This window comes from Brevundimonas sp. M20 (assembly GCF_006547065.1).
Classification (GTDB): domain Bacteria; phylum Pseudomonadota; class Alphaproteobacteria; order Caulobacterales; family Caulobacteraceae; genus Brevundimonas.
Map to the genome: position 1 here is coordinate 1,675,018 of NZ_CP041243.1, position 56,207 is coordinate 1,731,224.

Consider the following 56,207-nt stretch of genomic DNA (forward strand, 5'->3'; position numbering starts at 1 on the left):
CCCTGCACACCGACATCGCCGAGATCGAGGCGGCTGACAGCGCCGCGCACGTCCTCGAGATTGATCACCTGCCCGGCCGGTTTGGCCACCTCCAGCGAGGCGCCGCCACGGAAGTCGATGCCCATGTTGAGACCGGGCATGAAGCAGGAGACAAGCGCCGCGACGCAAAGGATCACCGAGATGAAGGCCGCCGGCTTCGCATAGCGAACGAAGCGGAAATTGGTCTTCTGCGGCAGCAGTTTGATGAGGGGCCATCCACGCATCGCCATCACTCCGCGATCGGCAGTTTTTTGGGTTTGGCCGTTTTCAGCCAGAACGCCAGCAGCACCTGCGCCACCAGCACGGACGAGATCACCGAGGTGAACACCCCGATGCCCAGCGTCCAGGCGAAGCCACGAACGGGGCCCGCGCCAGCGAAGAACATGATCGCCGCGGCGACCAGGGTGGTGACGTTGGCGTCGATAATGGTCGCCATGGCCTTGGAGAAGCCGGCGTCCATCGAGGCGATGACGCTCCGGCCGGCACGGGCCTCGTCGCGCATCCGTTCGTAAATCAGCACGTTGGCGTCCACCGCCACCGCGAACGTCAGGATCAGACCCGCGATACCCGGCAGGGTCAGGGCCGCGCCGACAAGGCTCATACAGGCCACGATCATCAGGCCGTTCAGCACCAGGCCGATGACAGAGATGCCGCCGAACAGCAGGCCGTAGGCCAGGAGCATGAAGACGACGATGATCAGGAAGCCGATGGCGGTCGACAGGGCGCCGGCGGCGACAGCGTCCTCGCCCAGTTCGGCCGAAACGGTCCGACTTTCCTCGACGTTCAGCGGGGCCGGCAGGGCGCCGCCGTTCAGCAGGTTCACGAACTCACTGGCCGACTGGATGGTGTAGTTGCCGGTGATCTGGCCGGTGCCGCCGCTGATGGCGCTGTTGATGGTCGGGATCGAGATGATCTTGCCGTCCAGCACGATGGCGAAGCGGCGGCCGATGTTGGCGGAGGTCGCCTCGCCGAAGCGGCGCGCGCCCTGACCATCGAAGCGGAAGTCGATGGCGATCTGGTTGTTCTCACCCTGCCCCACCGAGGCCTTGGTCAGGTTCTCGCCCGAAACGACAACGCGGCGCTTCAGCAGATAGGGCTGGCCGGTCTCGTCCATCAGGACTTCGGAATCCGGGGGAATGATGCCGCTTTGCAGGGCGCGGGCCGCGTTCTGATAGTCTTCCATCTGGAAGGTCAGCTGGGCGGTCTGGCCGATCAGTCGCTTCAGGGCGGCGGGATCGCTCTGACCCGGAGCCTGAACGACGATGCGGTTCGCGCCCTGACGGGTGATCGAGATTTCCTTGGTGCCGTCGCTGTCCAGACGGCGACGCACGATCTCGATGGACTGCGTCACGGCGTCAGAGGCCATGGCGTTCATGGTCGCGTCGCTGAAGGCGTAGCGAATGCGGTCGTTGCCCTGACGCTGGACAACCCGGTCGGCCACGCCCTGGGCGTTGCCGGAGATCAGGGCGCCCATGGCCTGTTGGGCCAGTTCCATCTGCGCCGGGTTGGACAGGGTGATGATCACGCCGTCCGACTGACGGTTGATCGTGCTGACGCTGACGTTGGCCTCGCCCAGAACCGTGCGGGCGTCTTCCGCCAGGTTGTTCAGGCGCGCGGCGCGCATGGCCGGAACGTCGACTTCCAGCAGCAGGTAGGACCCGCCCTGAAGGTCGAGGCCCAGGTTCAGGGTGCTTTTCGGCACCCAGCCCGGCAGCGCGTCGCGCTGGGCCTGGCTCAGGAAGTTCGGGACCGTGAAGACGATACCGAAAAGGACGGACAGGGCGAGAAGGATGACCTTCCAGCGCGACAGGTGAATCATGCGGGCTGCCCCGAACCTTTCAGGAGACCAATCAGGCCTTGGCGTCGTTGGCGGCGGCGACGTCGGTGCGGTTCCGCACGTCGGCGATCATCGTCTTGATCACACGGACGTTCACGCCCTGGGCGATCTCGACCATGGCTTCGTCGGTCTCGACGCGGGTGATCTTGCCGATCATGCCGTTCGACAGCACGACGGTCTCGCCACGCTTGACCGACTCGATCATCGCCTTGTGCTTCTTCACCTGCTGCTGCTGCGGGCGCAGGATGAGGAAGTAGAAGAGCGCGATCATCGGCACCAGGAAGATGAACATCGACCCCGGGCCAGCCAGCAATTCCTGCACTTTAGATCTCCGAAACAACGCCGGGCGCGCCCTCGGCGCTGCCCCTGAAAATGAGGCGCGGAACCTAGGGCGCGTCGTTACACTTTGCAACGCGGCGCGAAAGCACGGCCTTCGGGTTGCGCTATCGCGGCAACACGGTCAGCGGGTCAAGCGCCGTCGGCTCGTCGCCGCGCATGCGCCAGGTCTCGAAATGAATCGAGGGGCGTCCGTCGCCGGCGGTTGTTCCGACGGTTCCGACCTGCTGACCCGCCGTCACGGTGTCGCCGTCGCGCACCGTGGCCGAACCGAGATGACCATAGACCGTGCGCCAGCCGTCGCGGTGGACGATCAGGACCGTCAGTCCCTGCCCCGCCAGATCATCGCCGACATAGCCGACGCGACCGGCGGCGGCGGCCGAGACCACGGCGCCGGCGGGGGCGCCGATGTTCACGCCGTTGTTGCGCTCGCCCATTCCGACGGGGCCGAAGCGGCGCAGGATGTCGCCCCGCACCGGCCAGTCCAGCGCCACGGCGCCCGTCGCGGGCGGTGCGGCGACAGGCGGGGCCGAGGCGGCGGGCTGACGCGGGGGCGGCGGCAGGGTCGATGCGGGCGGCGGCGGGGGCGGCGGCGGAACGCCCTCCTCCGGCACGGTCACGCCCATCGGCGACGGCCCGGTCGCATAGGGATCGCCGCCGATGTCCACCGCGTTCGCGGGCAGGACGATCCGCTGACCCGGGCTGATCGCGGCGCGAGGACCGAGGTTGTTGAGGTCGATCAGAACCTGAACCGGGGTCTGGAAGCGACGACCGACGCCGGAAATGGTGTCGCCCGGCTGGATTTCATAGGACGCGCCGGCGACGGAGACGCCCGCCGTTCCGCCACGCGCGGGCGGCGGCGGGGTGGTGAAGCCTTCGGACGAGGGCCCGGCGGCCGGCTGGCCGGCCGGAGGCGCGGCCGGCGCATAGGGCGCGTTCGGCACTTCGGTGTAGGGACGGGTCGGTGCATCGTAGGGACGCGGAGCATTGGAAACCGGCGCCCCCAGTTCTCCGCCCTCGATGCGTTCGACGGGCGCGCCCCGCGGCGGCGGAACCTCGCGGGCCGGATCGGTTGCGCCGCGGACGCCGTCTCCGGTCGGCGCGGGGCCGGTCGGCATGGGGCGGGTCGGATAGACGGGACCGGGCGGCGGCGTCGTGGAGGGCGGTCCGGCGGGCCGGTCGGCGTGGATCGAATAGCGCGGCTCACTCGGATAGCTGGAACAGGCCGCCAGAAGGCTCATCACCCCCGCGACCATCACGATGCGCGTCACGCCCGTTCGATTCATTCACCCGCTCCGCAAAAGCGCCCGACAACCGGGCCGACCTGACCCGGAAAACCGCGCCAAAGTTGGGCGGGAAGGTTAATCAAAGCTTGCGACAGGTCTAACCTTCGCGCGCCGTCCCCTCAACCAGCGGGACAAAACGCACCTCGGTCAGGCTCTCGCGGCGGAAGGAGCCGTCCGGCTGGCCCGTATAGCGATGCAGCATCTGGACCGAGCTGCGTCCCACCGGACAGACCAGCACGCCGCCGGGCTTCAGCTGCTTCAGAAGCTCGGTCGGCTCTCCGGGCGCGGCGGCGGTGACCATGATGCGGTCGAACGGCGCCTGCTCCGGCCAGCCGAGCCCGCCGTCGCCGTGGCGGGTGATCACATTGTCGATGTCCAGCACCCGCAACCGGTTCTCGGCCTCGGTCAGCAGGCTGCGGTAGCGTTCGATGGAATAGACGTAGCGGGCCAGTCGGCTGAGCACGGCGGCCTGATAGCCGCTGCCGGTGCCGATCTCGAGCACGCGATGGCGCTGCTGCACGTCCAGCGCCTGGGTCATCAGGCCGACGATATAGGGTTGGCTGATCGTCTGGGCGCAGTCGATCGGCAGGGCCTGATCCTCCCACGCCTGATCGAGGAACTTCTCGTGCACGAAGACGGCGCGGTCGATCGACTCCATGGCCGTCAGCACGCGCGGGTCCGTGACCCCCTGCTGGCGAAGGCCGAGGATCAGACGTCCGGCGCGGTCATCGTTCAGCTTCATCGGTCGCCCTTCAACGAGAGGCGTTCGGCATAGAGCAGCAGTGTCCCGGCGCAGCGCTCGTTCGGCACGGGACCGTATCCTGCCGCGAGCACCGCCGGGCCGCGAACAGACACCCGCCGGTCCCACCAGCGGTCTCCCCTCTCCCTGACCTTGCGCGGAAGATCGACGAACAGGCAGCGCCCGTCGTCGAGTTCCAGCACGCCCCGGGCCGGCGCGTCCGGCATGGGGCGTCTCAGGGTTCCCCGAACCGAACAGAACCCCGGCCCGTCGCAGCCGAAGTCGACCTCCGGCCGGTCCGGCCATGGGGCCGTGGTCGTGCAGCCGCCCAGCAGCACGGCCGTGACCGTCAGGGCGAGCGCGATCCTCATTCGGCCGCCACCGCCTTGGGGGGGACGCCGCCAAGGACCTTCTTCAGGTCGTTGACGCTGGTCATGTGGGTCAGGTCGATGTGCAGGGGCGAGACCGAGATGCGGCCCTCGTCCATGGCGCGCAGGTCGGTGCCCTCGGGATGCTCCTGCTTCTCGCCCCGGAAGCTCATCCAGTAGTAGTCGCGGCCACGCAGGTCGGTGCGGCGGACGGCGTGCATCTCTCCGATGTCGCGGAAGCCCTGGCGGGTGACCTCGACCTGGGTGACGGCCTCCGGCGGGCGATTGGGGAAGTTGAGGTTCATGACCACGCCGGGCGCCCACTTCTGCTCCAGCAGGCGGGTGATGATGCCGGGCGCGAAGGCCTCGGCGGTCTCCCAGTGGGCGGTGACCTCGTCGTGGAAGCGCTCGAGGCTCTGGGACAGGGCGATGGAGCGGATGCCGAAGGCCATGCCCTGCAGGGCGCCGGCGACGGTGCCGGAGTAGGAGCAGTCCTCCCCGACATTGTGCCCGCGATTGACGCCGGACAGCACCAGATCGGGCTTCACGGGCATCAGGTCATTGACCGCCAGCACGACGCAGTCGGTCGGGGTGCCGGTGACGGCGAAGCGCTGGGGCCCCAGCCGGTTGACCCGCAAAGGCTCGGTCAGGGTGATCCCCCGCCCCTTCCCGGACTGCTCGACAGCGGGCGCGCAGACCCAGATGTCGTCGGAAAGGGTGCGGGCGATCCGCTCCAGACATTCCAGGCCCTCGGCCTCGATGCCGTCGTCGTTGGTCAGCAGGATTCTCATGATCGACCTGACCTAACGCCAAGGCCGACCCGGCGCATCTGAAAAATGGGGCGCCGCGCCCCACCGTGAACCTAGCGCAGGGCTTCCACCCGGTCGGCGAGGATCACCACGTCGCGGCGGCAGTCGTTGACGAGGGTGGAGCCCTGCCAGTCGTGGGTCTGGGCGCCGCTGCGGTCGGCCCAGGCGAGGGTGCGGCCGTGCAGGCGGATCTTCATGCCGTTCAGGTCGCCGGAGGCGCGCTGGAGGTTGCGCGGCAGGGCGGCGCTGACGCAGTCGTTCGGAATGCCCCGGTCCAGATCGCGCTGCTCGCCGTACAGATGGATCTCGCCGTTGCGGATCAGGGCCCAGCCCTCGAACTGGTCCGCCGAGGCGTCGAACCACGCGGGCGCGGCGGCGACATTGCCCGGCGTGGAGGCGCAGGCGCCGACGGTGACGACCGCCGACAGGGCGAGGGCGACGGGGGCGAGGCGGAAGGTCGGGCGCATCATGCTGATCCTTTGGCTGGTCTCCGGGTCGGAGACGTCACTGTGGAGCGTAAACCGCGACGGCGTGATGACGCGCGGCTCCGTCTCTCCTGCAACCGCTGACGCCGTGAAGGGCTCCCGGCCTTACGGCAATCAGCCGCCGACCGAGGTCAGGCCGCCCATGTAGGGGACCAGAACGTCCGGCACGCGGATGGAGCCGTCTTCCTGCTGGTAGTTCTCCATGATGGCCACCAGGGTGCGGCCGACCGCGAGGCCCGAGCCGTTGAGGGTGTGGACGAACTCGGTCTTCTTCTCGCCGTCACGCTTGAAGCGGGCGTCCATGCGGCGAGCCTGGAAGTCACCGCAGTTCGAGCAGGAGCTGATCTCGCGGTACATGCCCTGCGACGGCAGCCAGACCTCGAGGTCGTAGGTCTTGCGGGCCGAGAAGCCCATGTCGCCCTTGCACAGCAGCATCTTGCGGTACGGCAGTTCCAGCGCCTGCAGGATGGCCTCGGCGCAGCCCACCATCCGCTCATGCTCGGCGTCGGAGTCCTCGGGCCGGGTGATGGAGACCAGCTCGACCTTGTGGAACTGGTGCTGACGGATCAGGCCGCGGGTGTCTCGCCCGGCCGACCCCGCCTCGGCCCGGAAACAGGGCGTCAGGGCGGTCATGCGGATGGGTGTCGCCAGCTGGCTCTCAGGCAGGATCTGCTCGCGGACGAGGTTGGTCAGGGAGACTTCGGCGGTGGGGATGAGGAACCCTCGCCCGCCGCCCTGACGCCCCAACTCAGTGAATTTTTCCGCCGCCTCGTTGTAGGAAGCGATATGCTCATCAAAGCCTTTGACCGCCGCACCGAACAAGCCAGCAAGGCGCTTGAAAACCGGCGACGCCCACCGCGCATCAACGCCAGCGGCTAGCCCGTCCTGAAGCTGCGCACCAGCAAAGTCATTCAGCTCACTGAGCTCACCAATTCGGGCGCGTCGCTCCCTGTTTTCAGCGTTGAGAGCACTAAGCCGCAGCTCTTCTTGGCGGAACTCCAACCGCAGTTCGAAGAGATCTTCTTCAAATTTCGGCAGTTGCCCGGTCCCAAACATCGCCTTCTCACCGACGATAAATGGCGGGTTCACTTCCAGATAACCGTTCCGACCCGTCTGGAAGTCCAGCATGAACTGGCCGACGGCCCGCTCCAGTCGCGCCAGATGGCCCTTCAGCACGGCGAAGCGAGAGCCGCTCATCTTCGCGGCGGCCTCGAAGTCAAGCAGGCCCATGGCCTCGCCGAGGTCGGCGTGGTCCTTGGCGGTGGTGGAGATCACTGGCTGCGGCGAGCCAGCGCGGTCCGAGGCCCAGCGGCTCGTCTCGACATTGCCCGCCTCGTCCTCGCCGTCCGGGACGTCGTCGGCGGCCAGGTTCTTCAGCCCCGCCAGCAGGTCACGCAGCTCCTTGCCGACGCTGGCCTCGACCTGTTCGGCGGCGGCGATGTCGGCCTTGAGGGCCTCGACCTCGGCCTTGAGGCGGTCGGCCTCGGCCATGTCCTTCTTGGCCATGGCGGCGCCGATCAACTTGGAGGCGGCGTTGCGTTTGGTCAGGCCCTCCTGCGCCGTGGTCTGGGCCGCGCGCAGCTCGCCGTCGAGGCGCAGCAGGTCGGCGACCAGCCCGTCAGCCTCCTCGACCCCGCGCGACGACCAGCCGCTGACGAATGCGGCGGGATTGTCACGGATGGCGCGGATGTCGTGCATGGCTCTAACTCTTGGAAGGGAGAGGGTTGCTCTAGCGGGCGTGGGGGATTCCGCCAAGGCTGGCGGTGCGAAGCGGGCGTTTCCTCTCCGTCGCGGTAGCGATGGGGAGGCGGCTCCGAGCCGTACGAGGAGACGGAGGGGCTTCTACCGAGCGCGCGGACAGACCCCCTCCGTCACGCCGCGACTTCGCGGCGCGCCGCCTCCCCCTTGGCGACGCCAACGGGGAGGAGAAGCGGGATTTTCGGGTTCAGAAGCCCGATTCATCGTCGTCGCCTGCGCTTGCGGAGGCGCGGACGGGGTGGGTTTGGGCCGGGCACGGGCTCCGGCGGGGGCGCGTCGAAAACCGGGTGTGAAGAGTGTAATTGGTGTGACGGCGGGGACGCCCGCCCGGCCGGGGTTTCCCGCGCCGGATCAAGGCGTTGGTTGACTTCATCGGCGGTGACCGGCAGCCGCGCGCGCATCTGACGGTCGCGCAGGGCGAGATTGAGGATGCGGCCCCAGCGCAGGGCGAGCTCGATCTTGCCCCGCTGGACGGCGTCGGTCACGCGGGCGGCGGCGAGGCGATAAACCTCCTCCATATCCGGAAGCGGCGTGTCGTCGAGGGCGAGATCGCAGGTCATCCGGACAGGATGGCATGCCGATGCGTCAGTATTGGACGTATGGAGTTAGCGCCGCCGCAGGCGTTAGCGGCGAACTGGCTCAGATGGCGGCTGGGAAGGTGATTGGTGATTGGTGGTCAGCGGCTGAACAGTCTGTTCCAAGGCGAGCCCCTGACGGAGACGCATCCAGTCACCAGTCACCAATCACCAATCACCAATCACCGTCGGGCTCCACCCCACCCGCCTGTGGCTTACCCGTCAGATCAGCCCCGACAGCGGCGAGCTGGCGCTGGCGTACATGCGGCGGGGCATGCGGCCGGCGAGGTAGCCCTGACGGCCGGCGATGACGGCGTGCTTCATGGCGCTGGCCATCAGGATGGGATCATTCGCGCCCGCGATGGCGGTGTTCATCAGGACGGCGTCGCAGCCCAGCTCCATGGCAAGCGTGGCGTCCGAGGGGGTGCCGACGCCCGCGTCGACCAGAACCGGCACCCTGGCCTGCTCGATGATCAGGCGGACGTTGACCTTGTTCTGGATGCCCAGACCCGAGCCAATGGGGGCGGCGGCGGGCATGATGGCGGCGGCGCCCGCGTCCTCCAGTCGCTTGGCCATGACCACGTCGTCGGTGCAGTAGACCATGACCTGGAAGCCGTCCTTGATCAGCAGGTCCAGCGCCCGCAGGGTTTCGACCATGTCCGGGTACAGGTGGGCGGTGTCCGACAGCACTTCCAGCTTGACCAGATCCCAGCCGCCCGCCTCGCGCGCCAGACGCAGGGTGCGCACGGCGTCCTCGCCGGTGAAACAGCCCGCCGTGTTGGGCAGGAAGGTGAAGCGGTCGGGCTTCACATAGTCGACCAGCAAGGGCTGGTTCGGGTCGGTCAGGTTCACCCGGCGCACGGCCACGGTGACGATCTCGGCCCCCGCGGCCTCGGCGGCGTCGGCGTTCTGCTGATAGGTGGCGTACTTGCCGGTGCCGACGATCAGACGGCTGTTGAAGGTGCGGCCGGCGACGGTCCAGCTGTCGTTCGCGGAGACGGAAACGGGGGCATGTGCGTTCATGCCCCCGCTCCTACGCCTTCAACGGCCCGGTTTGAACCCTCAGGCGCCTTGCGGAAGCGCGTAGGCGATCACTTCGTCTGACACGGGAGTCTCCATGAAGTGGTGGCCGCCCGGTGCGATGACCAGGAACTGGCGACCGCCGACCTCATAGACCATCGGCGTGGTCTGGCCGCCGCCCGGCAGGTGATCGGTCCACAGCGTCTTGCCGGTCTTCAGGTCGATGGCGCGGATCAGATCGTCGGTGGCCGCGGCGATGAATACCACCCCGCCCGCCGTCACGACCGCCCCGCCGTTGTTCGGCGTGCCGATCTCGACGGGCAGCATGGACGGGATGCCGAACGGTCCGTTCTTCAGGGCCTGCCCCAGCGGACGGTCCCAGATGGTCCGGCCCGAGCGCAGGTCGATGGCGCGGATGCCGCCATAGGGAGGCTGCTTGCACAGCAGGCCGGTGAAGGGCATCCGCCAGCCGGCGTTGACGCTGATCGCATAGGGGGCGCCCGCCTGCGGGTCCCCTGCCCCTTCGGCGCCGCCCTTGCGGGCGTTCGGCTCGCCGCGCGGGACCCAGCCCTTGCGGTCGGCTTCAGCGCGGGGAACCAGACGGTTGTAGTTCGGCATGTCGTTGTAGTTGGCGACGATCACGCCCCGCGCCGGATCGACGGCGATGCCGCCCCAGTCCGAACCGCCGTTGTAGCCGGGATACTGGATATAGCGGCGGTCCGCGGTCGGCGGGGTGTAGAAGCCCTCGTATGAGGCGCTGCGGAACTGGATGCGGCAGATCATCTGGTCGATCGGCGACATGCCCCACATCTGCTTCTCGGACAGGTCCTGTTCGCGGCGCAGGGTGTGATAGCCGCTGGTCGGCTGGGTCGGGGTGCGCATCTGCGGCTCGACACCGCCGCGCGGAACCGGGATTTCATTGACCGGGGTCAGCGGCTGGCCGGTGGCGCGATTCAGGACGTAGATGTCGCCCTGTTTGGACGGCAGCACGACCGCTGGAACCGGGCCGCCCGCCGTGGGAAAGTCCACCAGCGTGGCCTGCGAGCCGAGGTCATAGTCCCAGACGTCGTGGCGGACGGTCTGGAAATGCCAGCGCGGTTTGCCCGTGGTGACGTCCAGCGCCACCAGCGAGGTCGCATAGTCCAGCTGCGGGCCCCGACGGTCGGCGCTGACGTAGTCGGCGGCGGTCGAACCGAGCGGCAGATAGACCAGACCCAGACGCTCGTCGCCCGAGGCCGTGGTCCACATGTTGGGCGTGCCCAGCGTATAGATCTGGCCTTCCGGCGGGGTCGTGTTGATGTCCGGCCGGTTCATGTCCCAGGCCCAGCGCAGCTCGCCGCTGACGGCGTCAAAGCCCTTGATGACGCCCGACGGCGCATGGCGGTACTGGCCGTCGAGGATCTGGTGGCCGATGACCACCACGCCGCGCACAATGGTCGGGGCCGAGGTTATCGAGACCATGCCCGGGATCAGGCGGCCCATGTCGGCCGAGGTGTCGACCTGACCGTTCTGGCCGAAGCCGGAGCAGCGCCGGCCCGTGCGGGCGTCCACGGCGATCAGACGGGCGTCCAGCGTGCCCCAGATGATCCGGGTCGCGCAGGGATCGGTCGCGACCGCGTTGGGGACGACATAGTAGCTGACGCCCCGACATGCCGCCGTGTACGGGATCGACTCATCGCTGACCCGCGGGTCGAATTTCCAGATGTTCTGTCCGGTCGCCGCGTTGACGGCCAGAACCATGTTCTTGCCGGTGCAGATGTAGAGGGTGTCGCCGATCTTCAGCGGCGTATTCTCGGACGCATATTTGTTCTGCGCGCCGGGGCGGTCGCCCGGCAGGTCGCCGGTGTGCAGGCTCCAGACCCGCTCCAGTCGGCCGACGTTCTCGGGCGTGATCTGGGTCAGGGGCGAATAGCGCTGGGCGTGATAAGTGCCGCCGTAGGCGGGCCAGTCGGCGCCGACCGGCAGGGCGTCAGGGTCGCTTGACGCGATTTGTTGAGCTGTCGGTATATCCTCGCTGATATGGACCCTGGCGGCGTTGGCCGAGGCGATGCCGCCGATCAGGAACAGGGCCAGAAGACCGACCGCGCCGCCCGCGGCCCAGACCTTGCCCCGGCCGGGTTTCAGCACCGGCAGGGCGGCGAGGACGAAGACCAGCAGAACGGCAGGCGCGATGACCCGGGGCACCAGCCCCCATCCGTCGATCCCGACCTCCCACAGCGCCCAGAGCACCGTCAGGACGAAGACGCCTATGTAGATGAGGGCTCCGAGCAGGCTGCGCCGGATCAGCAGCACGCCGCTGGCCAGCAGGCCCAGGCCCGCCAGCAGATAGTACCAGGACCCGCCGAGACCGATCAGCCAGCCGCCGCCGACGGTCAGGGTCAGGCCGATCAGGGCCAGAATGACCCCCAATGCGATGATGAGACCTCCCGCGAGGCCTCCGGCTTTGCGCTCGACGGACATGACGTCTCCAGCGTGGTTTTGGGTTTGTCTGCGCAACACCCCGTTGGAGGTCCGGTTCCGGACCAAAACAGACCCGGTTGCTGATCGACCATCAGATTCCGTTGCACGCGAACGGAAGCCGGCGCCTTTCGTCAGTTTTCGAGCGGGAGCGATCGTGAGCCACTAGGCTTCCGAGTCGTCGCTCAAGGAGTCCCGCCATGCAGATCCGGTCCATTGTCGTCAGGAGCGCCGTCGCCTTGCTGCTGGCTTCGACGGCGATCACGACGATCAGCTGTTCGACCGCGACGGCGCCGACGGTCGCCACGGCGCCGGCCCCTCCCCCGCCGCCTCCCCCTCCCCCTCCTCCGCCGCCGCCGCCCCCTCCGCCTCCCACGCCCGCGCCCGTGGCGTCCGGCGAGGCCCCGACGGAGGTCGGCGACGTGGTGGTGACCGGCAGCCGCGTGCGTCGCGACGACGCCGGCGAGGGTCTCGCCGAGGCCGCCGCGCCCGACGCCCGCATCGCCGCCGCGACGCCCGTGGCCACCCTGCCGCCACGCAGCACGCCGCCGGCCGCCGCGCGGGTCCCGCAGGCCGGTCTGCTGACGGCGGGCGACTATGACGACCTGCTGAACCCCAGCTGGTACGCCGACTATGTGGGCCGCTACCTGCAAGGCCAGGGTCAGGGGGCGGGCGACCAGAGCCTGCCGTGGGTCGATACGCGGCAGGCCATCACGGTCTCGGTGCGCGACGCCGATGGGCGTCCCGCGCCGTTCGTGGAGGTGTCGGTCTCACGGCCCGAAAGCCCGCCGCTGCGCCTGCGCACGCTGGCCGACGGGACGGTCGTGCTGTTCCCGCAACTGGACCGGCTGGGCCGCACGGCGGACATCACCGTGGAGGGGAACACCCGTCGCCTGACGGTCGGACCGGACAGCGGGATGGAGATTCGCACCGCCCGCCGCGCCGCCGAGGTCCGGGCCTTCGACCTGCTGCTGGTCATCGACGCCACGGGCAGCATGGGCGACGAGATGGAGTATCTGAAGCGCGAGCTGGCCTCGATCATGGACTCGCTGGCCGAGCGCCATCCGGGTGTGAACACGCGGATCGGCCTGATCGTCTATCGGGACAACGGCGACCAGTATGTGGTGCGCGACTTCCCCTTCACCGCCGACGTCGGCGAACTGGTCCGGCAGCTGGCGGCCCAGCGGGCGGACGGCGGTGGCGACTATCCCGAGGCGATGGATCAGGCCCTGACGCGGGCGATTGACTATCCCTGGCGCGAGAACGCGGTGCGCTCGATCGTGCTGGTCGCCGACGCCCCGCCGCATGACAACCGGATCGCCGCAACCTGGGAACAGGTGCAGGCGGCGCGGGATCGCCGCATCCAGATCACCCCCGTCGCCGCCAGCGGCGTGGGCCACCGGGCCGAGTTCGTGATGCGCGCCGCCGCCGCCGCGACTCAGAGCCGCTATCTGTTCCTCACCGACGACAGCGGCGTGGGCAATGCGCACGCCACGCCCGAGGTGAAATGCTACGTCGTCAGCCGCCTCGACAGCCTGCTGCGCAGGGTGCTGGACGGCCAGATCTCGGGCCGCCGGATCGAGCCGACGGTCAATGAGGTGATCCGCACCGTCGGCCCCTACGACCGGGGCGCCTGCGGACCGAAATAGGCGGGATCAGCCGCCGCCGACGAACTGGACGACCTCGATGCGGTCGCCCTCGGCGACGGGGGTGACCGCGTGTTGGGACCTGGGGACGATCTCGAGATTCCGCTCCACGGCGACCTTGCGTACGTCCAGTCCCAGCTCCTCCACGAGGGTCAGGATGGTGGTCGCGTGGACCTCGCGAAGTTCGCCGTTGACCTGAATCTGCATGCCCTTGCGTCAATCTTCTTGCGGCGCGCGCTTGCCTGTCGCCACGCCTCAGCTAAAAGGCCCGATCCGATTCCATCGGAACGTCACCTCTGCGAGCGAATGCCCGACAGCCCCGTCCTCTACGTCCTGAATGGCCCGAACCTCAACCTGCTTGGGGTGCGCGAGCCTGAAATCTACGGACGCGAGACCTTGGCGGACGTTCAGGCGCTGTGCGAACGCACCGCCGCGGGGGCGACCGTGGTGTTCCGCCAGACCAATTACGAGGGCGAACTGATCGACTGGGTCCAGGAGGCCCGCGAGAAGGCTGACGCGCTTGTGATTAATCCCGCGGGGTACGGACATACGTCCGTGGCCCTGCTGGACGCCCTGAAGACCCTGACGGTTCCGATCGTCGAATGCCATTTGTCGAATCCGGCGGCGCGCGAGCGTTTCCGGCATCGCACCTATGTGTCGGCGATCGCCGCCGGCGTGGTTTCGGGCTTCGGCCCGATGAGTTACGAACTGGCCGTCAAGGCCGCCCTTGGACTGGTGCAGGAACGCAGCCTGTCCGAGGATCGTTCGCATTAAAGGACAGCAAGAGGCTCCCATGGCCGACCCGAAGAAGAACGAAGCCGAAATCGACGCGACCCTGGTGCGCCAGCTCGCCGACATCCTGAACGACACCGATCTGACCGAGATCGAGGTCGAGAAGGACGACCTGCGCATCCGCGTCGCCCGTGAAGTGACGGTGGCCGCCGCCCCGGTGACCTATGCCGCCGCTCCGGCCCCGGTCGCCGCCGCGCCGGCCGCCGCCGCCGCTCCGGTCGCCATGGCCTCGGACCCGGCCACCATCCTCGCCCGCTCGGGTGAAGAGGTGAAGTCGCCGATGGTCGGCACCGCCTATCTGCAAGCCTCGCCGGAAGCGCCGAAATTCGTCCAGCCGGGCGACAAGGTGAAGAAGGGCCAGACCCTGCTGATCGTCGAAGCCATGAAGACGATGAACCCGATCCAGGCCCCGCGTGACGGCGTCGTGGCTGAAGTTCTCGTCGGCGACGCCCAGCCGGTCGAGTTCGGCGAACCGCTCGTCCTGCTCGAGGCGTAAGCCATGTTCAGCAAGGTCCTGATCGCGAACCGCGGCGAAATCGCCCTGCGTATTCACCGGGCGTGCAAGGAGATGGGCATCTCCACCGTCGCCGTGCACTCGGAAGCCGACCGGGGCGCCATGTGGGTGCGTCTGGCCGACGAGAGCGTCTGCATCGGGCCTGCCCCGGCCGCCAAGTCGTACCTGAACATCCCGTCGATCATCGCGGCCGCCGAGATCACCGGCGCCCAGGCGATCCACCCGGGCTATGGCTTCCTGTCGGAAAACGCGCGCTTCGCCGAGATCGTCGAAGCCCACGGCATGACCTTCATCGGCCCCAAGCCGGAGCACATCCGGGTCATGGGCGACAAGATCAGCGCCAAGCAGACCGTTCTGGCCGCGGGCATCCCCTGCGTTCCGGGTTCGGACGGCGAGGTCGAGACCATCGAGGACGCCATCGAGGCCTCCAGGACCATCGGCTTCCCGCTGATCGTCAAGGCCGCCGCCGGCGGTGGCGGGCGCGGCATGAAGGTCGCCCTGACCGCTGACGATCTGGTCGAGGCCGTCCAGACCGCCCAGACCGAGGCCAAGGCCGCCTTCGGCAACGGCGCGGTCTACATGGAGCGCTACCTCCAGAAGCCGCGCCACATCGAGATCCAGGTGATCGCCGACAGCCACGGCAACGTCGTGCACCTGGGCGAACGCGACTGCTCGCTGCAACGCCGCCACCAGAAGGTTCTGGAAGAAGCGCCGTCGCCGGCCCTGTCGGCCGAGGGCCGCAAGAAGATCGGTGAGACGGTCAACAAGGCCATCGCCGCCATCGGCTATCTGGGCGTCGGCACCATCGAGTTCCTGTGGGAGGACGGCGAGTTCTTCTTCATCGAGATGAACACCCGCCTGCAGGTCGAACACCCGGTCACCGAAATGATCACGGGCGTCGATCTGGTTCGCGAACAGGTGCGCATCGCCGCCGGTTTGCCGCTGTCCTTCACCCAGGCGGACGTGACCTTCGAGGGCCACGCCATCGAGTGCCGCATCAATGCGGAAAACTCCGAGACCTTCACCCCGTCGCCGGGCACGGTCACGGACTTCCACGCGCCGGGCGGTCTGGGCGTGCGTCTGGATAGCGCCATCTACGCCGGCTATTCGATCCCGCCCTACTACGACAGCCTGATCGGCAAGCTGATTGTCCATGGCCGCGACCGCGAGGAATGCATCGCGCGCCTGAAGCGTTCGCTGGGCGAAATGGTCGTCGGCGGCGTCGATACGACGATCCCGCTGTTCCAGAAGCTGCTGGCCGAGCCGGACATCCTGTCCGGCGATTACGACATCCACTGGCTGGAGAACTGGCAGAAGCGCCAGAAGGGCGAAGCGTAGGATCGCGGTGGAGGAGCCGGGCTTCAGCGCCAGCGCCTCCTCCGGCCTTTTCGGGCCGGATGAATTGCTGAACTGCTATGCGACGGGCGTCTTTCCCATGGGAGAGGCGCGTGATGATCCGCGCGTGTTTCTGGTCGAGCCGGACCAGCGCGGCGTGATCCCGCTGGACGGCTTTCACATCCCCACACGTTTGCGAAAGACCGTGCGGGGCGAACCGTTCGAGGTGCGCGTCAGCACGGCGTTCGAGGCGGTGCTGGACGCCTGCGCCGCCGCCATGCCGGGGCGCGAGGACACCTGGATCAACGCCCCGATCCGGAGCCTGTATCTGGAGCTTCAGGCGCGCGGGAACGCCCATTCCATCGAGTGCTGGCGGGACGAGCGGCTGGTCGGCGGCCTGTACGGCGTGACGCTGGGCGGCGCCTTTTTCGGCGAGAGCATGTTCACGCGTGAGCGCGACGCGTCAAAGATCGCTCTGGTGCATCTGGTGGCGCGGCTGAAGCGCGGCGGCTGGCGGTTGCTGGACGCCCAGTTCCTGACCGAGCATCTGAGCCAGTTCGGCGCGCTGGAGACGCCGCAGGCCGCCTATCTGAAACGTCTGAAAGCGGCGCTGCCGGTCAGGCCCAATACGCGATCGCTGTTCGAACCGATGACCGGCGCGGAGGCGATCTACTACGCCTTGCAGCCGACGATCCAGGCGTCGTAGATCGGGTGTTGCAGGCCGCTGACGGCCGGCGACGAGGCGAACATCCAGCCCCGGAAAATCTGACGGGGAGGCGCGGGCTGGGTCGTGCCGCGCGGCTGGATGCTGACTTCCAGATAGGCGATCGAATCCTCGACCTGCTCGTCCGAGGCCGAAACCTCGCAGGCGCGGGCGGTGAAGATCAGGGAGCGCTGGAAGCGCACGGGGCGCCCGCCCACCTCGACCTCGAAACGCATGCGTTCGGTCGTGATCTTGTCGACGGCCTCGACGATGGCGATGCGACGGCGCTGGCGACGGCCCGGCGTGGCCGGTGGCTCGGCCTGAACCTCGGCGGTTTCGACGGCGGCCTCTTCCTCGGCGGCCTCTTCCTCGTCCGGGACTTCAGGCGTCACGGGCGTGGGCGCGGGCGGGGTGATGGCGACCGGAACGCTGGGCGCGGGCGCGGCTTCGGGAGCCGGTTCGGCGGGCGGGGTCTGCTGGCGGTTGAGATCCGCCGTGGTGTCCTGGATCGGACGGGCATCCTGCGGGATGTCGTTCAGCGCGGACGCCACGACGGCGCCGCCGGCGAGAATCGCCGCGGACGACAGCCCCGCGAGAATGAGCCCCCGATGTTTCATTCCGGCCGCCAGGCCTCGTAGTCGCCGGTGGCGGCGGGACGTTTGCCTTCAGCGGTCAGCGAGCCTTGCGGACGCCAGGCCATCGGGGTGCCGGTCAGGTTCGGCAGGTGATCCTTTTCCCACACGCGGCGCGGCAGCGGATGTTCGCTGGGCGCTTCGTCGTAGGTGTAGTGCAGCCATCCGTGCCAGTCCGGCGGCACCTTCGAGGCGTCGGCATAGCCGTTGTAGATCACCCAGCGCCGCTTGCGGCCGTCGTAGCTGACGGTGTCGCGCGACTGGTAATAGGTGTTGCCGAACTCATCGGTCCCGACCTTTTCGCCACGCTTGGCGATGGTGAAGAAGGTGCCGATGGTGGCGCCGCTGGTCCAACCGAAGATTCTGCCTAGCACGTCGGGAATTCCACTCGTCTGGTGTCGACCGGAACAGCCAGACGACAGCGGCGCGATCATAGAAACCGCGAAGGCCTACGTCCAGCGCAACGCGGTCGGCCGCAAACTCAACATCTTGGGGGTAACCATGCCTCCGCATGCCAGATTTATTGCAGATCGCGGGTTTCCGTCGTTAACGTCGGCGAAAGCCGCCCAGAGACCTCCTCGAGACCGTCCAGAGACTCCATGCGTCCCCTGCCCCGCTTCGCCACGCTCGCCGCCGCCGTTCGCCGATCCGTTCGCGAGATCGAGCAGGGCGGCCGCCTGATCGAGGCGATTGCGCCGGAGACCTGGTCTGATGCGCGGGTCGAGGCCTGGCTGGACTGGGCCGCCTCCGAAGGGCTGGCGCTGGACGGCGAGGATCCCATTATCCAGGCCGCCCACGGCTGGGCCGAACGGCATGCGCGGGATGCGGAAGAGGCCGCGGAACTGGCCGCCACCCTGCGGCTGGGCCTCGCCACGCCCGCGCGCCCGCAGGCCGTGGCCGTCGGCGACGCCCTGAACCTGTCCGATCCGGGCGCGGCGCGCCTGGTCGCCGCCGAGACCGCGCGCCGCCGCGCCGGTCGCCTGTCCGCCGGCGCCGTGGACGCCTTGGCCGGGGCTCTGGCCGCCGTCAGTGAAGCCGTGAGCCGGTGCGAGGGTCCGCGCGGCGACTGCACCGATCCGAACCACAACCCCGCCCTCGCCCGCGCGGCCCTGAGCGCGCGCCGGGCGGGCGCTTCTGACGCCGACATCCTGCGGGCCATCGCGGGCGAATCATTCGAGGCGGCGCCCCTGCCCGCGGCGCCGGAAGCGCCCTGGCTGGCCGTGGCGGATCGCGCCCTGACCGCCTCGGGCGCGCCGGAGGCCGGGCTGGCCGCCGAGGGCGCGCTGGACGGCGATCTGGTCCTGACCTTCGACCCGGAAACCGCCGAACGCCTCAGCGAGACGGCGCGCGGCCGCGCGGTTCTGATCAGCCTGACGGCCCTGCGCGATCTGACCGGCGAAGGCTTTGACGGCGCGCTGGCGGACCTGACGCGCCTGTGGACCGGCGTGCTGTCGGGCGCGGCGGGCGGACCGGTCTCGATCGGTCTGGCGGACCTGGGTGATCTGGTGCTCTGCGAAGGGGCGGCCGCGCCTCTGGACCGCGTCTCGGCGCTGGCGCGCCTGATCACGGAGGCCGCCGCGGGCCCGGTCAGCCTGTTCGTCGCGGACGCCGAGGCCATGCTGAGGCTGGGCGCGTCACCCCTGACGGCGCCGGATCGCTTCGAGACCGCCGACGCCGAGACGGCGGTGCGGCTGCGTCCCTCGATGGCGGCGGCGCTGGAGGCGGCGGGGGCTGATCTTGAGGCGGCGGAACGCCACCTGCTGGGACGGCGGACGCTGGTGCAGGCGCCGGGCGTCGATCACGCGGCCCTGCGCGCCCACGGCTTCACCGAGGTGGAGCTGGAAGGGATCGAACTGGCGCTCGCGGTCGTGGATCGCCTGGAGGACGCCTTCCGGGCCCCGGTTCTGGATGCGGGCTTCCTGCGTGACGTGCTGGGCATTGAGGACGAGGCCGAGGTCGATCTGCTGGCCCATCTCGGCTTCGCGCCGGAAGATATTGAGGCAGCTGGCCTTTATGTGTTCGGCGCGGGCGATCTGACAGGCTGGACCGGCGCGCCGGAGGGGCTGGCGGAGGTTCTGGCCGCCCCTCGCGGGTTCGAGGCGGCGCTGCGGGCGAGGCTGGAGCCGTTCAGCGCCACCCCCGATCTGACGCCGAAGCCGCTGGAGTGGAACGCGACCCCGGTCCAGACCGCGCGTCTGCTGGCCGACGCCGCGCGGGAGGGCCGTCGCGCTGTTCGCCTGCTGCGCACCGAGCCGCCCGCCGGGCCGCTGCTCGACCTGCCCGAAAGCGCCGGACAGGAGCGCGAACGCCGCCGCGAGCCGGAGGTGAAGCCCGTCGAACGCGTGATCGAGAAGGTGGTCGAGCGCGACCGCACCCGCCGCAAGCTGCCGGACCGTCGCAAGGGCTACATCCAGAAGGCCGCCGTGGGCGGGCACAAGGTCTATATCCACACCGGCGAGTACGAAGACGGCGAACTGGGTGAAATCTTCATCGACATGCACAAGGAAGGCGCCGCCTTCCGCTCGCTGATGAACAATTTCGCCATCGCGATCTCGATCGGGCTTCAATACGGCGTGCCGCTGGACGAGTTCGTGGACGCCTTCGTGTTCACCCGGTTCGAGCCGGCCGGACGGGTCACGGGCAATGACTCGATCAAGTCGGCGACCTCGATCCTCGACTACATCTTCCGGGAGCTGGGCGTGTCCTATCTGGACCGGCAGGAGCTGGCCAACGCCGATGCCGGGGCCGGCGACGGGCTGGGCGGGGCCAATGACGGCGAGGCGCCCGAAGCCGTGCCCGCCGCCCGCTTCATCTCCAAGGGCTTCGCCCGCGGCGCCGCGCCGGACAATCTGGTCGTCCTGCCGTTCGGGCAGAAGAAGGAGGCGGCGGAGCCGTCCACCCGGACCGTCAGCGAGGCGGTGGCCTGTCCCGCCTGCGGTGATCTGGCGCTGCAACAGCGTGGCGCGGGCTGGGTTTGCGACACCTGCGGCGCATCGCCGTCGATGCAGGGTTAATCAACGAATTGCTGTCAGGCTTGGATCGCCCACCCGAGCGCCGGAGCCTGAGATGAAGCTGTTCCCGACCCCTTCCGCCCTGGCGATCGTCCTGTCGGTCGCCCTCGCCTCGCCCGCGCTGGCCCAGAACGCCGGGCAGATCGCCAGCGTCCAGCGCGGCGGGAACTGCCCGGGCTGCAACCTGTTCCAGGCGCCGCTGTCGGGGCTGGAGCGCAGCGGACTGAACCTGACCGGGGCGCGTCTGCGTCAGGCCGACCTGAGCCTGAGCGTGATGAACCGGACCCGTTTCACCAACGCCGACCTGCGCGACGTGGAAGCCTATGGCGGGGTCTTCTCCAGCTCGAATTTCTCGGGCGCGAATCTGACCAACGCCAGCTTCGTCGGCGCCTATCTGGACGGCTCATCCTTCGGGGGCGCGACCCTGAGCGGAGCCAACTTCTCCGGGGCCTCGCTGGAGCGGGCGACCGGGCTCACGCAGGCGCGCCTGAACCAGGCCTGCGGCGACGAGGCGACCCGGCTGCCGCGCGGCCTGTCCATTCCCCGCTGCTGATCGGCCACTGACGTTACGGCGATTTAAGTAGGGTTCTTGGGGGTTTGGCGGCATGAAGGTCATGTGAGACAGATCGCCTTCCCCATCCTCCGTCGCCTCAAGGCCCCCGGCATCGCCGGTGGAGCTCTGGCCGCCGCCCTGTGCGCGGCGTCGCCGGCGGCCGCGGAAATCAACATCCAGTTCCAGGAGCGCGGCGACGTCGCGCGGATGGTGTCGCTGGGTGGGTCCTGCAACCGTTGTGAATTGTCGGGACGCGATCTGACCGGCGCGGCCTTCACCGGCGCCAGCTTCACCAACGCCACCCTCGTGGGCGCCAATCTGCGCGGCGCCGAGCTGGTGGGCTCGAACTTCTCGGGCAGCGATTTCAGCCGCGCCAATCTGAGCGGCGCCGAGCTGGTCGGCGCCAACTTCACCGGCGCGAACTTCAGCAACGCGGAAATGGCGGGCGTGTCGGCCATGGGGGCGACCCTGGTGCGGGCCCGCATGGAACGGATCAGCGCCACCGGCGGTGAGTTCAGCGGCGCCAATATGAACGGCGCGATCCTCACCGGCGGCGGGTTCAACGGCGCCGAGTTGAGCGCGGCGACCCTCGCCAATGTCAGCGCCCGGACCGCCAACTTCAGCAATGCCGAACTGAATGTAGCGAACCTGTCCAACGGCGACTTCCGCAGCGCCTCGTTCCGGGATGCGGAGCTGAACGGCGCGCGGCTGACCGGCGGGCGGTTCGACGGCGCTAACTTCACCGGCGCTGAGCTGAACCGGGCGGACATCCGGGGCGCGGACCTGTCGGGCGTGCGCGGGCTGACGCAGGAGAGTGTCGGTCGGGCCTGCGGCGACGCCAACACCCGTCTGCCCGGCGGCCTGACCGCCCGCACCTGTCGTGGCGTGGGCTCGATCCGGATCGCGCCTCCGGCCCCGCCCGCGCCTCCGGCCAGCCCCACACCGCCCCGGGTGCGCAATTTCGTGGTCGCCGGCGGCAACTGATCCAGCAAAAAGGCCCCCGTCAGAGACGAGGGCCTTTTTTCCTGTCTCCGGAGACTGGCTCCGAGATCAGACCTTGAGGGCCTAGACCTTGATGGGCAGGGCCGTGCGGATGTGGACGTCCTTCAGCTGACGCTCCTGCGCCTCGGTCGGGGCGTTCATCAGCAGATCCTCGCCCTGCTGGTTCAGCGGGAAGGCGATGACTTCGCGGATGGCGGTTTCACCGGCCAGCAGCATGACGATACGGTCGATGCCGGGGGCCAGACCGCCGTGCGGCGGCGCGCCGTAGCGGAAGGCGTTGAGCATGCCGCCGAACTGCTCCTCGACGACCGAGCTGTCGTAGCCGGCGATGTTGAAGGCCTTGAGCATGATCTCGGCCTTGTGGTTCCGGATCGCGCCCGAGCACAGCTCATAACCGTTGCAGACGATGTCGTACTGGTAGGCGCGGATGGTCAGCGGATCCTGCGTCTCCAGAGCCTCCAGACCGCCCTGCGGCATCGAGAACGGGTTGTGCGAGAAGTCGACCTTCTTCTCTTCCTCCGACCACTCGAACATCGGGAAATCGACGATCCAGCAGAATTTGAACTGGTTCTCGTCGATCAGCTTCAGCTCCGTACCCACGCGGGTGCGGGCCAGACCGGCGAATTTGGCGAAGACCGACGGCTGGCCGGCGGCGAAGAAGGCGGCGTCGCCCTGACCCAGACCCAGCGCGGTCATCAGGGCCTCGGTCGGCTCCTGACCCAGGTTCTTGGCGATCGGCCCGCCCCAGGCGTTCTGGTCGTCCGACCAGAAGATGTAGCCGAGACCCGGCTGGCCCTCGCCCTGCGCCCACGAGTTCATGCGGTCGCAGAAGGCGCGCGAGCCGCCGGTCGGGGCCGGGATAGCCCACACGGCGTTCTTCTCGTCGGCGCCGAGGATCTTGTTGAACAGGCCGAAGCCGCCGTCGCGGAAATGCTCCGAGACGTCCTGCATCTTGATGGGGTTGCGGGTGTCCGGCTTGTCGGTGCCGTACCAGGCCATCGACTGGGCGTAGGTCAGGCGCTCGAACCCGGCGTGCTCGAACTGCTCGCCGAAGTCATTGGTGAAGGTGTGCTTGCCGTTGATCGGGGACACCGGCTTGCCGTCGGCGAACTCCTCGAACACGCCGTGCATGACGGGTTCGATAGCCGCGAAGACATCTTCCTGGGTGACGAAGCTCATCTCGACGTCGAGCTGGTAGAACTCCAGCGAACGGTCAGCGCGCAGGTCCTCATCGCGGAAGCAGGGCGCGATCTGGAAATAGCGGTCGAAGCCGGAGACCATGAGCAGTTGCTTGAACTGCTGCGGGGCCTGCGGCAGGGCGTAGAACTTGCCCGGGTGCAGGCGCGACGGGACCAGGAAGTCGCGCGCGCCTTCGGGCGAGGACGCCGTCAGGATCGGGGTCTGATACTCAAGGAAGCCCTGACCGACCATGCGTTGGCGGATCGAGGAGATCACCTTCGAGCGCAGGACGATGTTCCTGTGCAGACGCTCGCGACGCAGGTCGAGGAAGCGGTTCTGCAGGCGGATGTCCTCCGGATACTCCTGATCGCCGAAGACCGGCATCGGCAGTTCCGCGGCTTCCGACAGAACCTCGATGCCCGCGACGCGAACCTCGATCTCGCCGGTCGGCAGGTTGGGGTTCACGACCGAGGCGTCACGGGCGATGACCTCGCCGTCGACGCGGATCACGCTCTCGGCGCGCAGGCGCTCGACCAGATCGAAGCCCGGGGTTTCCGGGTGCAGGACCAGCTGGGTCAGGCCGTAGTGGTCGCGCAGGTCGACGAACAGAAGGCCGCCGTGATCGCGCTTGCGGTGCACCCAGCCCGACAGGCGGACATTGGCGCCGGCGTCGGTCAAACGGAGGGCGCCGCAGGTGTGGGAGCGATAGGCGTGCATGGTCGGTTCGTTCTGGATTCGGGCCCGCGAGGGGCGGAATTCGGGAGGGCGGAAAGGCGCATCATCCCCCCTGAAAGTCAAGGTGGGAGGCGGGTTGCGGAGGGGGCGGCCTGGCCGCTCTCCCTGTCTGCTATCGTCATCCCGGGGGCGCGAAGCGAACCCCGGGACCCAACGGCGCGCGAGAGCGCGTAACTATCGGGAGCGCTAGCGCCCGACTGTCTGGGTTCGGTTTTTCGCCGCCGTCGCGGCGCCGCTGGGTCCCGGCCTTCGCCGGGATGACGATAGCAGTTGAAAACAAGGGCCGCTCCGCTCCACCGATCCACAGACCGCGCCGTTCCGTCCACGGACGAAGACCACGACGCAGTCGCCGACGCCGCGCATCTGCTATGGTGAACGCGATGACGAACCGCCTGCCCGCTTTTGACCAGATGCGTCTGCCCCTCCAGAGCGACCTGCCGGAGGGCGCGGACAGTTTTGTCGTTTCCGACAGCAATCGCGCCGCCGTCGAGGCGCTGGCCGACTGGCCCAATCTGATCGGCGGGGTCATGGCCGTCTGCGGCCCGGCGGGCAGCGGCAAGAGCCGTCTGGGCCAGATGTGGGCCGAGCGCGTGGGCGCCGTCGCCTTCAACGGCGCGGAGGCGGCGCTGGTCGACCCGATGGAGATCGAGGGGCGACCCGTCCTGCTGGACCGCGCCATGGAGGCCGATGACGAGACCCTGTTCCACCTGATCAACCTTGCCCAGCTGCCCGGCGGGGCCATGCTGATGATCTCGCGCCCTGCCCCGTCGGCGTGGGAAGTCGCCCTGCCCGACCTGCGCTCGCGTCTGGACGCCGTCATCAGCGTGCCGGTCGAGGCGCCCGACGACGCGGTTCTGGCCGCCATGCTGGACGCCCGCTTCGCCGAGCGCGGCATCCGCCCGGCCAGGGACGTCATCCCCTATCTGCTGCGCCGTATCGACCGCTCGGCGGCGGCGGCGGAAGCCGTGGTGGAGCGTCTCGACGCCCTGCACCGCCCGGTCACCCGGGCGCTGGCGCGGGAGGCGCTGGAGGGGGCGGATGAGAGCGGGGAGTTGTTTGAGTGAGGGGGTAGCGCTTGGCCGGAGCAGGCCTATGCCCTTGAGGCGGACCGGTAAAATTCGTGGGCGGTCGGCCATTCGGAAAGTTGGAGAAGGAGGCTGGCGGCGGCGGCCATTTCCGGAGTCGGGGATGAGCGCTGGTGCCACAGCCGGTATGTGTCGCCGTCGCGGGATTCGAGGATGGAGCTGCCGCTGTCGACCGGGCCGTTACAGCCGTAGGACGGAACGCGCAGGAGCGGTTCGAGGGCGGCTTCCACCCTCGCCTGCTCCTCGGGCGACAGAAGCCTCCGGACGCCACATCCGCGTTCGTCCGCGCAGGGGTGCAGCCATTTCGCGGTCATATGGAGACGTCCGCCCTCGACCTTCGTCAGCCTTACCGTCGTCACCACTTGGTTACTCAAAAGCGTGAACCGGAGCGTCGGGGACCGGCCCGCGTCGGCCCGGAAAAGCGGCTCCTCATTCACGGTCCGCAGCTGCCCCCTGAACCAGGACGCCTCGTGAGGTTCCAGCACCGGTCGCCGATGAGCAGGGTAGTACCGGTTCTCGGGACACTCGCCCGGTGTGGTCTGCAGATCCGGGGGGAAGAACGGGGTGTCGGCGAGGCTCGCATAGACGGCCCCCACGCTGCCGGCCACAGCCAGGGCGATGAGTCCGAAAGCCTTGCGTGAGAACATGGCGGCACCTCCGGAGTGGAGCATCCCGGCAAAGCTGCGGCTGTTCAAGGTCCACACGCATCTGATCATGGCTCGCCAGCCCGACGCGAAAGGCGCCCCTGAACGGTCTTAACCCTGTCATCCCTGTTCAGCGCGGGTTCATGGCGGGAGACCGAAACTGCTCATCAGTCGGGTCCTTCGTCGTGATCCTCCCCGGTCGCGGCGTCCTGCAAAAAGGAGACGCAAGATGAAGATGAACAAGCCCCTGATCGCTGGTCTGGCCGGTTTGATGGCCCTGTCGGCGCCGATGGCCGCCTCCGCCCAGTCGTGGCGCGGCGACCGTGATCGTGACGGTCGTTACGAGCGCTGGGAGCGCCGGGAAGACCGCCAGGATCGCCGCGACTACCGCCGCTACGAGCGCGATCAGCGTCGTTGGGAACGCGACCAGCGCCGTGAGTACCGTCGCTGGCAGCGCGGGTCGGTCGTTCCGCGTGAGTATCGCCGCAGCTGGTACGTGAACGACTATCGTCGCTACGGCTACGCCCCGCCCCCGCGCGGTTACGGCTACTACCGCACCAATACCGGTGATGTGGTGCTGGCCGCAATCGCCACCGGCGTGGTCATCTCGCTGCTGAACCGCTAGGTCGGTCGCCTGAATGACGGAGCCCGTCCGGAACCATCCGGGCGGGCTTTTTCTTGCGTCAGCGACGCAGGGCCTCGAAGCCGCCGGTGAAGACGGCCTCCATGGCGTCGCAAATGGCGATCATCTCGGACGACCGGCACAGGCCGTTCGAGAGGGCGTCGATCCGGCCCGTCTGGGCCAGCGACAGGGTCAGGGCGCCGGACAGCAGGTGATAGAACCAGAACAGCTGGCGCTCGGAGGTGTCGGGCGAGACGCGGCGCAGCAGGTCGATGAAGCGGTGAATCACCGGGTCGAAATGCTGGTGCATGGCGTCGCCGCCCCAGACCGGGGTGTTGTTCACCTGGGCCACCAGCGCCGCATAGTTCAGCCAGGCCGGATCGCCCTGATCGAGCAGCTCGAACAGGGGGCGCAGGAAGGCGTCGAGCACGCCGCGCACGGTCATGGCGTCGCCCTGCGCGGCCTCGTAGCGGTCAAGGCTGTCCAGACGCATGGTGTTCACAACCTCGGCGCGGCGGCCGAAGGTGGCGGTGAACAGCTTGGCCTTGTCCTCGAAATAGTAGTGGACCAGCGCCGTATCCACGCCCGCCTCGGCGGCGACCGCCTTGAGGGTGACGCCGTGCAGGCCGTCGCGGGCGAACAGGCGCTCGGCCGCGTCGAGGATGCGCGCCGTCGTCTCCTCGCGCCGCTGGGCCTTGGGCTTCAACGGGACCTTGGGGCGAGGCGGCTTGATCCGGGCGGCGGTGTCGGTCGTCATCAACCCCTTGTACCCGAGAACAGGGTTCTCAGGCGATCCCGCGCGCGCAGCAGGAGGATCAGCAGCTTCGCCTTGCGCTCGTGATGGTCCAGCGCTGTCTTCCACCAGCCGCGCCGCAGGACACCGCCGGGGGTGTGGTCGAAGACCATCCAGTCGTCGGTGCGGCTGTCATAGGCGGGCCAGTCCGGGCCGGGGACGCCGTCACGGGCGAAGGCGATCCAGCGGGCATGCATGGCGGCGCTGACGGCGCGGTCGGCGTCGCTGGCGGGCGGCGAGCCGTCGGGACGGTGATCCAGGGTCTCGAAGACATGGAAGATCTCGGCGGCGTGGTCGGCGCGGGACTTCTGGTCCCGTTTGGCGTCCTCGACATAGTCGAAGGCGTAGAGCCAGGCGTTCGACCTGCGGGGCCGCGAGGCGATCCAGCGGGCGGGACCGGCGAAGCCGAAATCGCGGAAGCCGAGGCGGATCAGCTGTTCCTCGTCGCCCTTCGCCTCGGGGTAGAGACGCGCGAGGGCGGCGTCGGGCTTGATCATCTGACCGAACCGCTTGAGGCCGCCGCCGTAGTTGAGCAGGGAATCCTCGCCGCTGTTCACCCCGATCATCAGGGGCACGTCGGCGAAATCGCCCTTCGCCCATGACGAGATCGGGTCACGGGTCAGCAGGCGGCCGTCGATGACCGGGCCGAAGCTGGACTCGATCCCGGTCAGACGCTCGGCGGGCACGGCGCGCAGGGCGGCGGCGTCGGGATCGGTCAGGCCCAGCGCCGTCGCCGTGGCCACGCCCCTCGCCTCGGCCGCCTTCAGCGGCGCTGCGGGGAGCCAGCCGCCGCCGGACTGGACGATGGCCTTGTGGAAGAGCCCCCTCGCCCGCCCCGCCGTCATCAGGGCCAGGATGTCGATGCCGCCGGCGGATTCGCCGAACAGGGTGACGTTGGCGGGGTCGCCTCCGAAGACGGCGATGTTGTCGCGCACCCACTCCAGCACCGCGATCTGGTCCAGCAGGCCCGGCGCGCCCAGCGGCTCATCGGCGGGCGTGGCGGCGGTCAGGGCTGGATGGGCGAAGAAGCCGAGCTGGCCCAGACGGTAGTTGGCGGTGACCAGCACCACGCCGTCGCGGGCGAAGGCGGCCCCGTCATAGAAGGGCAGCGAACCCGCGCCCATCCGGTTCGAGCCGCCGTGCAGCCAGACCATGACCGGCGCGGGCACAGGCGTGGGGCGGTCGCTCACGGGCGCCCAGACGTTCAGGGTCAGGCAGTCCTCGGACGTCGGCGCGGGCGCGCCGCCGATGCTGACGATGTCGGCGACGTCGGAGGGTCCCGCCTGCGGCGGGGCGAGGCCGAAGGTCGCGGCGTCACGCTCGCCCTCCCATGCCGGACAGGGGCGCGGCGCCCGCCAGCGCAGGTCTCCGACCGGGGGCCGGGCATAGGGAATGCCGCGCCAGACATGGGCCGCGCCTTCGCGCCGTCCCCGCACGGCTCCGGCCTGTACGCGCACGACGGGCGCGGCTTCGCCGGTGTTGATCTGGTCCATCCGCTTCCATCCCGGCGCGATCTGCGTCGCGCTCAAGCCGTTCCAATGACGACCCGCACTGTGGCCCGGCAATCCGCGTTTGCAAACATCATTCATGAGAAAATGAAGAATGTTGACAGCGTGGCTGTTCGTGGCCACCGTCCGCCTCAACCAGATCAGCGGCGATCAACGACCGCGTATGGATGAGGAAACAGATTTATGCGGAAGACAGGACAACTGCGTCTGGCGCTGATGAGCAGCGTCTTTCTGGCGGCCCCGCTGTTCGCGGCGCCGGCCATGGCCCAGGACGCGGCCGATGATCAGGAACAGGCCTCGGACCTCGGCGAGGTGGTGGTCACCGCCCGCCGCCGCGAAGAGACGCTGAAGGATGTCCCGGTGGCCGTCACCGCCGTCAGCGCCGAACGGCTGGAGCAGACCGGCGCGGCTGACGTCACGGCCCTGCAGCAGCAGACGCCGAACGCCACGGTGCAGGTCGCGCGCGGCACCAACTCGACCCTGACCACCTTCATCCGCGGCGTCGGCCAGCAGGACCCGCTGTGGGGCTTCGAGCCCGGCGTGGGCCTGTATGTGGACGATGTCTATATCGCCCGTCCGCAGGGCGCGGTGCTGGACATCTTCGACATCCAGCGACTGGAAGTCCTGCGCGGGCCGCAGGGTACCCTGTACGGCCGCAACACCATCGGCGGCGCGATCAAATATGTGACCAAGCGCCTGTCGCAGGAGCCGGAGCTGACCCTGCGCGGCGCCTACGGCAGCTACAACCAGGTCGATCTGATCGCCTCGGGCTCGACCCCGATCACCGACAGCCTGCGGATCGGCGGCGCGGTCGCGCGTTATACCCGCGACGGCTACGGCACGAACCTGACCACGGGCGCCGAGCACTACAACAAGGACGTCACCGCGGCCCGCGTGAGCCTGGAATGGACGCCGACCGACACCCTGTTCTTCCGACTGGCCGGCGACATCACCGAGGACGAGTCCAACGCCCGTCACGGCTATCGCCTCGTCGCGCCGTCGCCGGACAGCGTCTATGACACCCGCGCCGGCATCGGCGACGAGGGCTATGTCCGCACGCGCGGCCTGTCGTTCACGGGCGAATGGCAAGCCACCGACAACCTGACCTTCAAATCGGTCACCGCCTGGCGGGACGGCGACACCAAGGGCGACGGCATCGACTTCGACGGCCTGCCCCAGCCGATTCTCGACATCCCCGGCTACTATGCCGACAGCCAGTTCACCCAGGAGTTCCAGCTGCTGTTCCAGGGCGATCGCTGGAACGGCGTGGCGGGCGTCTTCTACATGGACGCCTCGGCCGAGGGCGCGTTCGACACCGTCATCGGTCTGTATCCCAGCCTGGGCGTCGGCCTGCCGGCGGGTCTGACCACCTATACCGGCGGCAAGGTGGACACCGAGAGCTTCGCCATCTTCGCGGACTTCAGCTACGAGATCACCGACCAGCTTTCGGTCTCGGTCGGCGGCCGCTGGACGCGCGACGAAAAGAGCGTGACCCAGCTGCGCCAGAACTATCTGGGCGTCCGCAGCCCGTTCTTCGGCAACGCGGGGGCCATCCCCGCCGGTCCGCCGGCGACCAATTACAGCGCCTCGGACAGCTATTCGGAGTTCACTCCGCGGGTCAGCGCCAGCTACAGATTCACCCCTGACCTGACGGGCTATGTCTCGTATGGGCGCGGCTTCAAGTCGGGCGGCTTCGACATGCGCGGCGACGCCTCGCTGTATCCGGACACCATCAACGGCTACCAGCCGGAGCTGGTCGACACCTATGAGATCGGCCTGAAGGGTTCGCTGTTCGACCGGCGCGTCAACTTCGCCTCGGCCCTGTTCAAGTCGGAGTACACCGACCAGCAGATCACCTCGCAGTTCTTCATCCCGCCCGCCTCGGTCGTCAGCTTCGTGGACAACGCCGGGTCGAGCGAGATCTGGGGCTGGGAACTGGAAGCCAGCGCGCGGATCACCGACGACTTCATCCCGCGTCTGACGCTGGGTTACCTGGACGCGCAGTTCAACGACTTCGTGACCTTCAACCCGCTGACCGGCCTGCGCGAGAACATGGCCGACCAGCGCAAATTCCAGAATACGCCGGACTGGACCGCCTCGGTGGCCCTCCCCTACAGCGTCGATCTGGACGAGGCGGGCTCGATCATCTTCACCCCGACCGCCTCGTATCGCGGCGCGACCCAGATGTTCGAGACGGCGATTCCGCTGCTCGATCAGGGCTCGTACTGGCTCTATGACGCGACCCTGATGTGGACGGCGGCCGATGGGCGCTACCGCGTCAGCCTGGCCGGCCGGAACCTCGGCGACGAGCGGTATCGGGCCGGCGGCTACAACTTCCCGGGCGCGATCACCGGTGACTCCGTCATCGGCTTCTATGGCGCGCCCCGCACCGTGACCCTGACCCTGACCGCATCCTTCTGAGCGGGCAGGTCCAAACTGCGCCGGGGTTGCGAAAGCGGCCCCGGCGTCCTGTTCCCTGGCCGGGGCCAGGCAGGGGCCTGTCCGGGGAAAGATCCGGGCGGGCTTTTTCGTGCGTCAGCGGGCCCGCGCGCATCACCCGCGCCCGTCGACCAAAGCGCGGCCGACCCTTTGACACGCTTGAGAAGAGGCTGCTAGCTGCGTGCACGCCCCGGGGAGAGACGGACATGATCTCAGGACTGCTGCTCGCCGCCGGCCTGCTCGCCGCATCCGGCCAGACCGCACCGCAAACGGCGCCTCAGACAGCCCCGCAGGCGGCTGAGGCGACCCGACTTGATGATGTCGTCGTCAACGCCGAACGCCTGGCGGAACGCGTGGAGACCTTTGTCGAGGACATCAATTCGCCGCCCGTGAACCGGGGGCCCGCGCGCTGGCGCCGTGAGGTCTGCGTGGGGGTCGCCAATCTGAAGCCGGAGGCCGCCCAGATCATCGCCGACCGGGTATCGGAAGTCGCGGTTCGCTCGGGCCTGGAGGCCGGTGAGCCGGGCTGCAGCCCCAACATCCTGATCGTGGCCACCGATGACGGTGACGCCATGGCCCGCGGACTGGTGGAACGCTCACCCCGGGCCTTCCGACCCGCCTACTCCGGCGCCGCCCGCTCCAGCGAGCAGCTTGAAGCCTTCCTGACCTCGCCCGCGCCGGTGCGCTGGTGGCATGTCAGCATCCCGGTCGCCCGGGACACCGGCCAGATCGCCGTGCGCATCCCCGGATACCTGCCGCCCCTTATCGAGGGCGCGAACAGCCGCATCCGGGCGTCGACCCGCAACGATCTTCTGCGCGCCTTCGTCATCGTCGACCTCGACAGGGCGGCGGGCGTGAGCTTCCAGCAATTGGGAGACTATATCGGCATGGTCGCCATGGCCCAGATTGACCCGGACGCCGACACCGCGGGCTACGACACGGTCCTGAACCTGTTCGACACCGGCCATCCCGTGGATGGAGTCACGGATTGGGACATTTCCTATCTCACGGCGCTGTACGGGGCCGAGCTGAACCGCGCGGCATCGAGGCAGCAGGCCGGCGAGATCGCTTCGAGCATGATCCGTGACCAGCGCCGTCAACAGGACGACGCCTTCTGAGGGTTGCGAAAACGGCCCCGGCGTCCTGTTCCTGCATACTGACCAAGCAAAAGGCCCGCCCGGATCGCTCCGGGCGGGCCTTCGTTTGTGCGGGTCCCCTGCTCCGTGGCTGAAGACTCAGGATGAAACCGCACGCCGGCGACAGGCCTTACGGCGGCGGCGGCTCAGCCGGCGCGTCACACAGCATTGAGACCGGGCACTCCCAGGACCAGTAGAGGAACTGCCCATCCTCGCCATAGTGAGCGTCCCAGTGACAGTTGAGCTCGCAGCCCGGGTCCGAGTCCGCGGTGGCGCTCGCGGGAGCCATCAAGACCCCTGCCGCAAAGAGTGCGACAGCGACGTTCTTCATCATGGTTGTCCTCCTCCGGCGGAAAATCCGCAACAGGAAGTTGTTCCCAATGGTGGAGCTTTAGCAATCCAAGATCACTGAATCGTGAGCTGAAACAACCTTAACGATTGAAAGCCGGGCGCGGTGGCTGACCCGGGACTACAGCCCCAGCTTCGCCTTCAGAATGTCGTTGACGGCGGCCGGGTTGGCCTTGCCGCCGGTCGCCTTCATGACCTGACCGACGAACCAGCCGATGGCCTGCGGCTTCTCGGCGACGGCGGCGGCCTTGTCCGGGTTGGCGGCGATGATTTCATCGACGGCCTTCTCGATGGCGCCCGTGTCGGTCACCTGCTTCAGGCCGTGTTTCTCGACGACCTCGGCGGGCGAGCCCTCGCCGTTCCAGACGTGATCGAAGACTTCCTTGGCGATCTTGGACGAGATGACGTTCGTCTCGATCAGCTCGACCAGCTGGTTGACGTGGGCGGCGGGCAGCGGGTTCTGGCTGAACTCCTTGCCGTCGGCCGCCAGACGGGCCGACAGTTCGTTGGTCACCCAGTTGGACACCAGCTTGGCGTCACGCCCTTTCGCGGCTTCCTCGAAATAGTCGGCCTTGGCCTGATCCGAGATCAGGACCACGGCGTCGTACTGCGACAGGCCGTACTGGCTCATCAGGCGGCGGCGCTTCTCGTCCGGCAGTTCCGGCAGGTTCGCCTTGATCTCGTCGATCCACGCCTGCTCGAGCTCGAGCGGCAGCAGGTCGGGATCGGGGAAGTAGCGATAGTCCATCGCCTCTTCCTTGGAGCGCATCGAGCGCGTCTCGCCGGCGTTCGGATCATAGAGGCGGGTCTCCTGATCGATCTTGCCGCCGTCCTCGATGATCTCGATCTGGCGGCGAGCCTCATACTGGATGGCTTGCGAGATGAAGCGGAACGAGTTGACGTTCTTGATCTCGCAACGGGTGCCCAGGAAGCTGAAGTCGCCGGTTTCCCTGAACTTGTCGTAGTTGCCCGCGCGGCAGACCGAGACGTTCACGTCGGCGCGCAGATTGCCCTTCTCCATGTCCCCGTCGCAGGTGCCCAGGTACATCAGGATGGTGCGGATCTTCTTGACGTAGGCGACGGCCTCTTCCGGCGTGCGGATGTCCGGACGCGAGACGATCTCCATCAGGGCTGTGCCCGCGCGGTTCAGGTCGACGAAGGATTCGGTCGGCGACAGGTCGTGGATCAGCTTGCCCGCGTCCTGTTCCAGATGCAGGCGCTCAATACCGACGTTGAAGAAACTGCCGTCCTCGGCCTCGACCTCGACCACGCCCTCGCCGACGATCGGGTAGAAGAGCTGGCTGATCTGATAGCCGGTGGGCAGATCGGGATAGAAGTAGTTCTTGCGGTCGAACTGGCTGCGCAGGTTGATCTGCGCCTTCAGGCCCAGACCCGATTTCACCGCCTGCTCGACGCAGTGTTTGTTCAGCGTCGGCAGCATGCCGGGGAAGCCCGCGTCGACCAGCGACACCTGCTCGTTCGGACCCGCGCCGAAGCCGACGGCGGCGCCGGAAAACAGCTTGGCCTTCGACGCCACCTGGGCGTGGATTTCCAGCCCCATGACGATTTCCCAATCGCCGGTGCGGCCCTTGATGGTCTTGATAGTCGAAGCAGTGTCGGTCATGCGGTCCAGATGGCCTACCGGCCGTGCGCGGTCAAGAAAACGGCGGGTCGAAATCACCGTGTGACGCGGCTTTGGACGGATCGGGCGTCCTGTCGCGTTCATTGTCTGACGCGAACCACCCGAGGCCCGACATGACCCGCTCCGGACCGCCCTCCCGATCCCGCGACGCCGCCGTGGCCCTGACCCGGTTCGGGCTGGGCGCGAAGCCGGGCGAGATCGACGCGGTGGCGGCGGACCCCAAGGGGTGGTTGGAGGCGCAGGCCCGCCCCGGCGGCGCGCCTGTCCCGGAGGGCGGCTTTGAGACCTCCGAACAGCGCCTGGAAAGTTATCAGGCCTATCTGGCCGAGGCGGCGCAGGTCCGGCGGGCGCGGCGCGCGGGCGAACCGCAGCCCGCGATGACGGGCGAGGCCATGGCCGAGGCGCCGGACACGCAGGCGCAGGCCGCGTTCGACGCCCGGCGCGAAAGCCGACGTGATCTGGTGCGGGACACGGCGGAAGAGTTTCTGGCGCGGGCGCAACTGGGCGCCACGACCGGTGCGGGGTTCGCGGAGCGCTGGACCCTGTTCTGGGCCAACGCCTTCACCGTTTCGGCGACCAAATTCCAGGCGGCGGTCTTCATGGGCCAGTACGAGCGCGAGGCGGTCCGGCCGCATGTGTTCGGCAGGTTCGAGGATCTGGCCCTGGCCGCCGACAGCCATCCGGCCATGCTGCTGTATCTGGATCAGGCGCAGTCGGTCGGACCGAACAGTCAGGCCGGAGAACGGCGGCAGGCGGGGCTGAACGAGAACCTCGCGCGTGAAATCCTGGAGTTGCACACCGTCGGCGCCGACGGCGGCTACACCCAGGCGGACGTGACCGAGTTCGCCCGCGCCCTGACCGGCTGGTCGATCCCGAGGCAGGCGGGCGGCGGTCGGGGTCGCCGCGCGGCGATGCGCGCGGGCCAGCCGGGCGAGAACGGCTTCGCCTTCCTGCCTGTCGTGCATGAACCGGGTGAGCGGAGCGTGATGGGCCGTCGCTATCCGGCGAACGGCGTGGAACAGGGCCGCGCCATCCTGAAGGACCTGTCCAACCGGCCGGAGACCGCGCGGCGGCTGGCCCGGAAGATCGCGGTGCATTTCGTGTCGGATACGCCGTCGCCGGAACTGGTCAGCGCGCTGGAGCGGGCGTGGTCGCAGTCGCGCGGCGATCTGGCGGTCGTCGCCCGGGCGCTGGCGACCCATCCGGACAGCTGGGCGCCCGAGGCGGCCAAGGTGAAGACGCCCTATGAGTTCGTGATCTCGGCGCACCGGGCCATGGGCATGCGGCCGCGCCGGGCGCAGCCGCTTCAGCAGGCGCTGGCGCAGATGGGGCAGCCCGCCTGGGCCGCGCCGTCGCCGGAAGGCTGGCCCGACACCGCCGCCGACTGGGCCGGGCCGGACGCGCTGGTGAAGCGTCTCAACTGGGCCAAGACCGTGGGCGACATGGCTTCCGAAGCCGACGCCGTGGCCATGGCGGACAGTGCTCTGGGCGAGCGCTTGGGCCCGCGCAGCCGACAATTCATCGCCCGCGCCGAAAGCCGGGCCGAGGCCGTCACCCTGTTCCTGATGTCGCCGGAGTTCCAGCGCCGATGACCGATCTGATGATGAACCGTCGCCTGCTGTTGGGCGGCTCCGTGGCCGGGATCGGTCTGGCCTTCGCGGGGCAGACGCGGGCGCAGACCCGCGGGCCGAAGCCCAAGCTGGTCGTCATCGTGGCGCGCGGCGCCATGGACGGCCTGTCGGTCACCGTGCCGACGGGTGATCCCAACTATCGCGCCCTGCGCGGCGGTCTGGCCATCGACAACGCGCCGGCCATGCGGGACGGTTTCGGCCTGCACCCCGCCCTGCCCGGCCTGAAGGCGATGTACGACGCGGGTCAGCTGCGCTTCGCTCCGGCGGCGGCGATCCCGGTGCGGGTGAGGTCTCACTTCGATGCGCAGGATGTGCTGGAGAACGGCGGCGAGGGTCTGCGACAGCAGAACGACGGTTGGCTGAACCGGGCCTTGGCGGCGGCGGGCGGCGGATCGTTCAAGGGGCTGTCGGTCGGGGCGCAGACGCCGCTGATCCTGCGTGGCGCGGCGGAAACCTCCAGCTGGGCGCCCGGCGGTCAGGTGAAGGGCGAGGATCGCATCGCGTCCCTGCTGCAGGACCTCTATGTCGACGACCCGCTGCTGCAGGGCAATCTGGCGCGTGGGCTGGAGACCGAGGCCATGGCCGCCGAGGCAGGCGGAACCTCGCTGCGCCGGAACGACGTCACTGGACTGGGCCAGACTGTTGCGCGGCTGATGACCGGCGACAACGGCGCGGATGTGGTGGCCCTGAGCATCGACGGCTGGGACACCCACGCCCGCCAGAACGGACAGCTCCAGACCCGGCTGACGGGACTGGATCAGGTGATCGGCGGCCTGCACGACGGGCTGCGCGACCAGTGGGCCAACACCATGGTGGTGGTCGCGACCGAGTTCGGACGGACGGCGCGGGCCAACGGCACGCAGGGCACCGACCATGGCACGGGGTCGTCCCTGCTGGTGGCGGGCGGCGCGTTGAAGCCCGGCGGCCTGATCGGCGACTGGCCGACACTGGCGGACAACAGGCTGTTCGAGGGCCGCGATCTGGCGCCGACAATCGACGTGCGCTCGGTTTTCAAGGGCGTGCTGCGCGACCATCTGGGCGTGGACCGGGCGGCGCTGGACAACCGGGTCTTCCCCGGCAGCGCATCCGAGGCGCCGACGCTGGACGGACTGGTCTGAGACACGAAACAGGGCGGCCGGAGACCGACCGCCCTGCCCCGGTTCAGCGGCTGATCATCAGTTGATGGTCATGACCACGCGGCCTTCGATCTGGCCCTTGTGCATGCGCTGGAAGATGTCGTTGATGTTCTCCAGCGGTTCGACCGAGACCGTCGCCTTGACCTTCTCGTCGGCGGCGAATTGAAGCGCCTCCTGCAGGTCCAGACGGCTGCCGACGATGGAGCCCCGCACGGTCGTGCCGTTCAGCACCATGTCGAAGATCGACAGGGGGAAGTCGCCGGGCGGCAGGCCGTTCAGGGCCACGGTGGCGCCGCGCGAGGTCATGTTGACCGCCTGTTCGAAGGCCTTGGGTGAAACGGCCGTGACGAGGACGCCCTGGGCGCCGCCGCTGGTCTGGGCCTTGATGTCCGCTGCGGGATCGTTGGAGGTTTTGGCGTTGACCGTGACCGTCGCGCCGAGGCGGCGGGCGAGGTCCAGCTTGTTGTCATCAACATCCACCGCGGCGACATTCAGGCCCATGGCCTTGGCGTACTGGACCGCGACGTGGCCGAGCCCGCCGATACCCGAGATCACCACCCAGTCGCCCGGTTTCGTGTCGGTCATCTTCAGCCCCTTGTAGACCGTCACGCCCGCGCAGAGGATCGGGGCGATGTCGGTAAAGCTGACGTTGTCCGGCAAGTGGCCGACGTAGTTCGGATCGGCGATGGCGTATTCCGCGAAGCCGCCGTTGACCGAATAGCCGGTGTTCTCCTGCTCGTGGCAGAGGGTCTCCCAGCCGCCGAGGCAGTGCTTGCAGTGGCCGCAGGACGAGTAGAGCCAGGGCACGCCGACCCGGTCGCCCTCCTTGACCAGCTTCACCCCCGCGCCGACGGCGGAGACGTAGCCGACGCCCTCATGGCCCGGGATGAAGGGCGGGTTCGGCTTGACCGGCCAGTCGCCCTCAGCGGCGTGCAGATCGGTGTGGCATACGCCTGAGGCCTCGATCTTCACCTGAATCTGGCCGGGGCCGGGTTGCGGGATGGCGACTTCCTCGATGGTCAGCGGCTTGCCGAATTCGCGCACGACAGCAGCCTTCATGGTCCTGGACATGAATCTTCCTCGTAGTCGGTGATGTCCTGAAAGATCGGGGCGGCCGGAAAGCAGGGACCGGCCGCCCCGTCAGGTCGTTGCTCTCGGGGAGTGATATGCGGAGCAAACGCAGGATGGCCGAACGGGAGCCGCCCATCCTTGATGCAGATCAGAAGAAGCCGAGTTTGTCCGGGCTGTAGCTGATCAGCAGGTTCTTGGTCTGCTGGTAGTGGTCCAGCATCATCCGATGGTTCTCGCGACCGATGCCGGACTTCTTGTAGCCGCCGAAGGCCGCGTGCGCCGGGTACTGGTGGTAGCAGTTGGTCCAGACTCGACCGGCCTGGATGGCGCGACCGGCGCGGTAGGCGGTGTTCATGTCGCGCGTCCAGACGCCGGCGCCGAGGCCGTACTCGGTGTCATTGGCGATCTCGATGGCTTCCTCGAGGGTCTTGAACGTCGTCACGGCGAGGACCGGGCCGAAGATCTCCTCCTGGAAGATGCGCATGTCGTTGCGGCCCTTGAACACCGTCGGCTTGACGTAATAGCCGCCCGACAGATCGTCCTGCAGGACCGCCTGCTCGCCGCCGGTGAGGACTTCGGCGCCCTCGTCCTTGCCGATCTGGAGGTAGCCGAGGATCTTGTTCAACTGCTGGTTCGAGGCTTGGGCGCCGACCTGGGTGTTGGGGTCCAGCGGGTCGCCCTGACGGATCGCCTCGACCCGTTCGATCGCCTTCTTGATGAAGGCTTCATAGATGTCCTCATGGACCAGCGCGCGGCTGGGGCAGGTGCAGACCTCGCCCTGATTGAGGGCGAACATGGCGAAGCCTTCCAGCGCCTTGTCGAGGAAGGCGTCATCCTCATCCATCACGTCCTTGAAGAAGATGTTCGGCGACTTGCCGCCCAGCTCCAGCGTGACCGGGATGATGTTCTGCGTCGCATACTCCATGATCTTCTGGCCGACGGCGGTCGAGCCGGTGAAGGCGATCTTGGCGATGCGCGGATTGGTGGCCAGCGGCTCGCCGACCTCGACGCCCGTGCCCGAGACGATGTTCAGCACGCCGGCGGGCAGCAGGTCCTGGATCAGCTCGGTGACCAGCAGGATCGAGGCCGGGGTCTGTTCGGCGGGCTTCAGCACGATGCAGTTCCCGGCCGCCAGAGCCGGAGCGATCTTCCAGGCCGCCATCAGGATCGGGAAGTTCCACGGAATGATCTGGCCGACGACGCCCAGAGGCTCGTGGAAGTGATAGGCGACGGTGTCGTTATCCAGCTCCGAGATGCCGCCTTCCTGCGCGCGGATGCAGCCGGCGAAGTAGCGGAAATGGTCGATGGCCAGGGGGATGTCGGCGGCCAGGGTCTCGCGCACCGGCTTGCCGTTGTCCCAGGTCTCGGCCTCGGCGACGGCCTGAAGGTTGGCCTCGATGACGTCGGCGATCTTGTTGAGGATCACGGCGCGCTGGGCGACCGAGGTCTTGCCCCAGCTGTCTTTCGCGGCGTGAGCGGCGTCCAGCGCCAGCTCGACGTCGGCCGCGTCCGAGCGAGCCACCTCGCACAGGACGCGGCCATTCACCGGGGAGGTGTTCTCGAAATAGCGGCCGTTGACCGGAGCGACCCACCGACCGCCGATGAAGTTGTCGTAGCGCGCCTTGAACTTGGGGGTCACGGCGCGGATGAATTCGGGCTTGGTCACGATAGCCTCCTGTTTTCCTCGGGCGCCGATTGTCGGCGTCGTTGGATCGGAGACTTGGCCCGGGCGGGGAAAGCCGCCAGAGCCCGAAGTCATGGTGCAGCGCACACCTGTCGCAAGGTTGCGACAGACCGTTGGTCAGTGGGTATCGGAGCCGAGGCCCAGCCGGTTCAGCTTGCGATGCAGGGTGGCGCGGCTGACGCCCAGCGCACGGGCGGCAGCCGAGACATTGCCGCCGTTCAGGGCCAGCGCCCGACGCACTGCACCGCGTTCGGCCTCGATCAGGTCCGCCTCGACCGACCCGGCGCCCAGCACTTCTGACGCCGCCAGTTGGCCCGCGATCCGCTCGTCGGTGATCGAGAGGGCCAGACGGGCCGCGCGGGTGGCGCCGACGACCAGATCATCGCGATCCACGGCCAGCAGGGCCGCGGTGTTCCGCTCCGCCACATCGCCCGCCAGCACGATGCGGGCGTCGGCGAAGGCGTGGCGGAAGGTCTGGGCCTCGATGGACCGCGCGGCGTCGGCCACGGCGGCGGCGATCAGGCCGAGCATGCCCTCTGTCGCGTCCGCCCGGCAGGAAGACACGTCCAGCAGGCCCGCCAGCCTGCCCTGCGGATCGTGGATCGGGTGGCTGGTGCAGCTCAGCGCCGTATTGCGGGCGTGGAAATGCTGGTCGCGGTGGATGGTCAGGGGGCGATGCTCGGCCAAGGCCGTGCCGATCCCGTTGGTGCCCTCGACCGCTTCTGACCAGACGGCGCCGGGCCAGAGGCCCCACGCCCGGAAGGTCTCGTCATCGACAGCGGAACCGCGCCGCTCGACCGGCACCCCGTCGGCATTGGTCAGCAGGACGCAGCAGCCGGTGTCGCCGACCGCGAGGAACAGACGATCCAGCACCGGCTGGGCGGCGCGTGTCATCGGCTCCATCGCCTGACGCGCCTCGCGCAGTTGCTGTTCGGTCAGGGTGTTCGCCCTGCCCTGCGTTTCCGGGTCCAGACCGTACAGGGTCATGGACCGCCGCCACGACGCCGCCAGAGCCGACCTGGCCGGGCCCGCGCCGTCGTCCAGCACCTGTTTGATCAGGCTTCCGTGATCGTTTCCTCGCCGTTCGCCCATGGTGGTCTCCGAGCGTTGTTCGGAGCGCGATAGGACGCCGGACAGGGGCGAAGGTCAAATCATGGGCGGAAGATGGGAGGGCGGGGTTTGGGGATGGGGCGTCTGCGCGTCCCCTCTCCCATCGGGAGAGGGCTTTTAACCTACCACCACTTGTCCGGACGCGCGGTGAAGCCGGCCGCCTGTTCCAGCACGTCGGCGACCTGGAAGACCGTCGCTTCGTCCAGCGCCTTGCCGATGACCTGAAGACCGAGCGGCAGGCCGCCGGAATCGACGCCCGCGGGCACCGAGATGCCCGGGAGGCCGGCGAGGTTGGCGGTCACCGTGAAGACGTCGTTCAGGTACATCGTGACCGGGTCGATCTGCTTGTCGCCCAGCGCGAAGGCGGGCGACGGGGTCGACGGGGTCAGGATGGCGTCGACGCGGTCCCAGACGTTGTCGAAGTCCTGGGCGATGCGGCGGCGCACCTTCAGGGCCTTGACGTAGTAGGCGTCGTAGAAGCCGGCCGACAGGACGTAGGCGCCGATGGTCAGGCGGCGCTGGACTTCCTTGCCGAAGCCCTCGGCGCGCGAGGTTTCGTACAGGTCGGTCAGCGACCTGGCCTCTTCGGCGCGGTGGCCGAACCGCATGCCGTCGTAGCGCGCCAGGTTCGAGGAGGCCTCCGCCGGGGCGACGATGTAGTAGGTCGGCAGGGCGTATCTGGTGTGCGGCAGGCTGATCTCGACGATTTCGGCGCCGGCGGCCTTCAGCCACTGGACGCCCTGGTCCCAGAGCGCCTGAATCTCGGCGGGCATGCCGTCGACGACGTATTCCTTCGGCACGCCGATGCGCAGGCCCTTCACGCCCTTGCCCAGCGACTTCGTCCAGTCCGGGGTCTCGACGTCGAGGCTGGTCGAATCCTTGATGTCGAACGAGCACATCGAGCGCAGCAGGATGGCGGCGTCCTCAACGGTCTTGGTGATCGGCCCGGCCTGATCCAGCGACGAGGCGAAGGCGACCATGCCGAAGCGGCTGGCGCGACCGTAGGTCGGCTTGATGCCTACGGTGCCGGTGAAGGCCGCGGGCTGGCGGATCGAGCCGCCGGTGTCCGACGCGGTGGCGGCCAGACACAGATCGCCGGCCACGGCCGAGGCCGAGCCGCCCGACGAGCCGCCGGGGGTCAGCTCGGCGTTCGAGCTGGACGACTTCCACGGGTTCACGACCGAGCCGTAGGCCGAGGTCTCGTTGGACGAGCCCATGGCGAACTCGTCCATGTTCAGCTTGCCCAGCATGACCGCGCCGTCCGCCCACAGATTGGCGGTGACGGTCGATTCATACGGCGGGACAAAGCCCTTGAGCATGTTGGAGCCGGCTGTCGTCTGGACGCCGTCGGTGCAGAACAGGTCCTTGATGCCGAGAGGCGCGCCTTCCAGCGCCCCGCCCTCGCCTTTCGCCAGCCGGGCGTCCGAGGCGCGGGCCATCTCCAGCGCCTTGTCGGTCGTCTGGACGACGTAGGCGTTCAGCTTGGGATTGGCGGCGTCTATGTTGGCGACGAAGGCCTTCGTGATCTCTTCCGAAGAGAAGTCGCGGGCCTTGAGGCCGTCGAGGGCGGCCTTGAGAGTCAGTTTGGTCAGGTCGGTCATGCTGCTTACTCGACCACCTTGGGCACGACGAAGAAGCCGTCCGCCGACTTCGGAGCGTTCGAGAGGACCGCGTCCACCTTGGCGCCGTCGGTGACGACGTCATCGCGCAGACGCAGGGGCTGGGCCACGTTCGAGGTCATGGGCTCGACGCCGTCGACGTCGACCTCATTCAGTTGTTCGATCCACGCCAGAATGCCGTTCAGCTCCTGGGCCAGCGGCTCCAGCCGCTCCTCGGGGGTCTTGATGCGAGCGAGGTGCGCCACCTTGCGCACGGTCGCGACGTCGACGGCCATGCGGCCCTCCAAATGCGAAACCTGAGCGGGCGGGATTAGCGGTCCGGGGCCGGATTCACAAGGATTCCGATACGGCTTGCGGCCTATTGCGCCGGCGTGACCGTGATCGCGGCGGGCGGAGCCCCGTCCGCGCCGGGCGTCCAGCCCACGATCAGACGCCGCTCGCGCTTGCCGATCTGGCCCGTCGCCTCGTCCATCACGCTTTCCTCGACCTTCAGATCGACACGACCCGGCGCTTCGGACAGCACCTGATAGTCCAGGAAGTCGCCGATGCGGAACACCGCCCAGCCTTCGGCGGGGGATTTGAAGAAGGCGATGTCGGTGTAGAGGCCGTTCATGGCCGGATCGCCGCCCGCCGTGCCGAACAGCTTGACCGTCGCCCCGCCCTGCCGCGCCAGTTGATCCAGCTTCACAACCGAGGCCGCCTGCTGGATGTTCGGGTCGTCAGACACGGCGACGGTGACGGCCGGACCCGGCGCGACCAGAGGCGTCACCGGAGGTGCGGCCTGCGAGGCGGGCAGGTTCGGCCTCGACGCCGGGGCCGGTGCGCCGGTCTGGTCAGCGGAGTCACAGGCCGCGAGGCCGACCAGCGCGGCGGCGAGCAGGAGCGGATATCTCATCGAACTCTCTCCAATCGGCGATCCGGGGACATTGCGCTTTGACTTCGGCGACCGCCAGTCCTACCGCGACACCGTGACCGTCCTGACCCTTGAAGAGCTCGCCGAACAGACACCGCCCGGAACGCCCTGGCTGGGGCTGGATCTGGGTGAGAAGACCATCGGCGTGGCCGCGTCGGACGCCACCCGCATCATCGCCAGTCCGCTGCAGCTGATCCGAAAGACGAAGTTCACGGACGACGCCAGGGCGGTCCTGAAACTGATGGACGGGCGTAACGCTTCGGGGCTCGTGATCGGCCTGCCGCTGAACATGGACGGCACCGAGGGGCCGCGCGCCCAGTCGTGCCGCGCCTTCGCCCGCAATCTGCAAAGGCTGCGCGAGGTGCCGGTGACCTTCCAGGACGAGCGGCTGTCGACCACGGCGGTCGAACGCTTCCTCATCGACGAGCTGGACCTGACCCGCAAGCGCCGCGCCGATGTGGTGGACCGCACGGCGGCCGCCTGGATCCTTCAGGGCGCGCTGGACCGTCTGCGCGGATGATCGGCCTGCTCGCGGGCATCATCCCCGTCTTCTGCCTGATCGCCATTGGCTACGGCCTGAGAAAATCGGACTTCCTGCCGGACGCCACCTGGCGGCCGATCGAGAAGCTGTCGATCAACCTGCTCTATCCGGGCTTCCTGATCCCCGCGATCTGGGGCGCGGACCTGTCGGGTGGCGGGGCCAGCGCCTCGGCGGGCGCGGCGGTGACGGCCGTGATCATCGTCGGCGCCTGCGCCTTGGCGGCCAAGCCGTTCCTGAAGATCGAGGGTCCGGCCTACACCAGCGTCTTCCAGGGCGTGATCCGGTGGAACAGCTTCGTCTTCCTGCCGGTCATTCAGGCCACTTTCGGCGCCGAGGGGCTGGCGCTGGCGGCGGTGATGATCGCCTCGATCATTCCCGTGACCAATATCGCCTGCGTCGCCGTTCTGGCGCGGTGGGGCGCGGACCAGAGGGGCGTCTCGCCGCTGGCGCTCACCAGGGCGATGCTGGCCAACCCGATCCTCGTGGCCTGCCTGAGCGGGCTGGCGCTGAACGTCCTCAAGGTCCCGCCGATCCCCGGCGTGTCGGACACGCTGGAGCTGCTGGGCGGGGCGGCCCTGCCGTTGGGGCTGATCGTGGCCGGCGCGGGCCTGAGCTTCGCCGAGGTGGCGCGGCGCAAATGGACGGTCGCCGCCGTCACCGGGATCAAGCTGGGCGTCATGCCGCCGCTGATGTGGGGTCTGTGCATCCTGTACGGCGGCGATGAAACGGCGCAGGGCGCGGCCCTGCTGTGCGGGGCGGCTCCGGGCGCGGCGGCGGCCTATCTGCTGGCGCGACAGATGGGTGGCGACGCCCCGCTGATGGCCGGGATCGTGGCCGCGACCACGGTCGGCAGCGCATTGACCATTCCGATCCTGCTGGCGCTGTTCCATTTGGTCTGACGACCGCTTATAGCCGCGTCTCGATGACCCAGCCCGATGTCACCGACCTGATTCACGAACGGCTGGAGCCGTTTCCCCGCGATCACTTCCTGTCCGCGGGCGATCTGAACGCCGCGACCGTCCCGCCCCTGCTGGATCTCGCCGACGCCTTTGTCGACTTCAACCGGCAATCGGCCAAGTCGCTGGACATCATGCGCGGCCGCACGGTGATGAACCTGTTCTTCGAGAACTCGACCCGGACCAGCGCCTCGTTCGAGATCGCCGCCAGGCGGCTGGGTGCGGACGTCACCGCCCTGTCGCCAAGGACCTCTTCGGTGGCCAAGGGCGAGACCCTGATCGACACCGCCGCCACCCTGAACGCCATGAAGCCGGACGTGCTGGTGGTTCGCCACTCGGCCTCGGGCGCGGCGGCCCTGCTGTCGCAGAAGGTCGGCTGCGCGGTCGTCAACGCCGGCGACGGACGGCACGAACATCCGACGCAAGCCCTTCTGGACCTGCTGAGCCTGCGCCGCGCCTTCGGTTATGTGGGCGGCCTGACCATCGCCATCTGCGGCGACATCGCCCACAGCCGGGTGGCCCGCTCGAACGTGGCCCTGCTGTCGATGATGGGCGCCCGCGTGCGCCTGATCGGCCCGCCGACCCTGGTGCCCGGCGACGCTGATCGGTGGGGCTGCGAAGTCTTCCACGACATGAAGGATGGTCTGCAAGGCGTTGATGTCGCGATGATGTTACGCTTGCAGCTGGAGCGGATGGAGGGCGCGCTGGTGCCCTCGACGCGCGAGTATTTCCGCTTCTGGGGTCTGGATCGCGAGAAGCTGAGCTGGGCCAGGCCGGGCGCCAAGGTCATGCACCCCGGCCCGATGAACCGGGGCGTGGAGATCGACTCGGACGTGGCCGACGACCTGTCGGTGTCCCTCATTCAGGATCAGGTCGAGATGGGGGTCGCCGCCCGCATGGCCGTGCTGGCCGCCCTGTCCGTGCGCCGCGAAGGAGCCTCGGCATGAGCGCCCTCGCTGTTCTGAACGCCCGCCTGCTGGATCCGGCGAGCGACTATGACGGCCCCGGCGCCCTGCTGATCGTCGATGGCGTGATCACCGAGGTGATCCACGGAACGCAGGCGAGCGCGCCCGCGGGCGTCGAGGTGATAGACGCGGGCGGCCTGTGCCTCGCGCCCGGCCTGATCGACATCCGGGTCAAGACCGGCGAGCCCGGGGACGAGCCCAAGGAGACGCTCAAGTCGGCCAGTCTGGCGGCGGCGGCGGGCGGCGTGACCACCATCGTGGTCCAGCCTGACACCGATCCGGCCATCGACGATCCGGCGATGATCGACCACATCCAGCGACGCGGCGCGGCGCTGGACCTCGTCAACGTTCGCGCGGCGGGCGCGGCGACCAGGGGACGAGACGGCCAGCGGATGGCCGAGATCGGCCTGATGGACGAGGCCGGCGCCCTGTACTTCACCGACGGCGACCGCGTCATCGCCAACACCCGCACCCTGCAACGGGTGATGAGCTACGCCGCCGCGTTCAACGCCCTGATCGCCTGCCGTCCGGCCGACCCCTGGCTGAGCGAGGGCGCGGTGGCGACCAGTGGCGAACTGGCGACCCGTCTGGGCCTGTCGGGCGTGCCCGCCATCGCCGAGCGCATCCAGCTGGAGCGCGATCTGGCTCTGGTGGAGCAGACCGGCGCGCGGTTCCTGGTGGACCAGATCTCGACCGAGGGCGCGCTGGAGACGCTGGCGCGGGCGCGCGGCAAGGGGCTGGAGGTCGCCGCCTCGGTGTCGATCAACCACCTGTGCTTCAACGAGCTGGACATCGGCGACTACCGCACCTTCTACCGACTGGACCCGCCGCTTCGCGCCGAGAGCGACCGTCAGGCCCTGATCGAGGCGGTGCGCGATGGCCTGATCGACGTCATCACCAGCGCCCACGCCCCGGCTCCGGCCGAGGACAAGCGCCGCCCGTTCGGCGAGGCCGCGCCGGGCGCCGTGGGTCTGGAGACCCTGCTGCCCGCCGCCCTGAGCCTGCATCATGAGGACGGGCTGGACCTGCTGGACGTCTTGCGCCCCCTGACCTCGGGCCCGGCGGGCCTGCTGGGGCTGGACGCGGGCGTGCTGGCGGCGGGGGCTCCGGCCGATCTGGTGCTGTTCGATCCGGGCGCGCCCGTCGTGATCGACGCCGCCGCGCTGAAGTCCAAGTCCAAGAACTCGCCGTTCGACGGACGGCGGCTGCAGGGCAAGGTCATCGGCACGTTCGTCGGGGGCCGCAGGGTTTTCGAGAGCCGCTGACAGGCGAGAGCCGAATCAGCGGAAACTGCGCTGAAAGACGCGCGAAAGCGTGATACACACGCATTGGCTGTATGGGGGTTGCATTGCAGGATCTGGTCGGGCCCGCTCTGGGGACGCTCGCCCTCGTGGCGATCGGCGGCTACCTGCTGGGCTCCATTCCGTTCGGCGTGGTCCTGACCCGCGCGGCGGGTGCGGGCGATGTCCGCAACATCGGCTCGGGCAACATCGGCGCGACAAACGTGCTGCGCACCGGCCGCAAGGATCTGGCGCTGGCCACCCTGCTGCTGGACGCCGGCAAGGGCGCCGCGGCCCTGCTGATCGCGCGCACCCTGTTCGGCAATGAGGTCGCGGGCGCCGTCGCCGGCGGCGCGGCCTTCCTGGGCCACCTGTTCCCGGTCTGGCTCGGCTTCAAGGGCGGCAAGGGCGTGGCGACCTTCTTCGGCCTTCTGCTGGCCGCCGCCTGGCCGCTGGGCCTGCTGGCGGGCGTGACCTGGCTTCTGATGGCGGCCCTGTTCCGCATCTCGTCGCTGTCGGCGCTGGTCGCCTCCGCGGCGGCGCCGGTCTACGCCATCCTGCCACTCGCGGCGCTGGGGCTGCCGGCGCCGGGAGCCATCCTGATCCTGGCGATCTTCACCGCCGTGCTGATCTGGATCCGACACGCGGACAACATCGGCCGCCTGCTCAAGGGGGTCGAACCCAGGATCGGCGCGAGGAAGGCGTGACCCTGTCGCGGGCAGAGCGTTTCGCCCGCCTGCGGCTCGCCCGCACAGACCGCATCGGTCCCGTCGCCTTCCGCCAGCTTCTGGATCGTTTCCAGAGCGCCGAGCGGGCCGTCGAGGCCCTGCCTGACCTCATCCGCAAGAGCGGCGCGGGCCATGCCCTGCCCGCCCTCGACCGCATCGAGGACGAGATCGCCGCCGGCGACCGGATCGGCGCGCGGCTGATCGTGCTGGGCGACGAGGACTATCCCCACATGCTGGCGGCGGTCGATCCGCCTCCGCCGGTGCTGTGGACGCGCGGCGATGCGAGCCTGATGCAGCGGCCCTGCGTCGCCATTGTCGGGGCGCGGATCGCCTCGGCGGGCGGACAGAGGATCGCGCGCGGTCTGGCGCAGCAACTGGGCGAGGCGGGGCATGTGGTGGTGTCCGGTCTGGCGCGCGGCATCGACGGCGCGGCGCACACCGGCGCCCTGCCCACCGGCACGGTCGCGGTTCTGGGCGGCGGGGTGGACGACGTCTATCCGCCCGACAACGCCGGGCTCTACGACCAGATCGCGGAACAGGGCTGTATCGTCTCGGAAAGCCCCGTGGGCCATCGTGCGCAGGCGAAGGACTTTCCCCGCCGCAACCGCATCATCTCGGGCCTGTCGCGCGGGGTGGTCGTGGTGGAAGCCGAGATAAAGTCCGGCTCACTGATCACGGCCCGGCTTGCCAATGAACAGGGCCGTGACGTGTTCGCCGTGCCCGGCTCGCCGCTGGACCCGCGCGCCAAGGGGCCGAACGAGCTGCTGCGGCAGGGCGCGATCCTGTGCGAGGGGCTTGACGACATCGAGCGGGAGTTCGGGCGGATGCGATCCGTGCGCGAACCGCCCGCCGACAATCCGTTCGAGGGCGCCCCCGATGCGGTGGATGAGGCCCTGATCGAGCGGGTCGCCGCCCTGCTCTCGCCGACGCCGACGCCCCGCGACGAACTGGCGCGCGCGGCGGGTGCGCCGATCAGCGCCGTCGCCGCGGCCCTGCTGGAGCTCAATCTCTCCGGTCGCGCGACCCTTCTCCCGGGCGGAATGGCCTCTCTTTGACTCCCTTTGCTCGCCTCACGATTGACAGCGAGGCTTGAGCCAACCACGTTCCCGCCCCTTCGAAAGGCGCCTCCCCTAATGAATCTCGTCGTTGTCGAAAGCCCTGCGAAGGCCAAGACCATCAATAAGTACCTCGGCCCGGACTACACGGTCCTGGCCTCCTACGGTCACGTCCGCGACCTGCCGTCGAAGGACGGATCGGTTCTGCCGGACGAAGACTTCGCCATGACCTGGGAGGTGGACGCCAAGGCGTCCAAGCGGCTGAGCGAAATCGCCGAGATCGCCAGGAAGTCCGACCGCGTCATCCTCGCGACCGACCCGGATCGTGAAGGGGAAGCGATCAGCTGGCACCTGCTTGAGGTGCTGCAGAAGAAGAAGGCGCTGAAGGACACGACCGTCCAGCGCGTCACCTTCAACGCCATCACCAAGTCCGCCGTTCTGGAGGCCATGGCCGCGCCCCGCGACGTGGATATGGAGCTGGTCGAAGCCTATCTGGCCCGTCGGGCGCTGGACTATCTGGTGGGCTTCACCCTGTCGCCCGTGCTGTGGCGCAAGCTGCCGGGCGCGCGCTCGGCCGGTCGGGTGCAGTCGGTCGCCCTGCGCATCGTCGTTGATCGCGAGATGGAGATCGAGAAGTTCAAGGCGCAGGAATACTGGTCCGTAGAGGCCGATCTGGCCGCCGACAGCCCGCCGTTCACCGCCCGTCTGGTCAAGCACGCCGGCAAGCGGGTGCAGCGTCTGGACATCATCTCGGAAGCCATGGCGACCGCCGCGCGCGACGCCATCAACGCCGGGGTGTTCACGATCAACTCGGTCGAGAAGAAGCCGGTGCGGCGTTTGCCCAGCCCGCCCTTCATGACCTCGACCCTGCAACAGGAAGCCTCGCGCAAGCTGGGCTTCACCGCCCAGCGCACCATGCAGGCGGCGCAGAAACTGTATGAGGGCGTGGACGATCAGGGTGGCCTGATCACCTATATGCGGACCGACGGCCTGTACGTCAGCCCCGAAGGGATCGCCCAGGCGCGCGAGGTTATCGCGGCCCGTTACGGTCCGGCCTACGTTCCGGAACAACCGAAGTATTACAAGACGAAAGCCAAGAACGCTCAGGAAGCGCACGAAGCCATTCGTCCGACCAACATGGCCCGCGCGCCCGAGACCCTGCGTCTCGAAAGCGACCTGCAACGCCTGTACGAACTGATCTGGAAGCGCACCATCGCCAGCCAGATGGAGTCCGCCAAGCTGGACCGCACCACGGTCGAGATCGAGGAGCCGAGCGGCCAGACCGCCCTGCGCGCCACCGGTCAGGTCGTGACCTTCGACGGCTTCATGGCCGTTTATGAAGAAGGCCGGGACGAGAAGCAGAAAACCGGCGAGGACGACGAGGACGACACCACCCGCCTGCCGGCGCTGAAGGAAGGATCGACCGCCAAGGTCGAGGCCATCCGCACCGAGCAGCACTTCACCGAGCCGCCCCCGCGCTATTCGGAAGCGACCCTGGTCAAGAAGCTGGAAGAACTGGGCATCGGTCGTCCGTCGACCTATGCCTCGATCCTGACCACCCTGCGCGACCGCGAATATGTCCGCGTCGACAAGAACCGCTTCTATCCCGAGGACAAGGGGCGGCTGGTCACGGCCTTCCTGGAGCAATTCTTCCGCAAGTGGGTGGAGTACGACTTCACCGCCGCGCTGGAGACCCGTCTGGATGAGGTGTCGGCGGGCGAGCTGAACTGGAAGGTGCTGCTGCGCGACTTCTGGACCGACTTCCACGCCGCCACCAGCGCCGCGGGCGAGCTGCGGACCACGGCCATTCTGGACGCGCTGAACGAGTCGCTCGGGCCGCACATCTTCCCGATGAAGGAAGACGGTTCCGATCCGCGCGAATGCCCCCTGTGCCATCAGGGCCAGCTCAGCCTGAAGACCAGCCGCTTCGGCGCCTTCGTCGGCTGCTCGCGCTATCCGGACTGCAAATACACCCGCCCGGTCGCCGCGCCCGACGCGGACGGCGGCGGCGCGGACGGCGGGGATCGCACCCTCGGCAACGACCCGGTGACGGGTCAGCCGGTCGAGCTGAAGATCGGTCGCTTCGGTCCCTATGTTGAGACCATGCCGCTGGACGCGGACAAGCCCAAACGCTCGTCCCTGCCCAAGGGCTGGAGCCCGGCGTCTCTGGATCTGGATCAGGCCCTGCGCCTGCTGGCCCTGCCGCGCGAGGTGGGCGTCCATCCCGAAGACGGCAAGATGATCACCGCCGGTCTGGGCCGCTACGGACCCTTCGTGCTTCACGCGGGGACTTACGCCAATGTCTCTGACATCGAAGAAGTTTTCGAGGTCGGCATCAACCGCGCCGTGGCCCTGCTGGCCGAGAAGCGCGCCGGTCGTCCGGGCCGGGGCGCGGCCACCGCGCCGCTGAAGGAACTGGGCGAGCACCCCGAGGACAAGGCCCCCGTGCAGGTCATGGCCGGTCGCTTCGGCCCCTATGTGAAGTGGGGCAAGGTCAACGCCACCCTGCCGAAGGGCACGGCGCCGGAGGACATGACGCTGGAGGCGGCGATCCCGCTGCTGGCCGAACGCGCGGCCAAGGCTCCGGCGGCGAAGAAGAAGGCGGCTCCGAAGAAGGCCGCCGCGCCGAAGAAGGCTGCGGCCAGGAAGCCTGCCGCCAGGAAGGCTCCGGCGAAGAAGAAGGCGGCGGAGGGGTAATCCTCCGCCCGACCTACCGCTTCAGCAGATGATCCCGCGCGGCGTTGACCCGCGCGGCCAGCCCTTCGGTGCCGCCGTGATCGGGGTGGGCGCGCGCCATGACGCGCTTCCAGGCGGTATTGATCTCGGCCTTTGAGGCGTCAGCGGACACGCCCAGAATCGCGCGCGCCTCGCCGTCGCTCATGCCCTGGGCGCGCGGCGCGGTCTGGCGCAGACGCGAGGCCACGGTCAGCCAGAGCCCCGCCGCCGTCAGACCGCCGCCCAGAACCCATGAACCCTTGCTGAGCGCCAGCACGCCGCCGGCGATCATGACGGCGCTGAACAGGGTGGCGGTGACGCGCCAGTGGCCGCGCCCTGCCCGCTCGCCCTGGCGGCCGAGACGGATCAGGGCCCAGACGGCGATGGCGGCCAGAACCAGCCAGAGCGGACTCAAGCGGCGGCGTCGAGCGGATTGTCGAGCGAGCCGCCCTCGAGGCCCAGGGACTGCATCAGATTACGCAGTTCCTGACGGGCCGCGACGTGGGCCAGAGACACGGCGACGGGCCGCACGTCCGTGGACAGGTCCGCGACGGTCAGCCCAAAGGGGAACAGCTCGCGATAGATGACCCGGTCACGCAAGCCCGGCCCCATACGGAAGCCGACGCGTCGGGCCAGCTTCTCCATCCGCTCTTCCAGACGGCGGCGGTTCCGCGCCTCGGCCACGGCCAGACGGTTGGTGACCACGATCCAGTCGATGGTGGCGTTGCGGCCCTGGGTGATCGCGCGGTGCTTGCGGGCCTCCCAGACGCTTTCGGAGTAGATCGACGGCTTGAGCAGGTCGAGCGTCACCGGATCGACCTGCCCCAGCAGGTCGAAGTCGACGAAGCTGTCGTTCATCGGGGTGACGATCTGGTCGGCCAGACCGTGGGCCGTGCGCGACAGGACGGTATCGCCGCCCGGGGTGTCGATCAGGATGACGTCGGCGGTCGCGCGCGCCTCGGTGAAGGCGGCCTCGAAGCGGGCCAGCTGCTCGGCCTCCCCGGCCTTGGCCAGCGCCTTGCCGTCGCCCATGTCGGGCTCGCTCGGCATGGGAAGGCTGTGGCCGTTGCCGGCGGTCCAGGCGGCGCGATTGGCGAAGAAGCGGCTCATCGAGCGCTGGCGCAGGTCCAGGTCGATGATCGCGACACGCTTTCCGGCGTGCAGCAGGCCGGTGGCGATGTGGATGGCTAGGGTCGACTTGCCCGCCCCGCCCTTTTCGTTGCCGACGACGATGACCGTGGGGTCAGCCATGGAGTTCAATCCCGAAGCGGCCGCCGACTCAGGCGGGCCCGTAGTCAGGCAGAATTGGCCTACGGGCGCCGCCCGTCAACGAACGGGAAGATCAGGGCTGTGGATGCGCCGGTCAGGCCGTCCGGCGGCACCAGGGATCATCAATCCCGGCGGCTGCGCACAGGGCGGCGGCGCCGGCGGCCGGAGCACGGACTTTCAGACGCACCAGATTGCGTCCATTGACCGAGACGGCCTCGAATGTCGGGGAAAGGCCGTCCAGCGCCCAGCCGGCGCCGCCGTCCTTCAGACGGACCCAGGCGGCGCGGGCGGACTGTTCGCTGGAGAAGGCGCCCAGTTGCACCAGACCGCCACGGGCACGGGCAGGCTCGGCGACGGGGCGCGGCGCGTGCGGGGCTGCGGCGCGCTCCGGACGGGGCTGGCGCAGCGCGGGCCGGTTCACCGCATCCTGTACGTGGGCGCGGGCCTGATCGACGACGGCTTCGACCACCACGGGCCCGGCTTCGCCCATGGCGCCGTAGCGGGCGTCCCACAGCTCCACATCCTCCATGACCTCGACGGTCAGGGCGCGACGAAGAGTGCTCTCGGCGGGGCGCTTCTGCGCGGGGGCGGGCGCCTCCTTGCGCGTGGCCTCGCCGTTCAACGGTACCGACGCCAGATGCTGGGCGAGGTTCTCGAAACGGTTGGGATCGCTGTCGACCATGCCGCAGGCGCTGACGCCCGCGGTCAGGAACAAGGCCAGCACTGGACGGATCAGGAGGCTCGGCGTCATAAGCCACACCTTACCCGGCAGGTTTTGCCGCACGGTTCACAGACACGACTAACGTGCAAGGTTAATACGTTCACCATGCCAGACGCCCTTCCCCTGCCCGCCGTCCGCACCATCGCCGACCTGCGCGAGACCGTAAGCGGCTGGAAGCGTCAGGGGTTCACCGTCGGATTCGTTCCGACCATGGGGGCGTTGCATGACGGCCACCTGTCGCTGGTGCGCGAGGCGAAGCGAAGGGCGGACAAGGTGGTGACCAGCGTCTTCGTCAACCCCACCCAATTCGCCCCGACCGAGGATCTGGACGCCTATCCGCGACAGGAAGCCCGAGACGCCGAACTGCTGGCCGGAGAGGGATGCGACCTGCTGTATGCGCCTGCGGTGGCCGAGATGTATCCGGGCGGCGCGACCACCACGATCAGCGTCGGTGCGCCCGCCGAGGGACTGGAAGGCGCCTTCCGGCCGCAGATGTTCGGCGGCGTCGCGCTGGTGGTGTCCAAGCTGCTGCATCAGGTGCAGCCCGATCTGGCCGTTTTCGGCGAGAAGGACTGGCAGCAGCTGATGGTGGTGCGCCGGATGGTCCGTGATCTCGACATGCCGGTGGAGATCGTCGGCCTGCCGACCGCCCGCGACGGCCACGGCCTGGCCCTGTCCAGCCGCAACGCCTACCTGTCCGAAGCCGAACTGGAGATCGCCCGCAAGCTGAACGGGGTGCTGGCCGAGGCCGGGGTCAGGGCGCGGGACGGTTCTGTCGCAGAGGCTGAACACTGGGCCGAGGGCGCGCTGACGGCCGCGGGCTTCGACAGCGTCGACTACGTCGCCATCCGCCGGGCTGACGACCTGTCGGAGATCGACGGCGTCCTGGACGGTCCCGCCCGCATCCTCGCGGCGGCGAAGATCGGGCGGACGCGTCTGATCGACAATATGGCGGTTTGAAGAGAGGGATTGGGGACCAGGGATTAGGGATCAGGTGGATCGCGGGTCGTCCCGGCCAACCAATCCCCAATCCCTATTCAGCCCAGCGCCCCCACACAGCCTTCCGCGCCGCCGACGCTGACCTTGGCGTCGGTCAGGGACAGGGTCCAGCCGTGGTGGGTGGCGAGGCCCTGACGGCGGATGCCGCCGCCGTCGCCCGCATCACCGCCGACATCGACGATCACGCGACGGCCGTTCGGCAGGGCGGCGGGGTCGATCTTGCCGACAGCCAGGGCGGTCGGGATGGCGCCGCCGCCGAAGCCGTCGAAGACGCTTAGGCCGGTCCACTCCCGACGCAGGCCGGTCCACCAGGCGTCCTCGGTGTTGATGGCCAGAACGGCGACGCCGTGGCCTTCAGCGGCCCACTTCAGCGCGGCCTGCGGATCACGGACGGCGCGCATGTCGGCGGCGGCGCCGAAGCGCAGGCGGGCGCCGTCGAAGGCGCGGGTCGGCTCGATCGGCGACCAGACCTGCACCTGCATCCGACCCTGACGAGCCAGCCCCCAGCCGACGATCTGGCGCCACAGGCTTTCAACGGCCTCGCGGTTGTCGGGATCGGCCTTGGCGACCAGACGGTCCAGAACCATTTTCTCGCGGTCGGGGCGCAGTTTGACGTGGGGACCGGCGGGCGCGTCCTTCGCCTTGCCGACGCGGGCGGCGATGGCGAGGCGGCGCTCGAATAGCGCCAGCAGCTCGTCGTCGAGCAGGTCGATCTCATGGCGCAAGGCGGCCAGAGCCATGTGTTCGGGAGACAGGTCGGCGGGATCGGTCATCGAGGACGGCCAGACCTGTTGCAGGGAAGCGGATTGGGGCACGGGGAGAAGACTTTCGATTTCAGTACGGCATGAAGCTTTTGCGAGCCGCCGTCCCTAGCGGGACGGTCGCCGGCGAGGCCGTCAGGACGCAGCGCCTGACGCCTCAGCCGGCGTATCGAAAGCCGTAGAAATACAGGTCCGCGGCCGCGTTGAAGCGGGCGAAAGAGGTCGCAGCGATTGCTTGCGAGAGGACCATGAGGGTCAAAAGCCGCAACAATCGTGCGCGGTCAAGCGATTCCGGCGCTGAGCAGGACGAAACGCGTGCGGTTGTCGCTGGAATCCTGAATGTCGTTGCGCAGAATCGACAGGTCATAGACCTCAGCGGCGCGGGCGGGCGCGACGGCGGCGCGGGTCGGATCGCCCGCCTCGGCCACGGCGCGGGCGGCCCCGGCCGTGTCGAACGCCTCCACGGGGGTGACGCCCAGCGACGCCAGCGAAGCCGGACACTGACGAAGGGCGACCGGATGGCTCTCGGCGGTCTTGACCGTGCGCAGGCTCGCGCCGTGGGGCGCCATCAGGGCCAGACGGATCGGACGCCAGGCCTCGGACACCACGGTCAGGTCCGACTGCTCGATCAGTGTAGCGGCGGGTTCGACCCGACCGATGGTCGAGTTCTCGACCGGGATCAGGGCCGCGCCGATCTGACCGGCCTTCAGCGCGTCCAGCACCTCGGCGAAGGTCTCATAGGCCACAGCCTCATCCCACGGGCGCAGGTCGAGGCAGGCTTCATGGCTGAAGGCGCCGGGCGCGCCCTGATAGCCGCAGCGACCGGGGACGGTGTCGGCTTCCGGGCGTCCGACGTTCTGCATCGAAGTCAGGCGGCTTTCGACCGCGACTGCCGCCCGGCCTTGAGCCTTTCAGCGACGAGGAAGGCCAGCTCCAGCGCCTGATCCGCGTTCAGACGCGGATCGCAGTGGGTGTGGTAGCGGCTGGACAGGTCGTCCTCGGTCAGGGCCTGCGCCCCGCCCAGA

Annotated in this window: 54 protein-coding genes (2 of these 54 only partly in view); 22 read left to right on the forward strand and 32 right to left on the reverse strand. The window is 68.6% G+C overall.

Translation table 11 applies throughout. From position 1 onward, the window contains the following. From secF to FKQ52_RS08050, 12 genes are all read right to left on the reverse strand, one after another. Positions 1-269 carry the beginning of a protein translocase subunit SecF gene (gene secF, locus FKQ52_RS07995; RefSeq protein WP_141626692.1) on the reverse strand. The gene continues 721 nt to the left of window position 1, outside the view, so 269 of the gene's 990 nt are visible here — the first part of the coding sequence; it begins with the start codon at positions 267-269; its stop codon lies off the left edge, out of view. Next, positions 269-1,858: a protein translocase subunit SecD gene (gene secD, locus FKQ52_RS08000; RefSeq protein WP_141626693.1), complete on the reverse strand. Its 1,590-nt coding sequence runs from the start codon at positions 1,856-1,858 to the stop codon at positions 269-271. Before secD ends, secF begins: the two co-directional genes overlap by 1 nt. A 31-nt stretch (positions 1,859-1,889) precedes the next feature. Beyond that, positions 1,890-2,168, reverse strand: coding sequence for a preprotein translocase subunit YajC (yajC, locus tag FKQ52_RS08005; RefSeq protein WP_141626694.1), 279 nt, complete (start codon positions 2,166-2,168; stop codon positions 1,890-1,892). A gap of 151 nt (positions 2,169-2,319) precedes the next feature. Continuing rightward, positions 2,320-3,498 carry a M23 family metallopeptidase gene (locus tag FKQ52_RS08010; protein WP_141626695.1) on the reverse strand — a complete coding sequence of 393 codons (1,179 nt, stop codon included), beginning with the start codon at positions 3,496-3,498 and terminating at the stop codon, positions 2,320-2,322. Between the two features lie 97 nt (positions 3,499-3,595). Next, positions 3,596-4,240, reverse strand: a complete 645-nt coding sequence (locus tag FKQ52_RS08015; protein WP_141626696.1) for a protein-L-isoaspartate(D-aspartate) O-methyltransferase — start codon at positions 4,238-4,240, stop codon at positions 3,596-3,598. Continuing rightward, positions 4,237-4,608: a hypothetical protein gene (locus FKQ52_RS08020; protein WP_141626697.1), complete on the reverse strand. Its 372-nt coding sequence runs from the start codon at positions 4,606-4,608 to the stop codon at positions 4,237-4,239. The genes FKQ52_RS08015 and FKQ52_RS08020 overlap by 4 nt, the downstream gene beginning before the upstream one ends. Beyond that, complete coding sequence (gene surE, locus FKQ52_RS08025; protein WP_141626698.1) at positions 4,605-5,396, reverse strand: 5'/3'-nucleotidase SurE; 792 nt, start codon at positions 5,394-5,396, stop codon at positions 4,605-4,607. Before surE ends, FKQ52_RS08020 begins: the two co-directional genes overlap by 4 nt. A 71-nt stretch (positions 5,397-5,467) precedes the next feature. Further along, positions 5,468-5,884 carry a hypothetical protein gene (locus FKQ52_RS08030; protein WP_141626699.1) on the reverse strand — a complete coding sequence of 139 codons (417 nt, stop codon included), beginning with the start codon at positions 5,882-5,884 and terminating at the stop codon, positions 5,468-5,470. A 129-nt stretch (positions 5,885-6,013) separates the two neighbouring features. Beyond that, entirely contained in the window at positions 6,014-7,597 is a 1,584-nt protein-coding gene (gene serS, locus FKQ52_RS08035; RefSeq protein ID WP_141626700.1) for a serine--tRNA ligase, read from the reverse strand. A gap of 260 nt (positions 7,598-7,857) precedes the next feature. Beyond that, positions 7,858-8,217 (reverse strand): hypothetical protein, encoded by a 360-nt coding sequence (locus tag FKQ52_RS08040; protein WP_141626701.1) that lies wholly within the window; start codon positions 8,215-8,217, stop codon positions 7,858-7,860. 237 nt (positions 8,218-8,454) lie between these two features. Then, complete coding sequence (locus FKQ52_RS08045) at positions 8,455-9,255, reverse strand: thiazole synthase (protein WP_141626702.1); 801 nt, start codon at positions 9,253-9,255, stop codon at positions 8,455-8,457. Positions 9,256-9,294: 39 nt separating this feature from the next. After that, on the reverse strand, positions 9,295-11,712 hold the full coding sequence (locus tag FKQ52_RS08050; RefSeq protein WP_141626703.1) for a membrane-bound PQQ-dependent dehydrogenase, glucose/quinate/shikimate family: 2,418 nt from the start codon (positions 11,710-11,712) through the stop codon (positions 9,295-9,297). A gap of 197 nt (positions 11,713-11,909) precedes the next feature. Here FKQ52_RS08050 and FKQ52_RS08055 point away from each other — a divergent pair, with 197 nt between their 5' ends. Then, positions 11,910-13,358 carry a VWA domain-containing protein gene (locus FKQ52_RS08055; RefSeq protein WP_141626704.1) on the forward strand — a complete coding sequence of 483 codons (1,449 nt, stop codon included), beginning with the start codon at positions 11,910-11,912 and terminating at the stop codon, positions 13,356-13,358. Between the two features lie 6 nt (positions 13,359-13,364). On the opposite strand, the gene thiS is transcribed toward FKQ52_RS08055, so the two are convergent. After that, complete coding sequence (gene thiS, locus FKQ52_RS08060; protein WP_141626705.1) at positions 13,365-13,562, reverse strand: sulfur carrier protein ThiS; 198 nt, start codon at positions 13,560-13,562, stop codon at positions 13,365-13,367. Between the two features lie 99 nt (positions 13,563-13,661). On the opposite strand from thiS, the gene FKQ52_RS08065 reads away from it, so the two are divergent. The 4 genes from FKQ52_RS08065 to aat all read left to right on the forward strand — a co-directional run bounded on the left by FKQ52_RS08065 (position 13,662) and on the right by aat (position 16,702). Further along, a complete protein-coding gene (locus FKQ52_RS08065) occupies positions 13,662-14,129 on the forward strand; it encodes a type II 3-dehydroquinate dehydratase (protein ID WP_141626706.1) in 468 nt (155 codons plus the stop codon). A 19-nt stretch (positions 14,130-14,148) separates the two neighbouring features. Beyond that, positions 14,149-14,643: an acetyl-CoA carboxylase biotin carboxyl carrier protein gene (accB, locus tag FKQ52_RS08070; RefSeq protein WP_141626707.1), complete on the forward strand. Its 495-nt coding sequence runs from the start codon at positions 14,149-14,151 to the stop codon at positions 14,641-14,643. 3 nt (positions 14,644-14,646) lie between these two features. Further along, positions 14,647-15,999, forward strand: a complete 1,353-nt coding sequence (accC, locus tag FKQ52_RS08075; protein ID WP_141626708.1) for an acetyl-CoA carboxylase biotin carboxylase subunit — start codon at positions 14,647-14,649, stop codon at positions 15,997-15,999. A gap of 97 nt (positions 16,000-16,096) precedes the next feature. Then, positions 16,097-16,702, forward strand: a complete 606-nt coding sequence (gene aat, locus FKQ52_RS08080) for a leucyl/phenylalanyl-tRNA--protein transferase (RefSeq protein ID WP_240811803.1) — start codon at positions 16,097-16,099, stop codon at positions 16,700-16,702. On the opposite strand, the gene FKQ52_RS08085 is transcribed toward aat, so the two are convergent. Both FKQ52_RS08085 and FKQ52_RS08090 read right to left on the reverse strand, forming a co-directional pair. Further along, entirely contained in the window at positions 16,669-17,316 is a 648-nt protein-coding gene (locus FKQ52_RS08085; RefSeq protein WP_141626710.1) for a DUF2155 domain-containing protein, read from the reverse strand. The genes aat and FKQ52_RS08085 overlap by 34 nt on opposite strands. Further along, positions 17,313-17,705 (reverse strand): NADH:ubiquinone oxidoreductase subunit NDUFA12, encoded by a 393-nt coding sequence (locus FKQ52_RS08090; RefSeq protein ID WP_141626711.1) that lies wholly within the window; start codon positions 17,703-17,705, stop codon positions 17,313-17,315. Before FKQ52_RS08090 ends, FKQ52_RS08085 begins: the two co-directional genes overlap by 4 nt. Positions 17,706-17,930: 225 nt before the next feature. Here FKQ52_RS08090 and FKQ52_RS08095 point away from each other — a divergent pair, with 225 nt between their 5' ends. From FKQ52_RS08095 to FKQ52_RS08105, 3 genes are all read left to right on the forward strand, one after another. Then, positions 17,931-20,345 (forward strand): TSCPD domain-containing protein, encoded by a 2,415-nt coding sequence (locus tag FKQ52_RS08095; protein ID WP_141626712.1) that lies wholly within the window; start codon positions 17,931-17,933, stop codon positions 20,343-20,345. Between the two features lie 52 nt (positions 20,346-20,397). Continuing rightward, positions 20,398-20,895 (forward strand): pentapeptide repeat-containing protein, encoded by a 498-nt coding sequence (locus tag FKQ52_RS08100; RefSeq protein ID WP_141626713.1) that lies wholly within the window; start codon positions 20,398-20,400, stop codon positions 20,893-20,895. Positions 20,896-20,958: 63 nt separating this feature from the next. Continuing rightward, on the forward strand, positions 20,959-21,879 hold the full coding sequence (locus tag FKQ52_RS08105) for a pentapeptide repeat-containing protein (protein ID WP_141626714.1): 921 nt from the start codon (positions 20,959-20,961) through the stop codon (positions 21,877-21,879). A gap of 81 nt (positions 21,880-21,960) precedes the next feature. Here FKQ52_RS08105 and aspS read toward each other — a convergent pair whose 3' ends face one another. Further along, positions 21,961-23,793 carry an aspartate--tRNA ligase gene (gene aspS / locus FKQ52_RS08110; RefSeq protein WP_141626715.1) on the reverse strand — a complete coding sequence of 611 codons (1,833 nt, stop codon included), beginning with the start codon at positions 23,791-23,793 and terminating at the stop codon, positions 21,961-21,963. Between the two features lie 428 nt (positions 23,794-24,221). Between aspS and FKQ52_RS08115 the strand changes: the two genes are divergently transcribed. Next, complete coding sequence (locus FKQ52_RS08115; protein ID WP_240811594.1) at positions 24,222-24,875, forward strand: chromosomal replication initiator DnaA; 654 nt, start codon at positions 24,222-24,224, stop codon at positions 24,873-24,875. 26 nt (positions 24,876-24,901) lie between these two features. Here FKQ52_RS08115 and FKQ52_RS08120 read toward each other — a convergent pair whose 3' ends face one another. Continuing rightward, a complete protein-coding gene (locus FKQ52_RS08120) occupies positions 24,902-25,543 on the reverse strand; it encodes a hypothetical protein (protein ID WP_141626717.1) in 642 nt (213 codons plus the stop codon). Between the two features lie 226 nt (positions 25,544-25,769). Here FKQ52_RS08120 and FKQ52_RS08125 point away from each other — a divergent pair, with 226 nt between their 5' ends. After that, a complete protein-coding gene (locus FKQ52_RS08125; RefSeq protein WP_240811595.1) occupies positions 25,770-26,165 on the forward strand; it encodes an RcnB family protein in 396 nt (131 codons plus the stop codon). 58 nt (positions 26,166-26,223) lie between these two features. Here FKQ52_RS08125 and FKQ52_RS08130 read toward each other — a convergent pair whose 3' ends face one another. Beyond that, positions 26,224-26,919 (reverse strand): TetR/AcrR family transcriptional regulator, encoded by a 696-nt coding sequence (locus FKQ52_RS08130; RefSeq protein ID WP_141626718.1) that lies wholly within the window; start codon positions 26,917-26,919, stop codon positions 26,224-26,226. Beyond that, positions 26,919-28,484 carry a carboxylesterase/lipase family protein gene (locus FKQ52_RS08135; RefSeq protein ID WP_168196814.1) on the reverse strand — a complete coding sequence of 522 codons (1,566 nt, stop codon included), beginning with the start codon at positions 28,482-28,484 and terminating at the stop codon, positions 26,919-26,921. The genes FKQ52_RS08130 and FKQ52_RS08135 overlap by 1 nt, the downstream gene beginning before the upstream one ends. 162 nt (positions 28,485-28,646) lie before the next feature. Between FKQ52_RS08135 and FKQ52_RS08140 the strand changes: the two genes are divergently transcribed. Further along, a complete protein-coding gene (locus FKQ52_RS08140) occupies positions 28,647-30,884 on the forward strand; it encodes a TonB-dependent receptor (protein WP_141626720.1) in 2,238 nt (745 codons plus the stop codon). 224 nt (positions 30,885-31,108) lie between these two features. After that, positions 31,109-32,020 (forward strand): hypothetical protein, encoded by a 912-nt coding sequence (locus tag FKQ52_RS08145; protein WP_141626721.1) that lies wholly within the window; start codon positions 31,109-31,111, stop codon positions 32,018-32,020. Between the two features lie 487 nt (positions 32,021-32,507). Here the strand turns inward: FKQ52_RS08145 and gatB are convergent, their stop codons facing one another. After that, positions 32,508-34,010 (reverse strand): Asp-tRNA(Asn)/Glu-tRNA(Gln) amidotransferase subunit GatB, encoded by a 1,503-nt coding sequence (gene gatB, locus FKQ52_RS08150; protein WP_141626722.1) that lies wholly within the window; start codon positions 34,008-34,010, stop codon positions 32,508-32,510. Between the two features lie 131 nt (positions 34,011-34,141). Here gatB and FKQ52_RS08155 point away from each other — a divergent pair, with 131 nt between their 5' ends. After that, complete coding sequence (locus tag FKQ52_RS08155) at positions 34,142-35,620, forward strand: DUF1800 family protein (RefSeq protein WP_141626723.1); 1,479 nt, start codon at positions 34,142-34,144, stop codon at positions 35,618-35,620. After that, positions 35,617-36,777: a DUF1501 domain-containing protein gene (locus FKQ52_RS08160; RefSeq protein ID WP_141626724.1), complete on the forward strand. Its 1,161-nt coding sequence runs from the start codon at positions 35,617-35,619 to the stop codon at positions 36,775-36,777. Before FKQ52_RS08155 ends, FKQ52_RS08160 begins: the two co-directional genes overlap by 4 nt. A gap of 57 nt (positions 36,778-36,834) precedes the next feature. Here FKQ52_RS08160 and adhP read toward each other — a convergent pair whose 3' ends face one another. From adhP to FKQ52_RS08190, 6 genes are all read right to left on the reverse strand, one after another. Beyond that, complete coding sequence (gene adhP / locus FKQ52_RS08165) at positions 36,835-37,866, reverse strand: alcohol dehydrogenase AdhP (protein WP_141626725.1); 1,032 nt, start codon at positions 37,864-37,866, stop codon at positions 36,835-36,837. Positions 37,867-38,014: 148 nt separating this feature from the next. Continuing rightward, the gene (locus tag FKQ52_RS08170; protein WP_141626726.1) at positions 38,015-39,532 is read right to left on the reverse strand and encodes an aldehyde dehydrogenase family protein; all 1,518 of its coding nucleotides are present in this window, start codon (positions 39,530-39,532) and stop codon (positions 38,015-38,017) included. A gap of 135 nt (positions 39,533-39,667) precedes the next feature. Beyond that, positions 39,668-40,642, reverse strand: a complete 975-nt coding sequence (locus FKQ52_RS08175; RefSeq protein WP_141626727.1) for a GAF domain-containing protein — start codon at positions 40,640-40,642, stop codon at positions 39,668-39,670. A 140-nt stretch (positions 40,643-40,782) separates the two neighbouring features. Further along, entirely contained in the window at positions 40,783-42,261 is a 1,479-nt protein-coding gene (gatA, locus tag FKQ52_RS08180) for an Asp-tRNA(Asn)/Glu-tRNA(Gln) amidotransferase subunit GatA (protein WP_141626728.1), read from the reverse strand. Positions 42,262-42,266: 5 nt separating this feature from the next. Beyond that, on the reverse strand, positions 42,267-42,554 hold the full coding sequence (gatC, locus tag FKQ52_RS08185) for an Asp-tRNA(Asn)/Glu-tRNA(Gln) amidotransferase subunit GatC (RefSeq protein ID WP_141626729.1): 288 nt from the start codon (positions 42,552-42,554) through the stop codon (positions 42,267-42,269). Between the two features lie 83 nt (positions 42,555-42,637). Then, positions 42,638-43,174, reverse strand: coding sequence for a hypothetical protein (locus FKQ52_RS08190; protein ID WP_141626730.1), 537 nt, complete (start codon positions 43,172-43,174; stop codon positions 42,638-42,640). Positions 43,175-43,247: 73 nt separating this feature from the next. On the opposite strand from FKQ52_RS08190, the gene ruvX reads away from it, so the two are divergent. From ruvX to topA, 7 genes are all read left to right on the forward strand, one after another. Continuing rightward, a complete protein-coding gene (gene ruvX / locus FKQ52_RS08195; RefSeq protein WP_141628289.1) occupies positions 43,248-43,712 on the forward strand; it encodes a Holliday junction resolvase RuvX in 465 nt (154 codons plus the stop codon). Further along, positions 43,709-44,632, forward strand: coding sequence for an AEC family transporter (locus FKQ52_RS08200; protein WP_141626731.1), 924 nt, complete (start codon positions 43,709-43,711; stop codon positions 44,630-44,632). Before ruvX ends, FKQ52_RS08200 begins: the two co-directional genes overlap by 4 nt. Positions 44,633-44,655: 23 nt before the next feature. Next, positions 44,656-45,636, forward strand: a complete 981-nt coding sequence (locus FKQ52_RS08205) for an aspartate carbamoyltransferase catalytic subunit (protein ID WP_141626732.1) — start codon at positions 44,656-44,658, stop codon at positions 45,634-45,636. Beyond that, positions 45,633-46,919 carry a dihydroorotase gene (pyrC, locus tag FKQ52_RS08210; protein ID WP_141626733.1) on the forward strand — a complete coding sequence of 429 codons (1,287 nt, stop codon included), beginning with the start codon at positions 45,633-45,635 and terminating at the stop codon, positions 46,917-46,919. Before FKQ52_RS08205 ends, pyrC begins: the two co-directional genes overlap by 4 nt. Before the next feature lie 83 nt (positions 46,920-47,002). Then, entirely contained in the window at positions 47,003-47,641 is a 639-nt protein-coding gene (plsY, locus tag FKQ52_RS08215; RefSeq protein WP_240811596.1) for a glycerol-3-phosphate 1-O-acyltransferase PlsY, read from the forward strand. Continuing rightward, entirely contained in the window at positions 47,638-48,717 is a 1,080-nt protein-coding gene (gene dprA, locus FKQ52_RS08220) for a DNA-processing protein DprA (RefSeq protein WP_141626735.1), read from the forward strand. The genes plsY and dprA overlap by 4 nt, the downstream gene beginning before the upstream one ends. A 78-nt stretch (positions 48,718-48,795) precedes the next feature. Further along, entirely contained in the window at positions 48,796-51,414 is a 2,619-nt protein-coding gene (topA, locus tag FKQ52_RS08225) for a type I DNA topoisomerase (protein WP_141626736.1), read from the forward strand. A 13-nt stretch (positions 51,415-51,427) separates the two neighbouring features. Here the strand turns inward: topA and FKQ52_RS08230 are convergent, their stop codons facing one another. The 3 genes from FKQ52_RS08230 to FKQ52_RS08240 form a co-directional block, all read right to left on the reverse strand. After that, complete coding sequence (locus FKQ52_RS08230; protein ID WP_141626737.1) at positions 51,428-51,847, reverse strand: molecular chaperone DnaJ; 420 nt, start codon at positions 51,845-51,847, stop codon at positions 51,428-51,430. Next, positions 51,844-52,683, reverse strand: a complete 840-nt coding sequence (locus FKQ52_RS08235) for a division plane positioning ATPase MipZ (protein WP_141626738.1) — start codon at positions 52,681-52,683, stop codon at positions 51,844-51,846. Before FKQ52_RS08235 ends, FKQ52_RS08230 begins: the two co-directional genes overlap by 4 nt. Positions 52,684-52,795: 112 nt before the next feature. Further along, positions 52,796-53,452, reverse strand: coding sequence for an SPOR domain-containing protein (locus FKQ52_RS08240; protein WP_141626739.1), 657 nt, complete (start codon positions 53,450-53,452; stop codon positions 52,796-52,798). A 75-nt stretch (positions 53,453-53,527) separates the two neighbouring features. Between FKQ52_RS08240 and panC the strand changes: the two genes are divergently transcribed. Then, positions 53,528-54,382, forward strand: coding sequence for a pantoate--beta-alanine ligase (panC, locus tag FKQ52_RS08245; RefSeq protein WP_141626740.1), 855 nt, complete (start codon positions 53,528-53,530; stop codon positions 54,380-54,382). Positions 54,383-54,459: 77 nt separating this feature from the next. On the opposite strand, the gene FKQ52_RS08250 is transcribed toward panC, so the two are convergent. From FKQ52_RS08250 to FKQ52_RS08260, 3 genes are all read right to left on the reverse strand, one after another. Beyond that, positions 54,460-55,236, reverse strand: coding sequence for a chorismate mutase (locus tag FKQ52_RS08250; RefSeq protein ID WP_141626741.1), 777 nt, complete (start codon positions 55,234-55,236; stop codon positions 54,460-54,462). A 227-nt stretch (positions 55,237-55,463) separates the two neighbouring features. Then, positions 55,464-56,045 carry a prephenate dehydratase domain-containing protein gene (locus tag FKQ52_RS08255; protein ID WP_141626742.1) on the reverse strand — a complete coding sequence of 194 codons (582 nt, stop codon included), beginning with the start codon at positions 56,043-56,045 and terminating at the stop codon, positions 55,464-55,466. 5 nt (positions 56,046-56,050) lie between these two features. Continuing rightward, on the reverse strand, positions 56,051-56,207 hold the final stretch of the coding sequence (locus FKQ52_RS08260) for a class II 3-deoxy-7-phosphoheptulonate synthase (RefSeq protein ID WP_141626743.1). 1,217 nt of this gene lie beyond the right edge of the window; only the last 157 of its 1,374 coding nucleotides appear in the window; the start codon falls outside the window, past its right edge; its stop codon occupies positions 56,051-56,053.

Coding starts and splice junctions, on each gene's coding strand:
- secD (WP_141626693.1), bottom strand. CDS start 1,858: ATGATTCACCTGTCGCGCTGGAAGGTCATCCTTCTCGCCCTGTCCGTC.
- yajC (WP_141626694.1), bottom strand. CDS start 2,168: ATGTTCATCTTCCTGGTGCCGATGATCGCGCTCTTCTACTTCCTCATC.
- FKQ52_RS08010 (WP_141626695.1), bottom strand. CDS start 3,498: ATGAATCGAACGGGCGTGACGCGCATCGTGATGGTCGCGGGGGTGATG.
- FKQ52_RS08015 (WP_141626696.1), bottom strand. CDS start 4,240: ATGAAGCTGAACGATGACCGCGCCGGACGTCTGATCCTCGGCCTTCGC.
- FKQ52_RS08020 (WP_141626697.1), bottom strand. CDS start 4,608: ATGAGGATCGCGCTCGCCCTGACGGTCACGGCCGTGCTGCTGGGCGGC.
- surE (WP_141626698.1), bottom strand. CDS start 5,396: ATGAGAATCCTGCTGACCAACGACGACGGCATCGAGGCCGAGGGCCTG.
- FKQ52_RS08030 (WP_141626699.1), bottom strand. CDS start 5,884: ATGATGCGCCCGACCTTCCGCCTCGCCCCCGTCGCCCTCGCCCTGTCG.
- serS (WP_141626700.1), bottom strand. CDS start 7,597: ATGCACGACATCCGCGCCATCCGTGACAATCCCGCCGCATTCGTCAGC.
- FKQ52_RS08040 (WP_141626701.1), bottom strand. CDS start 8,217: ATGACCTGCGATCTCGCCCTCGACGACACGCCGCTTCCGGATATGGAG.
- FKQ52_RS08045 (WP_141626702.1), bottom strand. CDS start 9,255: ATGAACGCACATGCCCCCGTTTCCGTCTCCGCGAACGACAGCTGGACC.
- FKQ52_RS08050 (WP_141626703.1), bottom strand. CDS start 11,712: ATGTCCGTCGAGCGCAAAGCCGGAGGCCTCGCGGGAGGTCTCATCATC.
- FKQ52_RS08055 (WP_141626704.1), top strand. CDS start 11,910: ATGCAGATCCGGTCCATTGTCGTCAGGAGCGCCGTCGCCTTGCTGCTG.
- thiS (WP_141626705.1), bottom strand. CDS start 13,562: ATGCAGATTCAGGTCAACGGCGAACTTCGCGAGGTCCACGCGACCACC.
- FKQ52_RS08065 (WP_141626706.1), top strand. CDS start 13,662: ATGCCCGACAGCCCCGTCCTCTACGTCCTGAATGGCCCGAACCTCAAC.
- accB (WP_141626707.1), top strand. CDS start 14,149: ATGGCCGACCCGAAGAAGAACGAAGCCGAAATCGACGCGACCCTGGTG.
- accC (WP_141626708.1), top strand. CDS start 14,647: ATGTTCAGCAAGGTCCTGATCGCGAACCGCGGCGAAATCGCCCTGCGT.
- aat (WP_240811803.1), top strand. CDS start 16,097: ATGGGAGAGGCGCGTGATGATCCGCGCGTGTTTCTGGTCGAGCCGGAC.
- FKQ52_RS08085 (WP_141626710.1), bottom strand. CDS start 17,316: ATGAAACATCGGGGGCTCATTCTCGCGGGGCTGTCGTCCGCGGCGATT.
- FKQ52_RS08095 (WP_141626712.1), top strand. CDS start 17,931: ATGCGTCCCCTGCCCCGCTTCGCCACGCTCGCCGCCGCCGTTCGCCGA.
- FKQ52_RS08100 (WP_141626713.1), top strand. CDS start 20,398: ATGAAGCTGTTCCCGACCCCTTCCGCCCTGGCGATCGTCCTGTCGGTC.
- aspS (WP_141626715.1), bottom strand. CDS start 23,793: ATGCACGCCTATCGCTCCCACACCTGCGGCGCCCTCCGTTTGACCGAC.
- FKQ52_RS08115 (WP_240811594.1), top strand. CDS start 24,222: ATGCGTCTGCCCCTCCAGAGCGACCTGCCGGAGGGCGCGGACAGTTTT.
- FKQ52_RS08120 (WP_141626717.1), bottom strand. CDS start 25,543: ATGTTCTCACGCAAGGCTTTCGGACTCATCGCCCTGGCTGTGGCCGGC.
- FKQ52_RS08125 (WP_240811595.1), top strand. CDS start 25,770: ATGAAGATGAACAAGCCCCTGATCGCTGGTCTGGCCGGTTTGATGGCC.
- FKQ52_RS08130 (WP_141626718.1), bottom strand. CDS start 26,919: ATGACGACCGACACCGCCGCCCGGATCAAGCCGCCTCGCCCCAAGGTC.
- FKQ52_RS08140 (WP_141626720.1), top strand. CDS start 28,647: ATGCGGAAGACAGGACAACTGCGTCTGGCGCTGATGAGCAGCGTCTTT.
- FKQ52_RS08145 (WP_141626721.1), top strand. CDS start 31,109: ATGATCTCAGGACTGCTGCTCGCCGCCGGCCTGCTCGCCGCATCCGGC.
- gatB (WP_141626722.1), bottom strand. CDS start 34,010: ATGACCGACACTGCTTCGACTATCAAGACCATCAAGGGCCGCACCGGC.
- FKQ52_RS08155 (WP_141626723.1), top strand. CDS start 34,142: ATGACCCGCTCCGGACCGCCCTCCCGATCCCGCGACGCCGCCGTGGCC.
- FKQ52_RS08160 (WP_141626724.1), top strand. CDS start 35,617: ATGACCGATCTGATGATGAACCGTCGCCTGCTGTTGGGCGGCTCCGTG.
- adhP (WP_141626725.1), bottom strand. CDS start 37,866: ATGTCCAGGACCATGAAGGCTGCTGTCGTGCGCGAATTCGGCAAGCCG.
- FKQ52_RS08175 (WP_141626727.1), bottom strand. CDS start 40,642: ATGGGCGAACGGCGAGGAAACGATCACGGAAGCCTGATCAAACAGGTG.
- gatA (WP_141626728.1), bottom strand. CDS start 42,261: ATGACCGACCTGACCAAACTGACTCTCAAGGCCGCCCTCGACGGCCTC.
- gatC (WP_141626729.1), bottom strand. CDS start 42,554: ATGGCCGTCGACGTCGCGACCGTGCGCAAGGTGGCGCACCTCGCTCGC.
- FKQ52_RS08190 (WP_141626730.1), bottom strand. CDS start 43,174: ATGAGATATCCGCTCCTGCTCGCCGCCGCGCTGGTCGGCCTCGCGGCC.
- FKQ52_RS08200 (WP_141626731.1), top strand. CDS start 43,709: ATGATCGGCCTGCTCGCGGGCATCATCCCCGTCTTCTGCCTGATCGCC.
- FKQ52_RS08205 (WP_141626732.1), top strand. CDS start 44,656: ATGACCCAGCCCGATGTCACCGACCTGATTCACGAACGGCTGGAGCCG.
- pyrC (WP_141626733.1), top strand. CDS start 45,633: ATGAGCGCCCTCGCTGTTCTGAACGCCCGCCTGCTGGATCCGGCGAGC.
- topA (WP_141626736.1), top strand. CDS start 48,796: ATGAATCTCGTCGTTGTCGAAAGCCCTGCGAAGGCCAAGACCATCAAT.
- FKQ52_RS08235 (WP_141626738.1), bottom strand. CDS start 52,683: ATGGCTGACCCCACGGTCATCGTCGTCGGCAACGAAAAGGGCGGGGCG.
- FKQ52_RS08240 (WP_141626739.1), bottom strand. CDS start 53,452: ATGACGCCGAGCCTCCTGATCCGTCCAGTGCTGGCCTTGTTCCTGACC.
- panC (WP_141626740.1), top strand. CDS start 53,528: ATGCCAGACGCCCTTCCCCTGCCCGCCGTCCGCACCATCGCCGACCTG.
- FKQ52_RS08255 (WP_141626742.1), bottom strand. CDS start 56,045: ATGCAGAACGTCGGACGCCCGGAAGCCGACACCGTCCCCGGTCGCTGC.